Origin of the sequence: Streptomyces antioxidans, from assembly GCF_000968685.2 — a bacterium.
GTDB classification, from domain to species: domain Bacteria; phylum Actinomycetota; class Actinomycetes; order Streptomycetales; family Streptomycetaceae; genus Streptomyces; species Streptomyces antioxidans.
Genome location: NZ_LAKD02000018.1, coordinates 115,344 through 171,906 on the forward strand (window position 1 = coordinate 115,344; position 56,563 = coordinate 171,906).

General features: G+C 71.2%; 51 protein-coding genes, 3 pseudogenes and 1 riboswitch (2 of these 55 only partly in view). Of the genes and pseudogenes, 30 read left to right on the forward strand and 24 right to left on the reverse strand.

From position 1 onward, the window contains the following. Positions 1-617: the 3' portion of a dienelactone hydrolase family protein gene (locus VT50_RS09015; protein ID WP_046088292.1), read on the forward strand. Its footprint begins 133 nt before the window's first position; the window shows 617 of its 750 coding nt (coding positions 134-750); the start codon falls outside the window, past its left edge; its stop codon occupies positions 615-617. A gap of 15 nt (positions 618-632) precedes the next feature. Here the strand turns inward: VT50_RS09015 and VT50_RS09020 are convergent, their stop codons facing one another. Next, a complete protein-coding gene (locus tag VT50_RS09020; RefSeq protein WP_046088293.1) occupies positions 633-2,045 on the reverse strand; it encodes a hypothetical protein in 1,413 nt (470 codons plus the stop codon). A gap of 196 nt (positions 2,046-2,241) precedes the next feature. On the opposite strand from VT50_RS09020, the gene VT50_RS09025 reads away from it, so the two are divergent. Beyond that, the gene (locus tag VT50_RS09025; RefSeq protein ID WP_046088294.1) at positions 2,242-3,153 is read left to right on the forward strand and encodes an AraC family transcriptional regulator; all 912 of its coding nucleotides are present in this window, start codon (positions 2,242-2,244) and stop codon (positions 3,151-3,153) included. 155 nt (positions 3,154-3,308) lie between these two features. Next, positions 3,309-4,058: an SDR family oxidoreductase gene (locus VT50_RS09030; protein WP_046088295.1), complete on the forward strand. Its 750-nt coding sequence runs from the start codon at positions 3,309-3,311 to the stop codon at positions 4,056-4,058. A gap of 3 nt (positions 4,059-4,061) precedes the next feature. Here the strand turns inward: VT50_RS09030 and VT50_RS41555 are convergent. From VT50_RS41555 to VT50_RS09045, 4 genes and pseudogenes are all read right to left on the reverse strand, one after another. Further along, a pseudogene (locus tag VT50_RS41555) lies at positions 4,062-4,196 on the reverse strand (maleylpyruvate isomerase family mycothiol-dependent enzyme); the annotation flags it as partial. Between the two features lie 49 nt (positions 4,197-4,245). Next, positions 4,246-4,944, reverse strand: a complete 699-nt coding sequence (locus VT50_RS09035; protein WP_046088318.1) for a response regulator transcription factor — start codon at positions 4,942-4,944, stop codon at positions 4,246-4,248. Then, positions 4,941-6,182: a sensor histidine kinase gene (locus tag VT50_RS09040; protein WP_053048687.1), complete on the reverse strand. Its 1,242-nt coding sequence runs from the start codon at positions 6,180-6,182 to the stop codon at positions 4,941-4,943. Before VT50_RS09040 ends, VT50_RS09035 begins: the two co-directional genes overlap by 4 nt. A 128-nt stretch (positions 6,183-6,310) precedes the next feature. Continuing rightward, positions 6,311-6,955 (reverse strand): hypothetical protein, encoded by a 645-nt coding sequence (locus VT50_RS09045; protein ID WP_046088296.1) that lies wholly within the window; start codon positions 6,953-6,955, stop codon positions 6,311-6,313. Positions 6,956-7,265: 310 nt separating this feature from the next. Between VT50_RS09045 and VT50_RS09050 the strand changes: the two genes are divergently transcribed. Further along, a complete protein-coding gene (locus tag VT50_RS09050; RefSeq protein ID WP_046088297.1) occupies positions 7,266-7,799 on the forward strand; it encodes a hypothetical protein in 534 nt (177 codons plus the stop codon). Positions 7,800-7,903: 104 nt separating this feature from the next. Beyond that, complete coding sequence (locus VT50_RS09055) at positions 7,904-8,548, forward strand: shikimate kinase (RefSeq protein ID WP_420822179.1); 645 nt, start codon at positions 7,904-7,906, stop codon at positions 8,546-8,548. An 83-nt stretch (positions 8,549-8,631) separates the two neighbouring features. On the opposite strand, the gene VT50_RS09060 is transcribed toward VT50_RS09055, so the two are convergent. From VT50_RS09060 to VT50_RS09070, 3 genes are all read right to left on the reverse strand, one after another. Continuing rightward, on the reverse strand, positions 8,632-9,324 hold the full coding sequence (locus tag VT50_RS09060) for a carbon-nitrogen hydrolase family protein (RefSeq protein WP_046088299.1): 693 nt from the start codon (positions 9,322-9,324) through the stop codon (positions 8,632-8,634). Positions 9,325-9,449: 125 nt separating this feature from the next. Continuing rightward, positions 9,450-10,760: an MFS transporter gene (locus VT50_RS09065; RefSeq protein ID WP_046088300.1), complete on the reverse strand. Its 1,311-nt coding sequence runs from the start codon at positions 10,758-10,760 to the stop codon at positions 9,450-9,452. 104 nt (positions 10,761-10,864) lie between these two features. Next, the gene (locus VT50_RS09070; protein ID WP_046088301.1) at positions 10,865-11,653 is read right to left on the reverse strand and encodes a DeoR/GlpR family DNA-binding transcription regulator; all 789 of its coding nucleotides are present in this window, start codon (positions 11,651-11,653) and stop codon (positions 10,865-10,867) included. Between the two features lie 193 nt (positions 11,654-11,846). Between VT50_RS09070 and VT50_RS09075 the strand changes: the two genes are divergently transcribed. The 5 genes from VT50_RS09075 to VT50_RS09095 are packed head-to-tail and all read left to right on the forward strand — an operon-like array spanning position 11,847 to position 17,251. Next, positions 11,847-12,515: an HAD family hydrolase gene (locus tag VT50_RS09075; protein WP_075200449.1), complete on the forward strand. Its 669-nt coding sequence runs from the start codon at positions 11,847-11,849 to the stop codon at positions 12,513-12,515. A gap of 5 nt (positions 12,516-12,520) precedes the next feature. Next, positions 12,521-13,591: a 2-hydroxyacid dehydrogenase gene (locus VT50_RS09080; protein ID WP_046088302.1), complete on the forward strand. Its 1,071-nt coding sequence runs from the start codon at positions 12,521-12,523 to the stop codon at positions 13,589-13,591. Next, a complete protein-coding gene (locus tag VT50_RS09085; protein ID WP_046088303.1) occupies positions 13,588-15,048 on the forward strand; it encodes an FGGY-family carbohydrate kinase in 1,461 nt (486 codons plus the stop codon). Before VT50_RS09080 ends, VT50_RS09085 begins: the two co-directional genes overlap by 4 nt. Then, entirely contained in the window at positions 15,045-16,790 is a 1,746-nt protein-coding gene (locus VT50_RS09090) for a dihydroxyacetone kinase family protein (RefSeq protein WP_046088304.1), read from the forward strand. The genes VT50_RS09085 and VT50_RS09090 overlap by 4 nt, the downstream gene beginning before the upstream one ends. Beyond that, entirely contained in the window at positions 16,787-17,251 is a 465-nt protein-coding gene (locus VT50_RS09095) for a ribose-5-phosphate isomerase (RefSeq protein WP_046088305.1), read from the forward strand. The genes VT50_RS09090 and VT50_RS09095 overlap by 4 nt, the downstream gene beginning before the upstream one ends. On the opposite strand, the gene VT50_RS09100 is transcribed toward VT50_RS09095, so the two are convergent. The 7 genes and pseudogenes from VT50_RS09100 to VT50_RS09130 all read right to left on the reverse strand — a co-directional run. Then, positions 17,239-18,132 carry a class I SAM-dependent methyltransferase gene (locus VT50_RS09100; protein ID WP_078840844.1) on the reverse strand — a complete coding sequence of 298 codons (894 nt, stop codon included), beginning with the start codon at positions 18,130-18,132 and terminating at the stop codon, positions 17,239-17,241. The two genes, VT50_RS09095 and VT50_RS09100, sit on opposite strands and share 13 nt — an antisense overlap. 111 nt (positions 18,133-18,243) lie before the next feature. Then, positions 18,244-19,230 carry a glycoside hydrolase family 64 protein gene (locus VT50_RS09105; RefSeq protein WP_046088306.1) on the reverse strand — a complete coding sequence of 329 codons (987 nt, stop codon included), beginning with the start codon at positions 19,228-19,230 and terminating at the stop codon, positions 18,244-18,246. A 219-nt stretch (positions 19,231-19,449) separates the two neighbouring features. After that, positions 19,450-20,445 (reverse strand): aldo/keto reductase, encoded by a 996-nt coding sequence (locus VT50_RS09110; RefSeq protein WP_046088322.1) that lies wholly within the window; start codon positions 20,443-20,445, stop codon positions 19,450-19,452. Between the two features lie 85 nt (positions 20,446-20,530). Beyond that, positions 20,531-21,577 (reverse strand): annotated as a pseudogene (locus tag VT50_RS09115) (chitinase); the annotation flags it as partial. A 233-nt stretch (positions 21,578-21,810) separates the two neighbouring features. Further along, a complete protein-coding gene (locus VT50_RS09120) occupies positions 21,811-23,040 on the reverse strand; it encodes a glycoside hydrolase family 88 protein (RefSeq protein WP_046088307.1) in 1,230 nt (409 codons plus the stop codon). 158 nt (positions 23,041-23,198) lie between these two features. Further along, a complete protein-coding gene (locus tag VT50_RS09125) occupies positions 23,199-25,010 on the reverse strand; it encodes a coagulation factor 5/8 type domain-containing protein (RefSeq protein ID WP_240529094.1) in 1,812 nt (603 codons plus the stop codon). A gap of 14 nt (positions 25,011-25,024) precedes the next feature. Then, positions 25,025-25,897 (reverse strand): annotated as a pseudogene (locus VT50_RS09130) (chitinase); the annotation flags it as partial. 593 nt (positions 25,898-26,490) lie between these two features. Between VT50_RS09130 and VT50_RS09135 the strand changes: the two are divergent. The 8 genes from VT50_RS09135 (at position 26,491) to VT50_RS09170 (ending at position 36,187) form a co-directional block, all read left to right on the forward strand. Next, entirely contained in the window at positions 26,491-27,795 is a 1,305-nt protein-coding gene (locus tag VT50_RS09135) for a glycoside hydrolase family 16 protein (RefSeq protein ID WP_079343793.1), read from the forward strand. Next, positions 27,792-29,177 (forward strand): chitinase, encoded by a 1,386-nt coding sequence (locus VT50_RS09140; RefSeq protein ID WP_079343794.1) that lies wholly within the window; start codon positions 27,792-27,794, stop codon positions 29,175-29,177. The genes VT50_RS09135 and VT50_RS09140 overlap by 4 nt, the downstream gene beginning before the upstream one ends. Positions 29,178-29,405: 228 nt before the next feature. Continuing rightward, positions 29,406-30,458 carry a substrate-binding domain-containing protein gene (locus tag VT50_RS09145; protein WP_240529095.1) on the forward strand — a complete coding sequence of 351 codons (1,053 nt, stop codon included), beginning with the start codon at positions 29,406-29,408 and terminating at the stop codon, positions 30,456-30,458. 76 nt (positions 30,459-30,534) lie between these two features. Next, positions 30,535-31,623, forward strand: coding sequence for a mandelate racemase/muconate lactonizing enzyme family protein (locus VT50_RS09150; protein WP_046090796.1), 1,089 nt, complete (start codon positions 30,535-30,537; stop codon positions 31,621-31,623). Next, complete coding sequence (locus tag VT50_RS09155; protein WP_046090795.1) at positions 31,620-32,690, forward strand: ABC transporter permease; 1,071 nt, start codon at positions 31,620-31,622, stop codon at positions 32,688-32,690. Before VT50_RS09150 ends, VT50_RS09155 begins: the two co-directional genes overlap by 4 nt. After that, on the forward strand, positions 32,687-33,793 hold the full coding sequence (locus VT50_RS09160) for an ABC transporter permease (RefSeq protein WP_046090794.1): 1,107 nt from the start codon (positions 32,687-32,689) through the stop codon (positions 33,791-33,793). Before VT50_RS09155 ends, VT50_RS09160 begins: the two co-directional genes overlap by 4 nt. Continuing rightward, the gene (locus tag VT50_RS09165; RefSeq protein WP_046090793.1) at positions 33,790-35,334 is read left to right on the forward strand and encodes a sugar ABC transporter ATP-binding protein; all 1,545 of its coding nucleotides are present in this window, start codon (positions 33,790-33,792) and stop codon (positions 35,332-35,334) included. The genes VT50_RS09160 and VT50_RS09165 overlap by 4 nt, the downstream gene beginning before the upstream one ends. Positions 35,335-35,449: 115 nt before the next feature. Beyond that, entirely contained in the window at positions 35,450-36,187 is a 738-nt protein-coding gene (locus tag VT50_RS09170; protein ID WP_046090792.1) for a GntR family transcriptional regulator, read from the forward strand. 32 nt (positions 36,188-36,219) lie between these two features. Here VT50_RS09170 and VT50_RS09175 read toward each other — a convergent pair whose 3' ends face one another. The 3 genes from VT50_RS09175 to VT50_RS09185 are packed head-to-tail and all read right to left on the reverse strand — an operon-like array spanning position 36,220 to position 39,855. After that, positions 36,220-36,834 (reverse strand): histidine phosphatase family protein, encoded by a 615-nt coding sequence (locus VT50_RS09175; protein ID WP_079343795.1) that lies wholly within the window; start codon positions 36,832-36,834, stop codon positions 36,220-36,222. Further along, a complete protein-coding gene (locus VT50_RS09180; protein ID WP_079343796.1) occupies positions 36,831-38,318 on the reverse strand; it encodes an FGGY-family carbohydrate kinase in 1,488 nt (495 codons plus the stop codon). The genes VT50_RS09175 and VT50_RS09180 overlap by 4 nt, the downstream gene beginning before the upstream one ends. Then, complete coding sequence (locus tag VT50_RS09185) at positions 38,311-39,855, reverse strand: FGGY-family carbohydrate kinase (protein WP_046088072.1); 1,545 nt, start codon at positions 39,853-39,855, stop codon at positions 38,311-38,313. The genes VT50_RS09180 and VT50_RS09185 overlap by 8 nt, the downstream gene beginning before the upstream one ends. Before the next feature lie 338 nt (positions 39,856-40,193). On the opposite strand from VT50_RS09185, the gene VT50_RS09190 reads away from it, so the two are divergent. The 8 genes from VT50_RS09190 (at position 40,194) to VT50_RS09225 (ending at position 48,075) form a co-directional block, all read left to right on the forward strand. Continuing rightward, positions 40,194-40,970: a DeoR/GlpR family DNA-binding transcription regulator gene (locus VT50_RS09190; RefSeq protein WP_046088073.1), complete on the forward strand. Its 777-nt coding sequence runs from the start codon at positions 40,194-40,196 to the stop codon at positions 40,968-40,970. Between the two features lie 530 nt (positions 40,971-41,500). After that, positions 41,501-42,733: an ABC transporter substrate-binding protein gene (locus VT50_RS09195; protein WP_240529096.1), complete on the forward strand. Its 1,233-nt coding sequence runs from the start codon at positions 41,501-41,503 to the stop codon at positions 42,731-42,733. A 5-nt stretch (positions 42,734-42,738) separates the two neighbouring features. Next, positions 42,739-43,719 carry a carbohydrate ABC transporter permease gene (locus tag VT50_RS09200; protein WP_206269378.1) on the forward strand — a complete coding sequence of 327 codons (981 nt, stop codon included), beginning with the start codon at positions 42,739-42,741 and terminating at the stop codon, positions 43,717-43,719. A 34-nt stretch (positions 43,720-43,753) separates the two neighbouring features. Beyond that, a complete protein-coding gene (locus VT50_RS09205; RefSeq protein WP_063893239.1) occupies positions 43,754-44,569 on the forward strand; it encodes a carbohydrate ABC transporter permease in 816 nt (271 codons plus the stop codon). Between the two features lie 42 nt (positions 44,570-44,611). After that, positions 44,612-45,898, forward strand: coding sequence for an alpha-L-fucosidase (locus VT50_RS09210; protein WP_046088076.1), 1,287 nt, complete (start codon positions 44,612-44,614; stop codon positions 45,896-45,898). Between the two features lie 75 nt (positions 45,899-45,973). Continuing rightward, on the forward strand, positions 45,974-46,843 hold the full coding sequence (locus VT50_RS09215; RefSeq protein WP_338058313.1) for an alpha/beta fold hydrolase: 870 nt from the start codon (positions 45,974-45,976) through the stop codon (positions 46,841-46,843). Positions 46,844-46,877: 34 nt separating this feature from the next. Continuing rightward, a riboswitch (cobalamin riboswitch) is annotated at positions 46,878-47,031 on the forward strand. 36 nt (positions 47,032-47,067) lie between these two features. Beyond that, positions 47,068-47,289, forward strand: a complete 222-nt coding sequence (locus tag VT50_RS09220) for a CbtB domain-containing protein (protein ID WP_046088078.1) — start codon at positions 47,068-47,070, stop codon at positions 47,287-47,289. A 21-nt stretch (positions 47,290-47,310) separates the two neighbouring features. Beyond that, positions 47,311-48,075 carry a CbtA family protein gene (locus tag VT50_RS09225; RefSeq protein WP_046088079.1) on the forward strand — a complete coding sequence of 255 codons (765 nt, stop codon included), beginning with the start codon at positions 47,311-47,313 and terminating at the stop codon, positions 48,073-48,075. A gap of 55 nt (positions 48,076-48,130) precedes the next feature. Here the strand turns inward: VT50_RS09225 and VT50_RS09230 are convergent, their stop codons facing one another. Further along, positions 48,131-48,772 carry a TetR/AcrR family transcriptional regulator gene (locus tag VT50_RS09230; protein WP_206269379.1) on the reverse strand — a complete coding sequence of 214 codons (642 nt, stop codon included), beginning with the start codon at positions 48,770-48,772 and terminating at the stop codon, positions 48,131-48,133. 135 nt (positions 48,773-48,907) lie between these two features. On the opposite strand from VT50_RS09230, the gene VT50_RS09235 reads away from it, so the two are divergent. Further along, positions 48,908-50,419, forward strand: a complete 1,512-nt coding sequence (locus tag VT50_RS09235) for an FAD-dependent monooxygenase (RefSeq protein ID WP_420822180.1) — start codon at positions 48,908-48,910, stop codon at positions 50,417-50,419. 31 nt (positions 50,420-50,450) lie between these two features. After that, complete coding sequence (locus VT50_RS09240) at positions 50,451-50,849, forward strand: RidA family protein (RefSeq protein WP_046088081.1); 399 nt, start codon at positions 50,451-50,453, stop codon at positions 50,847-50,849. A gap of 25 nt (positions 50,850-50,874) precedes the next feature. Here VT50_RS09240 and VT50_RS09245 read toward each other — a convergent pair whose 3' ends face one another. After that, the gene (locus tag VT50_RS09245) at positions 50,875-51,759 is read right to left on the reverse strand and encodes an NAD(P)H-binding protein (RefSeq protein WP_046088082.1); all 885 of its coding nucleotides are present in this window, start codon (positions 51,757-51,759) and stop codon (positions 50,875-50,877) included. 113 nt (positions 51,760-51,872) lie between these two features. On the opposite strand from VT50_RS09245, the gene VT50_RS09250 reads away from it, so the two are divergent. Beyond that, on the forward strand, positions 51,873-52,562 hold the full coding sequence (locus VT50_RS09250; protein WP_240529097.1) for a helix-turn-helix transcriptional regulator: 690 nt from the start codon (positions 51,873-51,875) through the stop codon (positions 52,560-52,562). Positions 52,563-52,585: 23 nt separating this feature from the next. Next, entirely contained in the window at positions 52,586-53,587 is a 1,002-nt protein-coding gene (locus VT50_RS09255) for a threonine ammonia-lyase (protein WP_046088084.1), read from the forward strand. Here VT50_RS09255 and VT50_RS09260 read toward each other — a convergent pair. The 4 genes from VT50_RS09260 to VT50_RS09275 form a co-directional block, all read right to left on the reverse strand. Further along, complete coding sequence (locus VT50_RS09260; RefSeq protein WP_046088085.1) at positions 53,563-54,387, reverse strand: SigB/SigF/SigG family RNA polymerase sigma factor; 825 nt, start codon at positions 54,385-54,387, stop codon at positions 53,563-53,565. The two genes, VT50_RS09255 and VT50_RS09260, sit on opposite strands and share 25 nt — an antisense overlap. Positions 54,388-54,607: 220 nt before the next feature. Next, positions 54,608-55,168 carry a TetR/AcrR family transcriptional regulator gene (locus VT50_RS09265; RefSeq protein WP_240529098.1) on the reverse strand — a complete coding sequence of 187 codons (561 nt, stop codon included), beginning with the start codon at positions 55,166-55,168 and terminating at the stop codon, positions 54,608-54,610. A gap of 83 nt (positions 55,169-55,251) precedes the next feature. Then, positions 55,252-56,103 carry an oxidoreductase gene (locus VT50_RS09270; RefSeq protein ID WP_046088087.1) on the reverse strand — a complete coding sequence of 284 codons (852 nt, stop codon included), beginning with the start codon at positions 56,101-56,103 and terminating at the stop codon, positions 55,252-55,254. A 132-nt stretch (positions 56,104-56,235) separates the two neighbouring features. Then, on the reverse strand, positions 56,236-56,563 hold the 3' portion of the coding sequence (locus VT50_RS09275) for a flavin reductase family protein (protein ID WP_079343797.1). It continues 194 nt past the right edge of the window; only the last 328 of its 522 coding nucleotides appear in the window; its start codon lies beyond the right edge, outside the window — the gene reads right to left on this strand; it ends in the stop codon at positions 56,236-56,238.

The following is a 56,563-nucleotide window of genomic DNA, read 5'->3' on the forward strand; positions in this document are numbered from 1 at the left end:
AGGAGCGGGCACGCGAACTGTCCGGGCACGGGTATTACGTCCTGGTCCCCAACTTCCTCTACCGGCACGGCCCGGCACCGGTGACCGAACTTCCCGAGCACATCGGTGAGGAGATCCGGCCCGAGATCATCGGCAGGCTGATGCCCCTGATCGTGGAGCACACCACCGAACGGATCCTGCGCGACGCCGATGCCTACCTCGGGTTCCTCACCACCCGGCCCGAGGTCGCCCCCGGCCCGGTCGCCGTGATCGGCTACTGCATCGGCGCGCCCCTGGCGATGCGCACCGCGACGGCCCACCCCGACCAGGTGGCCGCCGTCGCCGGATTCCACCCCGGCTTCCTGGTGACCGACGCGCCCGACAGCCCGCACCGCCTCGTCCCCCACCTCACCGCCCGCGTCCACATCGGCCTCGCCGAGGGCGATATGACGCCCGAGGCCCTGGGCGAGCTCAACAAGGCGCTGGACGCCGCGGGTGTCGCCTACACCACCGAGGTCTACCCCGACACCATCCACGGCTTCACCATGTCCGACACCGACGCCTTCAGCCCCTCGGCACTGCAGCGCCACTGGGACCGGCTGCTCCCGCTCCTGGACGGCGCCCTGACCGACGGCTGAGTGGCGGCGGGCGACTCAGGGAGCGATGCCCACGCCGTCGATCCGGCTCCAGGCCCGCTCCTGGGCGGACGTCATGGCGGGCCACGTCAGCCCGCCCGGCCGGGGCCGGACACGGGAGGCGTACGGCTGGGGGCGGAAGCCGGAGTCGTAGAAGCACCCGGTGCCGTAGACGCGGTCGTACGTGGCGCACGCGGATGCGATGGACCGCGCCGTGGGCTTCTTCCCCTTGCGCACCCAGGCGTCCAGCGCGGCGATGGAATCGGCGTACTCGGCGTTGCTCAGCTCGCTGTGCTCGCTCTCCCTGGTGAAGGTCTGTACGAGGTTCTTCCCGCGGTGCGCGCCCTCGACCGTCGCCCGGTACGCCGACTCGTGCTCGACGAACGCCGTGGGGTCGTCGATGGCGTGCATCGTCAGCACCGGGATGGACACCCGCCCGGTGAGGTCGCTGTCGTAGGAGAGGTCACGCCGGGCGTCGGGGGCGGCGGAGAAGCGCTCGACGCCCGCGTTCAGCGCCGCGTCGTCATGTGAACCGGAGTACCACACACCCCGGTTGCCGAACGGATTGCGGTCACCGAGCCGGTTGTGCACGATGTCGCGGAAGGTGAACACCGCGAACCGCAGATGGGACTCCAGCGTCCGCTCCGGAAGGCGGGTGACGGCGAGGATGTCATCGAGGTTGCGCCGCTGCCGCGCGGTGCGCTCCTCCGGGGCGGAGGCGTAGCCGGTGCACTCCTGGAGGCGGGCGCGCAGCCCGGCCGTCGTCAGCGTCGACCCGGGGCGCAGCCCCTGCCACAGCGGGTACTGGGGCTCGCTGGGGCGTGGCAGATTGCGGCAGTAGTACTGGTAGACCACCCGCAGATCGACGCGGTGGTCATAGCCCCGTGAGCCGCCGCCCAGCACACCGCTGGTGAGGAGGGCGCCGTCGTAGGGCCCGTTCTTCCTTCCGTACGTCTCCACGACCTTGGCGGCGACGTCTCCGCCCCAGGACTGGCCGTGGACGTACGTCCGCTCGGGCCTGCCGAAGTCCGCCACGAACAGGCGGCGCAGATTCTCGGTGTCGGCGGCCGCCATGCGCGTTCCGTAGCCACCCCGCCGGTAGGAGGAGCCCGCCCACGCATAGCCCTCGGACACCATCACCGACCAGCGGTCCAGGTCGTCGGCGCTGCGCTCGGGATCGGAGCCGTCGCCCAGGTCGGGGCCGCCGTGCGAGTGGACGATCAGCGACCCGTTCCACTTCTTCGGAATGGCGATCGCGTAGTACGCCCCGTTGCCGTCCGCGCCGGTGTAACACGTGGCCTTGCCGCCGACGCTCGCCGGGCACGCGACCGGCGCGGGGCGCGGCGGGGCCGCCTGGACCGGACCGGCACTGCCGAGTGTCCCCGCGACGATGCCCGCGACGCCGACGGCCGACGCCACGGTGCGCCGCATACGCGTCAGGCCGCGCGGAAGGGAGGAAGGTACGTTCCGGCGGTTCCGACTCGTGCTGTGCACAGCAACGCTCCTGACCTCAGTGGCGCTCCCTCGCGCCAGGCGTTGCGATGTTAAGGACACCCGTTCCGCCGACACCATCGAGCGGGGAGTTGTGTTCTTAACGTGCATGGCTCGCACCGTGCATGGTGGACCCATGTCCCTCGACGAACTCCGCACCCTGCTGGCCCGGCACGCCCGGCCCGACTGGACCACCGCCATCGACGGCGTCCTCGTCTCCAAGGTCGACCGGCCGGATCCTCCGGCACCCTCCATGTCCGGCACCGTGCTCGCGGTCATCGCCCAGGGCAGCAAGCGCCTGGCGCTGGGCGACCGGGTCTACGCGTACGGACCCGGGCAGTATCTGGTGGCGTCCGTCGACCTGCCGGTCACGGGGCAGTTCACCCAGGCCGAGCCCGAACGGCCCGCACTCGGCTTCGGTCTCACGCTGGAGCCGTCCGCCGTCGCCGAACTGCTGCTGCGGGCCGGTCCCGGAGACACCGGCGCTTCGCACGCGGGCGGAGGAGTTCCCTCGGGGATCGCCGTCAGCGATGCTCCGGCGGCGCTGCTCGACGCGGTGGTCCGGCTGCTGCGGCTGCTCGACGAGCCCCGCGACCGGGCCGTACTGGCGCCGCTGGTGAAGCGCGAGATCCTGTGGCGCGTGATCACCGGCGAGCAGGGGGCGACGGTTCGGCAGCTCGGCCTGGCCGACAGCGGCCTCAGCCATGTCTCCCGGGCCGTGCGCTGGATCCGCGAGCACTACGCGGAGCCGTTCCGGGTCGAGGACGTGGCGCGCAGGTCGGGCATGAGCGTCTCCGCCTTCTACCGCAACTTCCAGGCGGTGACGGCGATGAGCCCCATCCAGTTCCAGAAGCAGATCCGGCTGCAGGAGGCCCGGCTGCTGCTCGCCACCCATCCGAACGATGTCACCGGGGTCGGCCAGCGGGTCGGCTATGACAACCCCTCGCAGTTCAGCCGGGAGTACCGCCGCCAGTTCGGCACACCCCCGAGCCGCGACGCGGCCCGACTGCGGAACACCGTACGCACCCCCGCGGGCGTCCTGCCCTGAGCCGGGCTGGGCCATCGGGAGGATCGTGCATGCGCAGGCGAGGATAGTTCTAACGTTTCCGCAGGTCGGAGCGGTGCAATGGAGGTGCAAGTCCGCGCGAGGAGCAGGCGAGGCCCGTCCCTCCGCGGATCCCACCACATCGCAGGGGTCACACCATGAACACCGTTCTGATCACTGGTACGTCGTCCGGGTACGGGCGGGAGACCGCCCTCCACTTCCATGCGCGGGGGTGGAACGTCATCGCCACCATGCGCACACCACGGCCGGACGTCCTTCCCGAGTCGGACCGGCTCCGCGTCCTCGAGCTCGATGTGACCAGGCCCGAGAGCATCACCGCCGCGTTCGAGGCGGCGGGGCCCATCGACGCCCTGGTCAACAACGCGGGCGTGCCGTCGATGGGCGTGTTCGAGGGCATCTCCATGGCCGAGGTGCGGGAGGTGTTCACGACCAACACCTTCGGTGTGATGGCGACGACCCAGGCCGTGCTGCCGCAGTTCCGCGAGCGCGGCTCCGGTGTGGTGGTCAATGTGACCTCCAGCGTGGTGCTCGGCCATATGCCGCTCACGTCCGTGTACAAGGCGAGCAAGATGGCCGTCGAGGGGTTCACCTCATCCCTCGCGCTCGAACTCGCGCCGTTCGGCGTGCGGGCGAAGACGGTCGAGCCGGGCGCCTGTCTGACGACGAACTTCGGCTCCAAGCTGCCGCACGGTGCGCCGCTGGAGGAGCTGGTCCCGGAGCCTTACGCGGCGTTCGTGAAGAAGACCATGGCCGAGTTCATGGGCCAGGACGTGTTCACCAAGGAGAGCGACGTGGCCGAGACGGTGTGGCGAGCCGTGCACGACACCACCGGTCAGCTGCGCTTCCCGGCCGGTCCAGACGCGGTCCGGCTCGACCAGGCGAAGTGACCGGCGGGCGGGCTCGAGGGCGGTGTCCGGCTGGATGCCTCGGGTGCACAGGCGCCAGGCGGTTTCCGCGTCCAGGCGGAGGAGCGCGGCGGGATGTGCCGCGTCCGGGCTGGCCAGCGACCAGCGGGGACCGGTGGCCGGGCGCTCGACCGCGTGGTGGCAAGCCTCTGGACAAAAGGCGGTGTCGTCAGTCCAGGCCGTGGTCGTGGGCGTAGCGGATGGCCGCGACCCGGTCGCGGGAGCCGGTCTTGGTGAAGACCCGGTTGATGTGGGTCTTCACGGTGTTGCCGCTCAGGAAGAGGGCGGCGGCGATCTCCGCGTTGGTCATGCCGCGTGCCATCAGCGCAAGGATCTCCGCCTCACGACGGGTGAGGCCGTCCGGGAGCGGCTGACCGTCGGCCCCGGACCCCGGGGGAGGGCCGCCGGACCCCGGGGGAGGGGTGGTGGCGGCGCTCGCCGCGGCGAGCAGGGTGGCCTGGACCCTGGGGTCGAGGACGGAGAGCCCGGCGACGGCGCTGTGCAGGGTACGGGCGATGTGCAGGCGGTCCGCGTCCTTGGTGAGGTAGGCGCGGGCCCCGGCCCGCAGCGTCTCCAGGACGGAGGTGTCATCGGCGTAGGTGGTCAGGACGACGACGGCCACCTCGGGGTGGTCGGCGGTGAGTTGGCGGGTGGCCTCGGTGCCGTCGAGCACCGGCATGTGGAGGTCGAGCAGGATCGCGTCCGGGTGCTGCTCGGCGACCCGGTCGAGCGCCTGCCGTCCGTCGGCCGCGGAGCCGACGACGTCGATGTCCGGCAGCAGGTCGAGCATGAGGACCAGCCCCTCCCGGACGCTGGCCTGGTCGTCGGCGACCACGATCCGCAGTGGCCGGGCGTCCTGGGCGCTCATCGCGGCACCCCGGCCCGGACGCGCCACTGTCCGTCGCGTACGCCCGCGTCGAGCGTCCCGCCCCGCAGCAGCAGGCGCTCGCGCATCCCGGTGAGGCCGTAGCCGCCGTCGACGGTGGCGAACGCGGGTGCTCGCCGGGGGGACGGCGGTGTGCCGGGCGGGCTGTCGTCGGCGAGCGGGTTGTCGTCGGCTATCGGGCCGTCGGCGGTGAGCGGGTTGTCGACGGTGAGCGTCACGTGTTCGTCCTCATAGGTCAGGGTGACCTCCACCGGCTGGGCGGGGGCGTGTTTGGCGGCGTTGGTCAGGGCCTCCTGCGCGGTACGGACGAGGGGGAGCGCCTGGTCCGCCGGGAGCGGGGAAGGCTCGCCCTCGACCCTGAGCCGTACCGGAACGCCGTGCCGCTGCCGGTGGGTGTCCGCCATCGTGGCCAGTTCCTCGTCCAGTGGCGCGAGGTCGGAGCGCAGGGCGTGCACCGCGCGGCGGGTCTCGGCGAGCCCGTCGGCGGTCAGCCGCCTCGCTCCGTCGAGCACGGTGACCGCCCGGTCGATGTCCCGGTGATCCGTCAACAGGGCACTCGCGGCCTGGATCTGGATGCTCAGGGCGCCGAGCGAATGGGCCAGTACGTCATGGATCTCACGGGCGATCCGGGCGCGTTCGTCCAGTACGGCCACCCGGCGCTGCTCCGCGCGGAGCAGCTCGCTCTGGGCGAGCATGGCGGCCGACTGCTCGGCGCGCACCCGGTAGGCGCGGCGGTTGTGGCTTGCGACCAGGACCAGGGCCACCAGCATCGGATAGCCCAGGGCCAGCCCGCGGCCCGCCCCGGCGACCAGGACCCCGGTCTCCAGGGCCACCACCGTGCAGCCCGCCACGGCCCAGCCCACCGGGAGGCTCAGCTCGGTGCCCAGGTGCATCACGGCCATCAGCGAGAGCCCGATGAGCGCTCCGGTGTGCGGGAAGGCGCTGGCGTAGCCGGAGAGGGCGGCGGCCACGCCGAGCAGGACCCGCGTCCGTATCCGCGGCTGTGTCCCTCTCCGCGCCACACTCCGCGGCGCACGCCTCGCGGCCTCGTCGCCGAGGGCGTGGGTGACCTCCCACAGCAGCAGCGCCAGGCCGCCCAGCGCGTACGCGACGACGGCCTGGGCGACCGCCCCGGGCCCGGCCGGAGGTTCGGTGAAGGTGTGCAGGCCGATGAAGACATACGCGCCGACCCTCATCAGCCAGGACACCGTACGCAGCACGGATGCAGGATAGCGACCCGAACTCCGCTCGGCCGCGGCGCCGGGGCGTACCGCGCCATGGGCCGGGGGCCCGGCCGTCCCGCCGTCCCCTGCGGGGGCCGTGGGCGGGCCCGCCGGGCGCCGTAGGGTCATCGCGGTCCCCGGCGGCCCCGGTCGCGCAGCAGCTCATGCGCGGACCGGTCGTACGACGCCGTGGGGCGGGGGTACGGTGCGGGCCGCTCCGCGTCGGGGGCCGGTGTGTCGCCCGACCCGCCCAGCAGTCCAGCCAGCGCGCCCCGCACATCGAAGGGGCGGCCGTCCTTCTCCGGGGCGAACGGCACACCGGAGGCGAGGGCACGCGGTGTGACCACGGCGGCCTGGCCGAGCCGGTTGAGGCCGAGCAGCATCAGGAGCGGCGCGGAGGAGCCCGCCACGGGGGCGTGCAGCGCCATGGCGACCACCGTCATCACGACCCGCGAGGCCACCAGGGCGAGCCACAGCCACAGCCCGTACACCGGCATCCGCGCCCACAGCACCCCGTCGCGCGGCTCCAGCCGCAGCAGCGCTCCCTGGGCGGTGCCGATTCCGGCCGCGAGCACCGCGCTGATGACGAGGCATGCGAGATCGGCCGTGGTGAGGTGGCGGCCACCCTTGCCGAGACTGGTGAGACCGATGACGGCGAGGACCGCGGGCAGCAGGATCAGCCGCTTGCCGCGCAGCGGTTCGCCGCGTAGCTGACGGGCGATGACGAAGATCACGATGGCACTCGCGGCCAGCACTTGCAGCACGTTCACTGGAGGACTCCCGTCGGCCACGCCTCGTTCGCGTACGCCTGTTGACCCTGTTGACCCTGTTGACTCGTCCCGAGGCTAGGAAGACCCGTGGGGCATCACGTCACCCCGAGCGGTGACCTCCGGGGTGATCCGCGGGGTGATACGGGGGGTGATACGGGGGTGGTACCGGCGCCGGGATCCGGTACCACCGGGTGGCCGAGGCGATCACCCCGGAGGCCACCGCGTACTACGGCGCGCGGGAACCCGTACCGGCACCAACCTGAGCGAGCCGGATCCCCGGCACACCGTCCACCGAGAGGCTCGCCATCCCATGTCCACCATCGCTCAAGCCATGATCATCAACGGTGCGGTCCTGATCGCCGTCCTGGAGGCGGACCTCGGCCCCCACCGCACGATCGGAAAGCTGCGCGTTCTGCGTCCGCTGCTGATGACCGCCGCGATCGTCCCCCTCTTCATCAAGAGCCCGGCCACCCACGGCACCGGCCTGGCGCTCGAACTCGCCGCCGTCGTCGCGGGGTTGCTCGTCGGCCTGCTGGCGACCGCCCTCACCACGGTCTACGCCAGCCCCACGACCGGCAGTCCGGTCAGCCGCGCGGGCCTCGGCTACGCCGCGCTGTGGATCGCCGTGATCGGCGCACGGGCCGCCTTCTCCTACGGATCGGAGCACTGGTTCGCCCAGCGGCTGGGCCACTGGATGGCCGACCACCGGGTGACCCCCGACGCCCTCACCGACGCGCTCCTCCTGATGGCCGTCGCGATGACCCTCACCCGCACCCTCACCCTCGCCACCCGAGCGGCCACGACCGTCCGCCGCGCACCGGTCACCGGGCCCGCGGCGCAGTAGCGATGGCCCGCGGCGCGGCAACCACAATGCGGCGACCACAATGAGGTTCGCCTCGTTTCGTCCCGTCGGATCGGAGAGAAATGCAGCCCGGACAGGATGGAGAAGTGGCCGCCGCCCCGGAGCTCGCGGCGCGGCTGCGCCACGTCTTCTGGATCGGCGGCGGAAGTGGTGCGGGCAAGTCGACCATCGCCCGTCGGCTCGCCGACCGCTATGGGTGGCGGCTCTACGCGACCGACGATGTGATGCGGGATCACGCCGGGCGGGCCACCCCTGAGGAGGCGCCGCTCCTGCACCGGTTCATGGCCATGGACATGGACGAGCGATGGGTGAACCGGTCTCCGGAGGTCATGCTCGAGACGTTCCACTGGTTCCGGGGTGAGGGCTTCGGCCTGATCGTCGAAGACCTCCTCCGCCTGCCGCGCGAGCCCTGCGTCGTCGTCGAGGGGTTCCGATTGCTCCCGCACCTCGTCAAGCCGCTGCTCGACGTTCCTCGGCAGGCGGTCTGGCTTCTTCCGACCCCCGATTTCCGTCAGGCCGCCTTCCGGAGTCGGTCCGTCCCGGGGGAAGAGTTCGTCTGGCGGACCAGCGATCCGGCGCGGGCCGGGCGCAACCTTGTCGAGCGGGACCGCATGTTCACCACGCGCCTTGAGGAGGAGACCGGGCGTCTCCGGCTGCGGACCGTCCGGGTCGACACCGCGACGGCGGAAGACGAGCTCGCTGAGCGGGTGACCAGGGCGTTCGGGCTCTGACGCGATGACTTCCACGGGGGCTCCCGCAGGTAGGCTCCCGTGACGACTTCCGCGGGGACTTCCGTGGGCGGCCCGGCCCGGGATCACTTGATGAAGACCGCCCGTGCGGTCTCATTGGGATCGGTGCTCGTCCCGGCGAGCAGATCTCCGTTCGCGGACCAGATGCCCGAGCGGCCGGATGTGTGGTCGAAGCCGCCGCCGGTCGGTCCCGCGAAGGCTGCCGTGGCGGCCCACACGCCGTGGTCGGCGGCGACCCGGCGGGCGCGTTCGGCGTGGAGCCCGGCCTCGTGTGCGGCGTGGACGACACCGGCCACATAGCCGTCGGTCCCCAGCGCCGCCGTCTTCGCGGCGTGCTCGGGGACACCGGTGTCGCGGCAGACGGCGAGCCCCAGCCGCCACCCGTCCACGTCGATCACGGCGGGCTCCCCGGGTACGAAGTGGATGGCCTCGCCGCGGGACAGGTGGACCTTTCCGTAGGCCACCCGGGCGCCGTCCCCGTCCAACGCCAGGACGCCGATGCGCGGACCCGTCACCGGCGCGCCGACCAGGGCGAGCGTCCCGGTCCCCGCGCACGCGGCGACGATCGGGGCCAGCCGTGCGTCGTCCGGGGTGACCGGCGTCGCGTCCAGCTCGTATCCCGTCAGCGACATCTCGGGGAAGACCACCACCCGCGCGCCCGCCGCCCGGACGGCCTCCGCGTGGGCCACCGCGTTGGCCGTCACGTCATGAGCCACGCACCTCGGCTGCGCCACCGCGATGCTCAACGGCTGTGCCACCGCGCGCTCCCTTCATCGGGCTCCCCTCACCCGGGCTCTCCGTCATCGGCTTCATCGGCTTCTCTTCACCGGGCTCCCTTCCCCGAGCCGCACGATCAGCCTATTCAGGCCCCGCGCACCGGGGCTCAGGCTGACGCGGCGGGCGAGGAGGTGGAGGACGTGGTGGTCGAGGCCGCGTCGGTGCGGGGCCGTTGGCCGTCGTCCGCCGCGTTCGGGGACGACGGGTCGCCGTCGCGCTCCTCGGGCAGCTTCAGCGTCAGGGTCAGCAGGAGCGCGACCAGGTAGAGCGCGAGGAAGATCAGGGTGACTCCACCGGCGCCGACGGCGGGGAGGAAGAGGCTGGCGATCGCCGGGCCGACGAACGCCGCGCCGCCCGCGCCCAGGTTGAGCAGGGCCATCGAGCCGCCCTTGTTCTCCGGCGCCATCGACGGGATGAGGGCCGAGATGGGCACGAATCCCGCGAGGGTCGCGCCGTAGAACATGCCCGCGAGCACCGCCACCCAGTAGTAGTCCGGGCCGAGCCAGGTGGGTACGAAGTACAGCGTCGTGACGCTGATCGCGCAGCCCAGCGCGCCGAAGCCCGCGATGGTCGTGCGCCAGCCGATGCGGTCGGAGAGGACGCCGAAGATCAGGTTGAAGAAGATGTTCGTGCCGTAGATGATCGCCAGCAGCTGGAGCCACTTGTCCTCGCCGAAGCCGACGTCGTCGGAGAAGATCCGCGGGAGATACACCAGCATGCCGAACTCCGGCGCCGTGTTGATGATCCGCACCAGGCAGCCCACCAGCACCCGCGGATGGGTCCAGATGATGGAGACGGAGTTGAGCAGGCTCTCGCCGGTGGTGACCTCCGGCGGTGCCATCCGGTCGCCACCGGGCCGCCTGCGGGCGCCGACCAGGGCGATGGCGCCGCCGATGAGGATGAGGGCGAGGGCCGACCACAGGGTGCCCAGGCGGCCGAACGCGGGGATCGTCAGGCTTGACCACAGCGAGCCGAGGGTGGGCAGGCCGCCGGTGAAGGCGAAGTAGAACCAGCCCACCGCGGTCCCCAGCCGGGCCTTCGGCGCCGTGTTGGTGATCCATACGAGGAAGCCGAACGCGAAGAGCGGATAGCCGAAGCCCCGGATGCCGTAGAAGACCAGCATCATCGGGTAGTTCTCGGTGCCCAGCGCGAAGAGCAGGTACGCGGCGTCGAAGACGGCCCAGATCGCCAGGCCCGTCCACATCACCCGGCGCGGCCCCCAGACCTGGCAGAGCGCACCGGAGAACCACGACGCCAGCATGACGGCGATGCCGTAGACCGTGATCACGTATCCGGCCCGTACGTCCGTCGCCGCACCGTGATCGGCCATGTACGGAGCGATGAAGCCGGATTCGACGCCGTCGCCGATCATGAACAGCAGTACGCCCAGATAGCCCAGGACCAAGGGTTTCGGCATCGCTTCCTCCACTCTGCGGGAATGACGGACTACGACCGCAGATACTCAAGCGAGCCGAGAGAAATATCAAGAGGTCTGGTAAGAATAACGAAATCTATTGGTAACTACTCGGTCTCGATGACTCTCACATCCGTCAGCTCCCGCATCTCCCGAAGCAGCTCCTCGTCCACCGGGCCGGTCAGCAGCACATGGTCGAAGGAGTCCACGCTCTCCAGCCGGTGCAGCGCCCGGCGGCCCACCTTGCTGTGGTCCATGAGCAGTACGCTCGTCGCGCCCGCCTGCCGGGTCGCCCGCTTGATGCCGACGATCTCCTGCTCCTGGTGGAACGTCATGCCCGCGGTGATCCCGGAGGTGGAGAGCACGCACAGGTCGACGGAGATGCCGCCGATCATGTCCATCGCGGGCAGGCCGATCCATGAGTCATGGGTGCGCGAGTACTCGCCGCCCACGCAGATCAGCCGGATGCCCTCGGCGCTCCTCAGCTCCTCCGTGATCAGGCGGTAGTTGGTCACCACGGTGAGCGGTCCCACCTCGGGCAACAGCCGTGCCAGGGCCAGCGCCGACGTCGAGTCGTCCAGCATCACCGACATCCCCGGGGACACGAACCGCAGGGCGGCGCGGGCCAGCGCCCGCTTCTCGTCGGTGTGCGCGTGCAGCCGGAAGTCCGAACTGGACTCGAAGACCATCGAGGGCTGTGCGGAGACGCCGCCGTGGTACTTGCGCAGGATGCCGCGGTCCGCCAGCTCGGCGATGTCCCGGTGGACCGTCATCAGGCTGACGCCGGTCAGCTCGACCAGCTCGGACACGGTGGCGTCCCCCTGGGCCAGAACGTGGTCGACGATCACTTGCTGCCGCTGTTGCCGCGCACCGCGCGACGACGGGGGAGTAGTCATGCCCTCCATCCTGCCGTGTTTATTTCTCACATAGAACCAGTGACAACTCACGCTGATGCTGTTAATTTCGCTGTAACGGACCCCGCCGGGTGCCACCACCCGGCGGGCACCTCCGGGGCGCACGGACCACACCGTGCCCCCGCCAGCCAAGAGATCAGCCAAGAGATCATCAGCCGGGAGATCAGGGGTACGCATGGCCGACGCAGTGGTCTTCGACATGGACGGCGTGCTCGTCGAGAGCGAGCACCTGTGGGAGGAGCTGTGGGCCGCCTACGCCGCCGAACGCGGCCGCGCCTGGGGCCCGGAGCAGACCCGCGACGTCCAGGGAATGAGCGCCCCCGAGTGGGCCGCCTACCTCACCCGCTTCTGCGCGGCGGGCGACCCCGCCACCAGCACCGAACGCGAGGTCGTGGACGGCATGGTCCAGGCCCTGGCCGACGGCCGCATCGGCCTGCTGCCCGGAGCCCGCGAGATGATCACCGGCGCCGCCGAGCTCGCCCCCGTGGCACTCGCCTCCTCCGCACCGCGCCGGGTCATCGACGCCGTCCTCGTCCACCATGGTGTCGACCACCACTTCAAGGCGACCGTCTCCAGCGCCGAGGTGGAGCGCGGCAAGCCGAGCCCCGACGTCTATCTGGCCGCCGCGCGCGCCCTCGGCGTGGCCCCGGAGCGCTGTCTGGCGGTGGAGGACTCCAGCAATGGACTGCGCGCCGCCGCGGCGGCCGGGATGACCGTCGTGGCCATCCCGAATCCGCAGTACCCACCCGCCGAGGACGCCCTGGCCGCCGCCGCTTACCGTTCTTCGGACCACCATGCCGTACGTGACTTCCTGCTCAGCAGGCTCGAGACCCGAGGGGAGTGACCGACATGACGACGGTCCTGGCAGCCGGCGACGACTTCATCGCGCCCGACCTCTTCTCCGCCGCCCTGAGCGGGAGCCTGCCCTCCGCCGGGCTGCGCTTCCGCACCCTGCGCACCCGCTGGCCGAACGAGCCCTTCGGACCGGTGGGGGCCGACGGGCGGGGGAACGGCGGGGTCAAGGAGGCCAGCGGCACCGAGGAGCAGGTGCTGGAGGCGCTGGGTGACGCGAGCGTCGCCCTCACCCAGATGGCACCCTTCACCGCCCGTGTCATCCGCGAGTCACCCGGTCTGAAGTTCATCGGCGTGGCCCGCGGCGGCCCGGTCAACGTGGACCTGGCCGCGGCCACCGCCGCCGGGATCCCCGTCACCTTCACACCGGGCCGCAACGCCGCCGCTGCCGCCGAATTCGCCGTCGGCCTGATCCTCGCCGCCATGCGCCGCATCACCCACGCCGACGCGGCCCTCAAGGAGGGCGTCTGGCGCGGCGACTACTACGCCTACGAGAACGCGGGCCTGGAGCTCGACGGCGCCACCGTCGGCCTCGTCGGGTACGGGGCCATCGGCTCGATCGTGGCCCGGGTGCTGCGGGCCTTCGGCGCGCACGTCCTCGTCTCCGACCCGTACGCGGACCCGGCCCGGGCGGACGCCGACGGTGTCGAGCTCACCGCCCTGGAGGACCTGCTGCGGCGCAGCTCCGTGGTGAGCCTCCACGCCCGGGTCACCCCCGAGACCCGGCACCTGCTGAACGCCGGCAACCTCGCGCTGCTGCCCGAGGGCGCCGTCCTCGTCAACTCGGCCCGCGGTGAACTCCTCGACTACGCACCGCTGCCCGGTCTGCTGGAGTCCGGCCGGCTCGGCGCGCTCGCCCTCGACGTCTACGACATCGAGCCGCCCCCGGCCGACTGGCCGCTGCACAAGGCCCCCAACGTCATCACCACACCCCATCTGGCGGGCGCCACCCGGCGGACCGCCGACCGGGCCGCCCTGATCACCGCCGGAGAGGCCGCCCGCTTCCTGCGCGGCGAACCGCTGCGGCACGTGGCCAATCCGGAGGTGCTGAGCGGGAGCCGGTCATGATCGTAGGAGTCGACATCGGCACCTCGGTCACCAAGGCCCAGCTGATCTCCCGCGACGGCCGGACCACCCCCGCGCACGAGGCCCGCAGCACCGTCTACACCCTGCCGGGACACCGCGTCGAGCAGGACCTGGACGACGTCGTGGGCACCGTGGAGACCGTCGTACGGGCGGCGCTCGCCGACGCCGCGCAGCTGGGCGGCGAACCGGCCGAGGCCCTTGCCCTCACCGGGCAGGGCGACGGCCTGTGGCTGCGCGACGCCACGGGCGCCTCCGTCGGCCGCGCGCTGTCCTGGATGGACGGCCGGGCCTCGGACCGGCTCGGCCGGTGGACCGAGGACGGCACCCTGCGCGCCCTGCACCGGCGCACCGGCGTCGGCCTCTTCCCCGGCTCCGCGGCCCCCCTGCTGGCGCACCTGGCCGAGCACGAGCCGGAGCGTCTTGCGGCGGCCGAGGTCGCCGGGTACTGCGTGGACGCCGTCGTACAGCGGCTGACCGGCGCCGTCACCGTCGACGTCTCCGACGCCTCCCAGCCGTTCCTCGACGTGGCCTCCCGTGCGTACGACGAGACCGCGCTCGAGCTGTGCGGGCTGTCCGCACACCGCCGGCTGCTGCCGGACCCGGCGCCGCCCGGCACCCTGCACCGGCTGCTGCCCGATGCCGCCCGGCGGCTGGGCCTGCCCGCGGGGCTGCCGGTCTCCGCCGGGCCGTTCGACATCCCCGCCTGCGCCTTCGGCTCGGGGGTCGCCGAACCGGGCGAGGGCAACCTCATCATCGGCACCACCCTCGCGGCCCAGGTGCTGGACACCGAGCCGCGCCCGGCCCTCGCCGAGGACCCGGCAGGAATGGTGCTCGCCACCCCGTACGAGGGCCGGTACCTGCGGGTCATGCCCGCCATGATCGGCACCGCGGGCCTGGACTGGCTGCTGAAGCTGCTCGATGTGAAGATCGAGGCGCTGGACGCCCTGCTCGTCCAGTCCCCGCCCGGCGCCGCGGGCGTCACCGCGCTGCCGTTCCTGTCCACCAGCGGCGAGCGCGCACCCTTCGTCGACCCGCGGGCCCGCGGCCGGTTCGACGGCCTCTCCCCGCTGGCCGGACGCGCCGACCTGGTACGGGCGCTGTGTGAGGCCGTCGCCTACTCGGCCCGGCACTGCATGGAAACCCTCGGTGTCACCCGCACCGTCACCGCCTGCGGCGGTGGCGCGCGCTCCGGCGAGTGGGCGCGCATCTTCGCCGGTGTCCTCGGGGGCGATCTGGAGGTCTGCGACGACGCCGTGGGCATCCGCGGTGCGGCCCACGTCGCCTGGCGCTCGCTGGGCGCACCGGTCGACCCCGGCGCCTGGCGCGCCCGGCTCCGTACCGTCACCGCCGAGCGCGGGCTGATCGACCACTACGCCGAGGGCTACGCCGCCTACCGCACGGCCCTCGACACCGCACGCGAAGGCTGGAGCACCCGATGACCAGGCTCTTCAACGACCCCGCCCGGTTCGCCGACGACATGATCACCGGCTTCGCCACCGCCCATCCCGAGCACGTACGGGCCGTGCCCGGCGGTGTGGTGCGCGCCCGCCCCGCCCGCGCGGGCAAGGTGGTCGTGCTCACCGGCGGCGGCTCCGGCCACTACCCCGCCTTCTGCGGTGTCGTCGGCCCCGGATTCGCCGACGGCTCGGTCATCGGCGATGTCTTCACCTCCCCGTCGGCCGCCCGCGCCCGCTCGGTCGCCGAGGCGGCGGAGACCGGCGGCGGAGTCCTCTTCCTCTTCGGCAACTACGCCGGGGACGTGATGAACTTCCGGCTGGCGGCACGGCAGTTGGCGGGCGACGGCATCCCCGCCCGCTGCTTCGCCGTCACCGATGACATCGCCTCGGCCCCCGCCGACCAGACGGCGCGGCGGCGCGGCATCGCGGGAGGCTTCGTCGTCTTCAAGACCGCGTCGGCGGCGGCCGAGGAGGGCGCCCCACTGGAAGAGGTCATCCGCGTCGCCGAGCACACCAACGCCCGTACCCGCACCCTCGGAGTGGCCTTCGACGGCTGCACCCTGCCGGGTGCCGAGGCGCCCCTCTTCACCGTTCCCGAGGGCCGGCTGGGCCTCGGCCTCGGCATCCACGGCGAACCCGGGGTCAGCGAGGACACCCTGGGCACCGCCGAGGACCTGGCCCGCACCCTGGTGACGGGGCTGCTCGCGGACCGGCCCGCCGGGGCGGGCGACGACGGGCGGGTCGCGGTCGTCCTCAACGGCCTCGGCGCCACCAAGTACGAGGAGCTGTACGTGCTGTGGGGCGCCGTGGCCCGGCTGCTGGACGAGGCCGGGCTCACGCCGGTGCGCCCCGAGGTCGGCGAGCTCGTCACCAGCCTCGACATGGCCGGTTGCTCCCTGACCCTGAGCTGGCTGGACGAGGAGCTGGAGCGGCTGTGGCTCGCCCCGGCCGACACCCCCGCCTTCCGCCGTACGCCACCGCCCGAACCCCCGGTGGACGACGCCGCCGTGCGGCCCGCCGCGGCCCCGCGCCGCCCGGAGCGGTCCGCCGCCACGGCGTCCGGCGCCGCGGTCGAGGTCGCCGAGCTGGCCGTGCACGCCCTGCGTGCCGCCCGCGACGTCCTCCACCGGGACGCCGAGGACCTGGGACGGTTGGACGCGGTCGCGGGCGACGGCGATCACGGCCGTGGCATGTCCAAGGGTGTCGACGCCGCACTGGCCGCCGCCGAGAAGGCGCACACCGACCGGCTCGCCCCGGCGGCGGTGCTCGCCGCCGCCGGTGATGCCTGGGCGGCGGAGGCGGGGGGCACCTCGGGGGCACTGTGGGGGGTGGCGCTGCGCGCCATCGGCGAGGCGCTGCCCGCCGACCGGGCGCCGGAGCGCGCGGAGTTGGCGTCCGCCGCCGCGGACGCGCTCACCGCGGTCACCTCGCTCGGCGGGGCCGAAGTGGGCGACAAGACCCTGGTCGACGCCCTCGCGCCGTTCGCCACCGCCTTCGCGGCGGGGCTGCGGACCGGCACCCCGGTGTCCGAGGCGTACGCGTCCGCCGTGGCCGAAGCCCGTACGGCCGCCGAGAACACCGCCGGGCTGCGCCCCCGCCTGGGCCGGGCCCGGCCGCTCGCCGACCGGAGCGTGGGCACCCCCGACCCCGGAGCCACCTCACTCGCCGCGGTGCTGACCGCCGTGGCCACTCTCCGCGCGACGACAGGAAGTGAATCCGTATGACCACCGCGCATGCCTTCCGGATCGTCGTCGGCTGCGACGACGCCGGTTTCGACTACAAGGAAGTCCTCAAGCGGGATCTGCTGGCCGACCCCAGGGTGGCCGAGGTCATCGACGTCGGCGTGGGCAGCGATGAGCACACCGCCTATCCGCATGTCGCGGTGGAAGCGGCCCGCCGTGTCGCCGAAGGCACCGCCGACCGCGCCCTGTTGGTGTGCGGCACCGGCCTCGGCGTGGCCATCAGCGCCAACAAGGTGCCCGGCATCCGCGCGGTCACCGCCCATGACAGCTACTCCGTGCGCCGCTCGGTCCTCAGCAACAACGCCCAGGTGCTCTGCTTCGGCCAGCGCGTCATCGGCCTGGAACTCGCCCGCGCGCTCACCGACGACTGGCTCGCGCAGAGCTTCGACGAGACCTCCCCGTCGGCGGGGAAGGTCGCCGCCATCCGGAGCTACGAGGACTGAGGGCGCCCCGGTGGCCTGCTGATCGCGCCTCCCGGCGCCGGGCCGCGCCGAGGCCGCCCGGTGCGCGGTCCGGCACGGAGGACGCTCAGATAGCGGCGTGGCGCCCTGTCGCCCATGCGGGTGCGGACGCGCTCGGCGATGGCGTCGAGCAGCGGCTCGCGGATGTCGCGGTCGAGTTTGCGGTAGAGCGATGTCGAGCGGAGGTGATCGGCGAAGCCCTCGCCGTCGAACCACTGGACGGCCGGATACCAGCGCACGGTCGTCGGGCCGAACAGCCCGCCGGGGCCGTCGGCCAGCCCCCAGCCCCCGTCGGTGGCACGCACGTCGTCCTCCAGCGGCGGATGACCCCAGTCGGGGTTCCCGGGGCAGAACCGCTCGTGGAGATCGGCGGTCTCGGCGTACACCTCCGGCTCTCCCGGCCGGCGGACGACGACATTGCCGAGCAGAGCCAGCCACCCTCCGGGGCGGAGCACCCCGTGCGCCCGCCGCCAGCGGACCGACGGGTCGACCCAGTGCCAGGAGGAGGCGGCCACCAGGGCGTCGAAGCGTGCCCCGCGGTCGTCCCACTCCTCGAACGCCGAGGTCTCGACGTCGACGCCGGGGAGGGCGGCGAGCCGTTGGCGCGCGAGTGCGGCCAGCTCCCGGCCCGGCTCGAGGGCGGTCACCGAGCATCCGAGCGCCGCGAGCGAGCGCGTCGCCTGCCCGGTGCCGCAGCCCACCTCCAGCACCGACGACCCTTCGTGCAGGCCGGTGACGGCGGCGAGGTCCGCGAACAGCCCGTCGGGATAGCCCGGCCGCACCCGGTCGTAGACCGCCGCCACGTCGTTGAACACCCGACCGAGGTCGCGTCGATTCGTAGGGGGCTCCGGATCATCGGTCACGAGTGCACAAGCTAGGGGCTCGTCCACGGGGACGCCATTGGTTAAAACCGCGGTGCCCGTCGGCTGGATGGCCGACGGGCACCGGGTGGGGGTGGGGGGTGGGTCAGTGGGTCACCAGCCGACGGCTACCTCGAGCCACTGCGGGTCGTTGTGCGAGACGAAGGAGGACTGGCCAGCGAAGTCGTCGTACGGGAAGCCGTAGGCGAGCTTGTCGATGGCGTGGTCGTGCCAGAACTTGGCGTAGTAGTTCGCCGGTCCCTCCTTGTAGTACTGGCCCGGATCCGACCACTGGTCCTCGGGCAGCTGCGCCACGTGGCGGTTGAGCGCGGAGCACTTCCCCGCCTCGTTGCCCAGCACACCGGCGCAGCCGAAGATGTCGGAGGTGGGCGCGTCGATGCCGACCGTCTTGGCGTAACTGCTCATGTAGTCCGCGTACTTGCCGCCCTCCCGGAAGTCGGGCACGCTGCCCGGCGCGAGGATCCGGTACGGCTTCTCGACCTCGGTCAGCGAGGCGAACTCGTCCGGCATGGCGTCGGCGAACTTCTGCCAGGTGGCGTCCCGGTCCTCCTGGAAGGTCTCGTAGTCCTCGCCGACCTGGGCGTCGAAGCCGTCGTGGGCGTGCAGGCGCATCGCCAGCTTCAGCGCGAACGCGTCCACGCGGGTGGTGTTGCCGTTGAAGACGTCGTCCCCGACGGTGAACTCGATGAAGTCGGAGTACTTGCTGTCGGGCGAGCCGAGGTGGAAGTACATCCGGCCCGCGGAGTTCGCGGGCATGTCGAGCGTGGGCTGCTCGGCGATCGAGTGCGTTTCGTTGTTGAACGTCCAGAAGACCTGGTCGTCCGGGTACTTTCCGTTCGTCCGGTTGAGGATCTTGACGGTGAGGACGTTCTGCGCGGGCGGGATGGTGCTGGTGTCGCCCCAGAAGTCGTCCGGCGGCTGGCCATCGGCCCGGGTGCTCTGGCTGCTGCGGCCGTCGGTGTCGGCCGCGGCCGACGGCATGGCGCCGAGCGAACAGAACGTGGCGAGCGCCAGCGTGGCCGCGGCGGCGAGGCGCACCGTACCTCGGCGCCGGAGCGGCGGCGGTGTGGTGGGGGGCATGTTCTCTCCTGGTGTGGGGGTAGGGCGGGGCCGGGCGGTCACCCGCGGGGCGGTCGCCGTGTCCAGCCTTGACGAACACTCAGGACACCGACGCAACGCGGCGGGCCCTGACTGAGAGCGCTCTCACGAAGAGTTGTCGCGTTTCATGTCCTTGTCAAGGAGTTGGTCTTCAAGAAGTGAAGTGGTCCTTGATCGCGTACGGGGCGGTGGGCTCCTCGTTCACCGTCCCAGGATCCGGTCCACATCGGCCATCTGCCCGGCCGTGAGCGGCCCCTTGGCGATCGCGCCCGCGTTCTCCTCGGCCTGGGCGACCGTACGGAAGCCGGGGATCGGGATCGTCCGCGGGGCGCGGGCCCAGATCCAGGCGAGGGCGCCCTGAGCGGGGGTACGGCCGTCGCTGGTGAGGATGGACCGCAGGGCGTCGACCCGCCGGAGCCAGGCCGGGTCCGCGCCCGCGTTCGGAATGAATCCCGGCAGCCAGCCGGGTGGCGCGTTGCGGATGTCCCCGTCGCTCAGGGCGCGCCCGGCGGTGCGCTTGCCCGCGAGCAACCCCATGGCGAGGGGGCTGCGGTTGACGCTGGCCAGGTCCTTCTCGGCGCAGAGCGCGAGGAGTTCGGGCGCGTCCTGGAGGATGTTCAGCCGGTGCTGAACGGCCGCGCAGTGCGGGCCCTCGGCGAAGACGGCGGCCCGTACGGGGTCATCGGTGCTCCACGCGTAGCCGCGGATCAGTCCCTCGCTCACCAACTCCTCGCAGCTGTCACGGAGTTGGGCGGCCGGTCCGGGATCGGCGTCGGAGATGTGGAGCTGGTACAGATCGATGTGGTCCGTGTTCAGGCGCCGCAGCGAGGCGGTCAGGGCGCGGCGCAGATGTTCCGGGGAGTCGTCCTGGCCGTGGTGGATCCGGGTCCGCTCGTCAAAGACATTGCCCCATTTCGTGGCGATGACGACATCGCCGCGGCGCCTGCCGAGGGCGCGGCCGAGCACGCGCTCGCTGTGGCCGGTGCCGTATGCGTCGGCGGTGTCGAAGAAGGTGACACCGAGGTCGAGTGCGCGCCTGACCGCCCGCACGGACTCGTCATCGTCGACCTCGCCCCAGCCCAGGGGCTGTCCGTCGGTGGACCGCCACTCACCGCCGATGGCCCAGCAGCCGAAGCCGAGGGGGCTGACGTCGATGCCGCTGCGGCCCAGCGTTCTGTTGTGCGCCATGGTCTCCATGCCGGTGAACGGTAGGAGTTGGAGCGCGCACGAAGGCAAGCCCCGGTCATGGGCGTCACCCGCGCCCATGACCGGGAGCGATGGCTCAACGGCCGTAGTAGTCGTCGAAGTTCTTCGAGAACTCGCCGCCGTTGAAGCCGTCCCAGTTGATCGACCAGGCCATCAGCCCGCGGAGGGCGGGCCAGCTGCCGTGGGGCTCGTAGCCGCCGCAGTCGCTCTTCTTCGTCAGGCAGTTGAGGGCCTTGGTCACATCACCGGGCGTGGTGTGGCCACCCCCCGCGTTGGGGCTCGCGGGCAGGCCGATCGCCACCTGCGAGGGGTCCAGCGCGGGGAAGACGTTGTCGGCGTCGCCCGCCACCGGGAAGCCGCTGAGCAGCATGTCGGTCATCGCGATGTGGAAGTCGGCGTTGCCCATGGTGTGGTATTGGTCGTCCAGTCCCATAATCGGTCCGGAGTTGTAGTCCTGGACGTGCAGCAGGGTGAGATCGTCCCGCAGTGCGTGGATGACCGGCAGATACGCCCCGGAGCGCGGGTCCTGGCCGCCGGAGGCGCCCGAGCCGTAGAACTGGTAGCCCAGCTGCACGAAGAAGGTTTCCGGGGCCATGGTGAGGACGAAGTCGGATCCGTACTTCGCCTTGAGCGACTTCACGGCCGCGATGAGGTTGACGATCGCGGGGGTCTTCGGGTTCTTGAAGTCGGTGTCGCCGTCGTCCAGCGACAGCGAGTGGCCCTCGAAGTCGATGTCGAGGCCGTCCAGTCCGTAGGTGTCGATGATCGCCCCGACCGACTCCACGAACTTGTCGCGGGCGGCGGTGGTGGTGAGCTGCACCTGGCCGTTCTGCCCGCCGATGGATATCAGCACCTTCTTGCCCGCGGCCTGCTTGGCCTTGATGGCGGCCTTGAACTCGTCCTCCGACTCGACGTTCGGGCATTCGCTCTGGGGGCAGAGGCTGAAGCGGATGTCGCCGGAGGTGGTGGAGGTGGGTTCGCCGAAGGCCAGGTCGATGACGTCCCAGCTGTCGGGGACATCGGCCATCCGGGTGTATCCGGAGCCGTTGGCGAAGCTCGAGTGCAGATAGCCCACGAGCGCGTGCTCGGGGAGCGCCGCCTCGGCGGTGGCGGTGGTACCCGCGTCCGCGGTCGTGGCCGAGAACGTGGCGAGCAGCCCGGCCGCGGCGACGGACGCGCACACGCCGGTCAGGACCCTCTTGCTCAGGGGGATACGGAGGCTCATGGGGCCGCTCCTTGGTGTGGGGGAACGCGGAGCTGAAGTGGGTCGGGAGACATGGGGGATGGGGGGAGATGGCGCGCCCATGAGACAACAGGACTAGACCAGTAGTGTCAATGGTCCGGACCAAAAACGCGTCAGACCGTGGACAGGTCGATGGCCCGGTCGATGTCATCGGGGCGCAGCACCCGCAGGATGCCTTCGAGCAGGTAGTAGTCGGCGTACGGGAGCGAGATCTCGATGCCGTCCTCGCTCGGGCGGTTGCGGGTGCAGCGTGCCACGATCGCCTCGGCGCGGGTGGACTTGGTGGTCAGGCAGGTCTGCGACAGCGCGGTGAGCAGCCGCAGCGCCGCCTCGCGGTAGCGTGGTTCGCCGGTGGCCTTGGACAGGTCGAGCAGACCGCAGGCCATGACCGCCCCCGCGGAGGCGTCCTTGATGTCGTGGGGTGCCTGCGGGGCGAGGTAGTCCCACACGGGGACGTCGTCCGGGGTGAGCGCGCCCAGGGCGAAGTCGGCGAGCTTCCGCGCGGTGGTGAGGAATTCCCCGTGGCCGGTCCTGCGGTAGATCGTGGTGAAGCCGTAGATCCCCCATGCCTGCCCGCGTGACCAGCAGGAGTCCCGGCTGTAGCCCTGTACGGTGGCCGGGCCGAGGGGAGCTCCGGAGGACGGGTCGAAGTCGTAGACGTGCGGGGTGGATCCGTCCGGGCGGAGGAAGGTGCGCTGGGTGGTCCTCGCGTGCTCCACGGCGATGTCGAGGTAGCTGCTGTCCCCGCTCTGGCTGCTCGCGAACGCCAGCAGATCGAGGTTCATCATCGTGTCCATGATGACCCGGCCCGCGTTCGCCTGTTCGTCCAGCGCTCCCCAGGCCCGGATGAATCGGCCGCGCGGGTTGTACCGCCGGATCAGCGAGGAGGCCGCCCGCAGCGCACCCGTCCGCCATGTGTCATCACCGGTGAGCCGCCACGCGGTGACCCACGAGGGGTAGAAGAGGAATCCGAGGTCATGGGTGCCGGTGTCGCTCTGGCGGGGGGCGAGCTTCTCCGCGGAGGCGAGGGCCAGGGTGCGGAACCGCTCCTCGCCGCTGTGCAGCCACGCCATCCACAGCGTGCCGGGCCAGAACCCGCCGACCCAGTCGCCGTTCTGGGAGTACGTCCACTTCTCGAACTTCGTCCCCACCGGGAAGCCGCTCACCCCCGGTGCGACCGCGCGCAGCTTCGCCACCGCGTAGTCCGCAGTCTCGCCGAGGGTGCGGAGCGTGGCGGCACGGCCGGGGGCCTCCGCCGCCGCCTGGGCCGCGGGAGCGATCGACGTGGCCGCCACCGCGGTACCGGCCGCGGTGCTCAGCAGGGCTCTCCGGGAAACGCTCATCAGTGTCCGCCCTTCACAAGGGGTGCATCCGACAACGACATGACGACATGCGGTCCGTGCGCTCAGCCGCCTGTGGGGCGCGGGCGGGACACCCGCGCCCCACAGGCGAACCGCTGGAGCTGGTTGAGCTGGTGGAGCCGGTGAAGAGTGCTGCGGGATCAGGGGTACTCGGTCACGTTCGCCACGTTGCTGTTGGCGTCCGAGGGACCTCCGGTGTCATTGATGACATGGTTGATGGTGCCGGTGCCACCGAGCGAGACGGTGACCATGTCATGGAACGCCACGTCCGGGCTCTGGGGAACCTCGAAGGCGTGCTCGGCGGTGACGGACTTGTTGGTGTTGAAGAAGCAGTAGCTGCCCAGGCCCCACGCCTCATGGCGTTTCACCGAGTCGGCCACCTTGTAGGCGGCGTACCCCTTGGTGGAGCCGTTCATCCAGGCGTCCTGGTCGGGCGGGTCGTAGGGCATCTCGTTCTGGTAGAAGTACGTACGGCCGCCCTCGCCGTTCCAGGTCGTCTGGTGCTTCTGGTAGTGCTCGACGAACAGCCCGTACATGGTCACGTCGTCGCCGTTGACGATGAGTCCGTTGTCGGCCGTGTTGGAGTCCCAGCCGACGCCGTCGCCGTGGTCGGCACGCCAGATCCACGTGTGGTCGCCGATCACGTCCGAGCTGTTGACCACCAGGCTGGTGGACGCCTTGCCGACGCCCGCGCCACCGACCCGGAAGAACACGTCGTGCAGCGAGGTGGGGTTGTCGGCGTGGTCCGCGGCCGAGTCCTCGGGGCCGACCTGCATCAGCGTGTCGGAGTTCTCGGTGCCCGCGTCGATGAGCAGACCCGCGAGCTTGACGCCGTCCACATCCGCCACGTTCACCGCCGAGACCCCGTTGTCGGGAACCAGCGTGGCCAGCCCCAGACCCAGGACCACGGTGTCCGGCTTGGTCACCTTCAGCGGTGCGTCGAGGTGGTAGACGCCCGGGGTGATGAGCAGGTGCTTGCCCGCGTCGAGCGCCGCGTTCATCTCCTCGGCCGTGGCGTCCGGCTTGGCGATGAAGAAGTCGCTCAGCGGAAGCGATTCGCCCTTCGGCGTCCCCGAGGACCAGGACGTGCCCGTCGAGTCCTTGCGCACCTCCGGCACGAACACCTTGTACGCGCCGTCGTCGTCGACGTACAGGAACGGCTTCTCACGGGTGATGGGCGACTTGTCGACCCGGGTGTACGGCGGGTTGGGGAAGTCCCCGGCCGGGGCGTTCTGCGCGCCGACGAACACCATGTTCCAGTTGGAGCCGGTCCAGCCGCCCCATTCGGTGTTGCGGGACAACCACTGCTGCTGCGAGCCGGACTTCACCTGGCCGTCGACCTTGGTGTCCGCCAGCAGGCCGCCGCTTGACCAGCCGCCGTCGTCCAGCTGCAGATCGCCCTTCAGATGCATCCGGCGGTACGGTGCGGCCTGCGAGACGGCCCAGCGGTCCGCGCCGCCGTCCGGGTTGACGGCGAGGTTCTCCGCGTCGCGCCAGAAGTTCTGCGTCGCGTTGCCGTCGAACCAGTCGGCCTCGGCGTGCACCTGGCCGTTGATGGTGGTGTCGTCGGGCGACAGGCCGAGGCCCGCCACCTGGGTGTAGAAGCCGACATTGGCCTTGACGTCGTACGAGCCGGGCTTGAACAGCAGGGCGTGCCTGGCCTGGCCGAACTGGTTCTCCTCCTGCTCGCCGAAGACCGAGTCGAGCTTGCCCTGGATCTCCTGTGCGGACATCGACGGGTCGAAGATCTGCACATGGGGGCCCAGGTCCGGCTCGGCGTCCGCGCCGTGCGCCGACGGTACGGTCAGCGCCGCGGCGACGGCCCCGGCCAGCACGGCGAACGCGGCGGTGGCGCGGGCGGCGCGACGGCGTCGCCGGTGTCCGGGCTGGGGGGTGTCGCCGGTGGTGTCCGCCGCGGTGGCGTCATGCGTCCCGGTGGTGTCGTTCGTCATGGTGGTGTGCCCCCTCAGCCCTCGTACCGGGCGAATATCCCGGTGAACTGCCAGGGCTCCTGGTCGACTCCGGAGCAGGTGTCGTCGTTCGGGTAGTCGCCCGGGCAGGGGCGGTCGCGGTTGACGGACCAGAAGGAGAGCCGCGACAGGTGGTGCTCGGAGGCGTAGGCCAGGATCGACTCGAAGTCGTCCGTGGTGACGGTCTCCTTGACATCGGTGATGCCGTTCATCGAGGACAGACCGCTGTGCCGGTACGCGTCCTCGTCGCTGTAGCCGTAGGCGCCCTTGACGGCGTTCTTCAGCCCGTCGGTGGCCTGCTTGGTCAGCTCGGCCATGTTCTGGCCCTCGCCGCCGAAGTCGAACGGCATGATGGTCCAGCTGTCGGCCTCGAAGTCGGACTCTGCGGCCCGGCGGATCATGCCGTCGTCGGGGCCGCTCTGATCGCTGGGGAAGGTGACGTAGGTGAGCAGCCCCGGATTGTCCGCCTTCACCTGCTTCAGGGCGTCGATCGTCTTCTGCTGGACGGCCGGGTCGTTGTAGGCGTCGCCCTCGATGTCGATGTCGATCGCCTTGAGGCCGTAGGCGTCGATGACCTTCTGGTAGGCCCCGGCGAGTGCCTTCGCGTCGGCACAGGACCGCTCGAGCTTGTTGCCGCTCGCGCCGCCGAAGGACGGCACCACATCGCCGCCCTTGGCCCGTACGGCGTTCACGGTCTGCTCGTCGGCGCCACCGGCCAGCGGGCGGCTGCCGTCCCACTGGGGGTCGCAGTCGCCCGCGTCGAGGACGAAGGCGAGGGTGAACCAGCCGACTCCGGTGGCGTCCATCACCTCGCCCGGGTCCGGGGGATTGCCCCAGCCGTTGTAGAGGTAGGGGGCGACGGCGGCGGGTGCGGCGGACGCCGTGGCGCGGTCCTGGCCGGTGTTCCCGGCCCAGGCGGCCGCGGTCGTGCTCGCGGCGGTGGCCGCGAGGACCGCGGCCACGGCCAGAACGGCCCGCCGACGGCGGCGCTGAGCGCGGTCCCTGGCGGAGAGGTCTTCGCTGTGATTCATGTGGGGGGATGCCTTCCTGACACGCGGACGGGCCCCGGCAGTGGGCATGTCCGTCAGACAGGCGCCGCCGCAGCCCGCGACATGCGGTGTCCGGCCGGAAGGTCACGGCCGGACTCTCGGGCCCATATATTTCGGGAGTTGAACGTGTCTCGTCAATAGGTCCGCACCAATGAATGACATGCCTTCAAAGGACGAACCCGCGGGACGTGTCGCCGGCGTCCACGGTGGCGAACAGCCCTTCGTGCAATGACTTGTTGGCATATCTGGTCCATACCAAACCCTTGACAGGCTTTTCCTTCACTTCTTAACTCACGTAATGAACTAAGTACCGCTGAGCTCCCTCACGCACCCGGTCGGCGCCGTACCACTTGGTTCACATGCGCCTCATGCCTCTCCGCACCTGTCATCGCCTGTTTCCGGAAGGGAGAGTCATGGACTCCCCGCGCTTATCCCGACGACTGCTGTTGTCCGTCGTCTCGGTCCTCGCCCTTGTGTCGCTGTCCACCGGACTGGCACCGGGCACCTCGGCCTCCGCGGCGAGCCCCGCCGCCAAGCCCTCCGCGAAGTCCACTGCGAGACCTGACGCGGCGAGACCCGCGGCGGTCGCCGCCACGTTCTCCGATGAGTTCGACGGGCCCGCCGGGTCCGCCGTCAACGGCGGCAAGTGGCAGATCGAGACGGGGGACAACGTCAACAACCACGAGCGGCAGTACTACACGGCGGGCAACAGCAACGCCGCCCTCGACGGCCAGGGCCACCTGGTCATCACCGCCCGCCGCGAGAACCCGGGCAACTACCAGTGCTGGTACGGACGGTGTGAGTACACCTCCGCCCGGCTGAACACCTCCGGCAAGTTCACCACCACCTACGGCCGGGTCGAGGCCCGGATGAAGATCCCGCGCGGGCAGGGCATGTGGCCCGCGTTCTGGATGCTCGGCAATGACATCGGACAGGTCGGCTGGCCCAACTCCGGTGAGATCGACATCATGGAGAACGTGGGCTTCGAGCCCTCCACGGTGCACGGCACCCTCCACGGCCCCGGATACTCGGGCTCCGGTGGCATCGGCGCCGGGTACTCCCTGCCCGGCGGCCAGGCGTTCGCCGACGCGTACCACACCTTCGCCATCGACTGGAGCCCGAACGCGATCAGCTGGTCCGTCGACGGCACCGTGTACCAGCGGCGCACCCCTGCCGACCTCGGTGGCCGCCAGTGGGTGTTCAACAAGCCCTTCTTCGTGATCCTCAACCTCGCGGTCGGCGGCTATTGGCCCGGGGACCCCAACGGCAGCACCTCCTTCCCCCAGCAGCTCCTGGTCGACTACGTCCGGGTCAGCACCGACGGCGGACAGCCGAGCGGCGGTGCCATCACCGGTGTGGGTGGCAAGTGTGTGGATGTGGCGGGTGCCAATAGTGCCAATGGGACCCCGGTGCAGCTGTATGACTGCAATGGTTCCGGTGCGCAGCAGTGGACGGTTGGTTCCGATGGGACGATCCGTGCGTTGGGGAAGTGTCTGGATGTGGCGTCGGGTGGTACGGCCGATGGCACCGCGGTGCAGTTGTGGGAGTGCAATGGGAGTGCGGCTCAGCGGTGGTCGGTTCCGGCGGCGCGGGACATTGTGAATCCGCAGGCCAATAAGTGCCTGGATGCTACGGGTGGGAGTTCGGCGAACGGCACCCGGCTGCAGATCTGGACCTGCACCGGCGCCACCAACCAGAAGTGGACGGTGACCAGATGAAGCGCGGACTCCTGCGCGGCCCCGGGGCGCGCGGCGTACTCGGCGCCGCTGTCGCCGCCGCCCTCCTCACCGGTCTGACCAGCCTTCCCGCGAGTGGCGCGGCGGCGGCCACCGGCCAGATCACCGGTGTGGGTGGCAAGTGTGTGGATGTGGCGGGTGCCAATAGTGCCAATGGGACGCCGGTGCAGCTGTATGACTGCAATGGTTCCGGTGCGCAGCAGTGGACGGTTGGTTCCGATGGGACGATCCGTGCGTTGGGGAAGTGTCTGGATGTGGCGTCGGGTGGTACGGCCGATGGCACCGCGGTGCAGTTGTGGGAGTGCAATGGGAGTGCGGCTCAGCGGTGGTCGGTTCCGGCGGCGCGGGACATTGTGAATCCGCAGGCCAACAAGTGCCTGGATGCTACGGGTGGGAGTTCGGCGAACGGCACCCGGCTGCAGATCTGGACCTGCACCGGCGCCACCAACCAGAAGTGGACGGCGCCGAGCGGTGACACCACACCGCCCGGACCGGGTGCCATGGCCGTGGCCCCGTACCTCTACAACGGCTGGGGCAGTCCGCCGAGCCCCACCACCGTGATGAACGCGACCGGCGTCAAGTGGTTCACCCTCGCCTTCGTGCTCAGCAACGGCTACTGCAACCCGCAGTGGGACGGTGGCCGTCCGCTCACCGGAGGGGTCGACCAGCAGACCGTCAACACCGTGCGGTCGGCCGGCGGCGATGTCATCCCGTCCTTCGGCGGCTGGAGCGGCAACAAGCTGGAGAGCTCCTGCGGCAGTGCGGGCGAGCTGGCCGCCGCGTACCAGAAGGTGATCAACGCCTACGGGCTCAAGGCGATCGACATCGACATCGAGGCCGCGGCGTACGACAGCCCGACCGTCCAGCAGCGCACGGTCGACGCGCTGAAGACGGTCAAGGCCAACAACCCCGGCATCAAGGTGTACATGACCTTCGGCACCGGCCAGAACGGGCCCGACAACAGCCTGATCAGCAAGGCCGCCGCCGCAGGGCTCACCGTGGACAGCTGGACCATCATGCCGTTCAACTTCGGGGGAGCGGGCCAGAACATGGGCCAGCTCACCATCCGCGCCGCCGAGGGGCTCAAGAACACAGTCAAGAGCGCCTACGGCTACTCGGACGACCAGGCGTACCGGCACACCGGCATCTCGTCGATGAACGGCATCACCGACAACGGCGAGACGGTGACCGTGGCGGACTTCCGCACCATCCTCGGCTACGCCCAGCAGAGGCACCTCGCGCGGCTCACCTTCTGGTCGGTCAACCGTGACCGGCCCTGCACCGGTGGCGGAGCCGACACCTGTTCGGGCGTCTCCCAGCAGCCGTGGGACTTCACCCGGGTCTTCGCCCAGTACGGCGGCTGATCCATGACCTGACCGTTTCCTATAGGAAGACGGGAGATGAGATCCGGCGCCCGAGGCTCAGGGGCGCCGGATCTCGCCTATGCAAAACGCTTCTTGCAGGGCTTTTTGTCGAGAGTCTTGACGGGGCGATCCGACTGGCACACCATCGCGGCATCAATATCCTATGTGATTCGTGGGGGTGAGGAGGTGCGTCTCCGGACCACATCCCTTCTGCCGGGAGCCGTCGCCGTGGGGTTGCTGGCCCTGGGCTCGACGGCCTGCACACTCAAGAACTCGGGCGAGCCGACGGGCGGGCGGGCCCCCGCGTCCGCGCGGGCGGGCAGCGGCTCGGCCGTGCTCGAGGACGGGTCGGACACCAAGGTCGCGCTGGTCCCCGGCGGTGCCCACCCCTACTTCCAGCCCTGGAAGGCCGCGGGTGCCAAGGCCAAGGAGACCTACCGGCTGGGGGACGTGAGGTTCGACGAGACGGCGGAGTGGGACCAGCAGAAGCAGAACAACCTGCTGTCCACGCTCGCGGCACGCGGCTACAACGCCTTCGGCGTCTTCGGGGTGTCGCCGACCGACATCAACACCACGTTCGCGGACCTGAAGTCGCAGGGGCTCACCGTGGCCTCGCTCGGCTCCTGCCCGGCGGGGAAGGAGAACGAGGCCGACTTCTGCCTCTCCACGGACGTCGAACTCGCCGCCTACAAGGCGGCCAAGGCCGCCATCGACGCCATGGGTGGCAAGGGCAGGCTCGTGCACCTGACGGGCAACAACGTGGACGCCAACACCCAGCTGCGGATCAAGGGCGTGGCCAGGGCCGTGAAGGAGTCGGGCGGCAAGGTGACGCTGCTGCAGACCGTCACCGACATCGACAAGGACCTCCAGACCGCGCAGAAGGCGGTGTCCGACCTGCTGACGGCCAAGGGCAAGCAGATCCAGGGCATCGTCTCCACCGCCTACAACCCGGCCGTCGCCGCCGCCGACGCCGTCAAGGGCTCCGGTTCGCGGGCGAAGGTCGTCGCCATCGACGACGACGCCAAGATCCTCGGCTCGATCAAGCAGGGCACCGTCACCGCCACCGTCGTGCAGAACCCGGTGGGGCAGGCCGAGGTCGGGGCGTGGGCCCTCGCACTGCTCCAGACCGAGCAGTGCGCCATGCACAGGCCGGGCCAGTCCGTCGACTCCGGCTCGTTCGTCGTCACCAAGGACAACCTCACGACCTACGACCGTGCGCGGAGGGCGAAGACCGCCCAGCTGAAGAAGCGGTTCGCCGAAGACGTCCTGGCCTGCGGCTAATCCCCGCCGTCGCCGCACCGCAGAGAGTTGCCGCCCCGCAGAGAGTCGCCGCATCACAGAAAGCGGACATCACCGGATGAGCATCATCACGACCGCCACGGCCAAGCTGGCCGACATCGCCGTGGAGACCGACCGCACCGACGCCGTGCAGTCCTTCGTCAAGCAGGAGACGGTACTCGTCGACCTCACCACGGCCGACGGCAGCGCGGGCACCGGCTACGCGTACACCATCGGCACCGGCGGCAGCTCCGTACTGGCGCTGCTGCGGGACCATCTGCTGCCCGCCCTCATCGGCCAGGACGCGCGAAACGTCGAGGCGCTGTGGCAGCGGCTGTTCGCCCTGACCCGCGCGACCACCACCGGAGCCATCACCTCGCTCGCGCTCGCCGCGGTCGACACCGCGCTGTGGGACGTGCGCTGCAAGCGCGCGGGCGAGCCGCTGTGGCGGCTGGCCGGTGGCCACCGCCAGGAGGTCCCGGTCTACGACACCGAGGGCGGCTGGCTCCATCTGACCGCCGACGACCTGGTGAAGGGGGCGCTGCGGGCCCAGAAGGCCGGATGGGCCGGTATCAAGATCAAGGTGGGCAAGCCCCATCCGGCGGAGGACGCCGAGCGGCTGCGCGCCGTGCGCGAGGCGGTCGGCCCCTCGCTGCACATCATGACGGACGCCAATCAGTCGCAGACCATGTCCTCCGCCCTCCGGCTGGCGGCCGCGCTGGAGCCGTACGACCCCTACTGGCTCGAAGAGCCCCTTCCGGCGGACGACATCAGTGGCCACGCCCGGCTGGCGCGCGCGACACGGATTCCCGTCGCCGTCGGTGAATCCCTATACGCGCTCCCGCAGTTCCGCGGCTACCTCGAGACCGGCGCCGCCTCCGTCGTACAGGTCGACGCCGCCCGCGTCGGCGGGATCACCCCCTGGCTCAAGGTCGCCCACACCGCGGAGAGCCACAACGTCATGGTGTGCCCGCACTTCCTGATGGAACTGCACATCAGCCTCGTGGCCGCGGTGCCCAACGGCGGCTACGTCGAGCACATCCCCCAGCTGCGGGCCGTGACCCGCGGCGAGCTGACGATCCGGGACGGGATGGCCGTGGCGCCCGACGTCCCGGGCATCGGCATCGACTGGGACATGGACGCCATCGATGACCGGAGGGTGGCATGACGGCACCCGTCATCCCGCCGGGCGGCGACACCCGCGCCGCCCCATCGCGCCCCGCCCACCGGCTGCCGTTCTGGGTCAACCAGCGGCTCGGCCTGCTGGTGCTCGTCGTCGGCCTCAGCGCCCTGTTCGGTGCGGTGCAGCCGACCTTCCTCGACGCGCGGCTCGTGCTCTTCCCGCTGGTGCGGGACGTCTCCGCACTGACCGTGGTGGCGCTCGCCCAGATGGTCGTCCTGTCGGTGGGGCATATGAACCTGGCCGTCGGACGGATGGCCGCCTTCGGAGCGCTGTTCGCGGGGCTCGGATACGACCGGCTGGGTCTGCCGCTGCCCCTCGGCCTGCTGCTGTGCCTGTGCGCCGGAGCCGCCATCGGCGCGCTGACCGGCTGGATCATCACCCGCACCGGGGTGAGCTCCTTCGTCGTGACCCTGGCGATGGACTTCGCGCTGCTGGGGCTCGTCTCCCTGCTCTACTCGGCGCTGACCGAGAACGCCGCGTTCACCACCAAGCCGTCGGGGCTCGCCGAACTGCGCTCGTACTCGCTCGCCGACATCTGCGTCGGGCCGGTGTGCGGATCCCCGGCGATACCGCAGCTCGCGCAGTTCACCGTGCTGTCCCTGCTCGGCCTCGGCTTCCTGTACGGCGCCACCCGCATCGGCCGGGAACTGCTGCTCACCGGCGCCAACCCCGCGGCGGCGGAGCTGTCCGGCATACCCACCGGCCGCCGTGTCGTCCTCGCGCACACGCTCTCGGGGCTGCTCGCCGCGCTCGCCGGGTTCATGGCCGCCGTCGGCACCGGGACGTTCCGCGCCTCCATCGGGGACGACTTCATGCTGCCCTCGTTCCTCGGCTCGGTGCTCGGCGGCACCCTGCTCACCGGTGGTGTCGTCTCCGTCGTGGGAGCGCTGCTGGGCACCGCCCTGGTCGGGGTCATCCGCAAGGGGCTCGATCTGCTCGGGGTCGGCCTGGAGAGCCTGAACATCTACCTCGGCTGCGTGCTGCTCCTGGCCCTGTCGGCCGACCGGGTGCGCACCGTGGTGTCCCATCGCAAGGTGGTGCGTTCCACATGAACACGGTCCACGTGAACACGATCCGCGACCGGGGCGCCGCGGCCCTGCGCCGCCTCTCCCGCTCCACGGCGATGACCCTGCTGTGTGTGGTGCTCATCGGCTATCTCGCCCTGGGCGTGGCCTCCTCCGGCTCCTTCTTCGAGGGCCCGTCGGTGCGCACCTTCCTGCGCTACCTGGCCACTCCCGTGCTCATCGGGCTGGCCCAGATGGCGGCGCTGTGCGTCGGACAGCTCAATCTCGCGGTGGGCGCGCTCGGCGGCTTCACCGCCTGTCTGATGGGTGTCCTCATGGCGGACCAGGGGGTGCCCGCCGGGGTCGCGGTGGCGGCCGGTGTGCTGACGGCCACCGCCATCGGACTGGCGACGGGCCTGTTCATCGTGGTGACGAGGATCAACGGCTTTATCGTCACCCTCGGCACGATGACGATCCTCCAGGGGGCGCAGTACGGACTGACCGGCACCCGCACCGTCGACGGATACTCCGCCGCGCTGGGGGACTTCGGCCGGGCGGCCCCGCTGAACGTGCCGCTGGTGTTCCTCACCGCGCTGGCCGCCGCGGCCCTGCTCGCCGCCTTCCTGTACCGCACCACCGCGGGCCGGCGGCTGCTCGCGGCGGGTGGCAATCCGCTGGCCGCCAGGCTGTCGGGCATCTCGACCGACCGGCAGATCGTGCTCGCCCACACCCTGTCGGGGCTCCTGATCGGAGTGGCCGCCCTGACCGCCACGGCGTCGCTGCCCGGTGTCAACCGCAGTGTCGGCGGCGACTGGCTGCTGCCCAGCTTCGCGGCTCCCATCATCGGCGGGGTCGCGCTCACCGGTGGCTCGGTTGCGGTGCTCGGCACGGTGCTCGCGGCCTTCGTGATGCGGCTCATCGACGCCGCGCGGGCGCAGTTCTCGCTGGATCCGAGCTGGGTGAACTTCCTCATCGGCGTGGTCGTGCTCGGCACGGTGGTCGGCGGCCGTATCCACCAGAGCCACCTGGCCAGGAGGGGTGGTTCGCGCGGCGGCGCACCGCCCGCCCCACCGCCCGCCCCACCGCCCGTCCCGCCGCGGAGCGACGCGCGGCCCGCCGCCGTGTCGCCGCACCCGGGAGGCTCCGGATGAATGACGTCCTCCTCGAATGCCAGGCCATCGTCAAGGTGTTTCCCGGCGTACGGGCCCTGGACGGGGTCGGGCTGCGCCTCACCGCCGGGTCCGTCCACGCGCTGCTCGGCGAGAACGGCGCGGGAAAGTCCACCCTCATCAAGGTCCTGACCGGGGTGCACACTCCCGACAGCGGCCGCCTCCTCTGGCGCGGCGGCGAGGTGCACATGCGCTCGCCACTCGAGGCCACCCGCACCGGCATCGGCGTGGTGCACCAGGAGCGTAATCTGATTCCCGGCTTCTCGGTGGCCGAGAACATCACCCTGCAGAGCCCTCCATCGCACCGGGGTCTCATCGACCGGGCGGCCATGGCCGACCCCGCCCTGCGGTGCCTCGGAGAGCTGGGCCTGGACCTCGACCCGGACCGGCCGGTCCGTGAACTCTCCGTGGCACAGCAGCAGTTGGTGGAGATCGCGAAGGCCCTGTACACGGAGAGCCGGGTGCTGCTCCTCGACGAGCCGACCGCTTCCCTCTCCCCGCGGGAGGCGGAGCGCCTTTTCGAGGTCGTGCGGCGGCTGAAGGCCCGGGGGACATGTGTCGTCTTCGTCAGCCACAAGCTGGAGGAGGTGTTCGCCGTCTGCGACACCGTCACCGTACTGCGCGACGGCGCCTCCGTGCTCGAGTCCTCGCCGCTCGCCGAGCACACCCAGGACGACGTGGTCGGCCTCATGGTGGGCCGCGCCCACGCGGCGACCGAGATGCGTCCCCGGGAGGTGGACACCGCCGCGGCGCCGGTGCTCTCGTTCGACGGAGTGTCCACGGCCGCCGGCCACCGGGACATCGGCCTGGACGTCGGGCCCGGCGAGATCGTCGGACTGTACGGGCTGGTCGGCGCGGGCCGCAGCGAACTGGTCAAGGCCGTGCTCGGCCTCGACCGCGTCACCGGCGGTGAGATCCGGGTGCACGGCGAGCCGGTGCGCATCACCTCCCCCCGGCAGGCGCTGCACCGCTTCGGCATCGGCTATCTCACCGAGAACCGCAAGGAGGAAGGGGTCTTCCTGGAGCAGCCCATCGCCCGGAACATCACGGTGACGGTGTGGAAGAGGCTGGCGAAGGCGCTCGGGTTCGTCTCCGCTCGCGAGGAGCGGGACGTGGCGCACGACCTCGTCGAACGTCTCGGCATCCGCACCGCCGGGCTCGGGCAGACCGCCGGTGAGCTCTCCGGTGGCAACCAGCAGAAGGTGAGCCTGGCGAAGTGGCTGGCGGCCGACACCCGGCTGCTGATCGTGGACGAGCCGACCGTGGGTGTCGACGTGCGCACCAAGCACGCCTTCCACGAACTCATCTGGGAACTGGCCCGCGGCGGGCTGCCCATTCTGCTGATCAGCAGCGACCTCGCGGAGATGATCACACTCGCGGACCGGGTGGTGGTGATGGCCGACCACCGGATCCGCGGCGAGCTGGACAACGACCACGACTACGAGCGGATGAGCGGCCGGATCATCCGCGTCATCCACGACCGCGCCACCTCGGCGGTGCGCCCGCGGGCGCAGGAGGCATAACGCGCAACGCACAGGGGGCGCACGGCGGCCCGGGCCAGGCTTGCCCCTGAACGGCGCCCCTCACCTGGGTAAACTGTTGCCGCCCCAGACGCCCCGATCAGCACCAGGAGGCCGGATGCCGCCGCAGGACACCTCCGCGCCCGGGGCACCGCGGGACGGGCGGGGACGGGAGGCGCCCCCCGCCCGTCAGGCGCAGCCCGCCCCCCAGGCGCTTTCGGACAGTGTCTACGAGAACATCAAGGCCATGGTCATGGACCATGAGATCACCCCCGGCGGACGCGTCAGCATCGAGGCCCTGTCCCGCTCCCTCGGCGTCTCCCCGACCCCCATCCGGGAGGCGCTGGCCAGGCTGGAGGCGGACGGCCTGGTGGTGAAGCGGCCGCTGTCGGGGTACCGCACCACCGCGCTGCTGACCCGGCAGGGGCTCGAGGAGCTTTTCGAGATGCGGCAGCTGCTGGAGCCGAGGGCGGCGGCGCTCGCCGCGGTCAACGCGCGCGAGGACCAGCTCGACGCCATCGAGCGGATCGCGGAGGAGATGCACACCCACCCAGGGACCGCAGCCGGGCGCTACGCGGCCTACCGCGGCTTCGCCGCCCTCGACCAGCGCCTCCACGACGCGATCGCCCGGGCGTCCGGGCGGCCACTGCTCGCGGACGCGGTCGAACGGCTCCACTCCCATCTGCACATCTTCCGGCTGAACAGCCAGTTCGGCGCCGATGACCCGACCCTCGCGGAGCACCAGCGCGTGGTGCACGCGATACTGCGCCGCCATCCCGACCGGGCGGCCGAGGCGATGGCGGACCACCTCGCCCGCAGCCTCGGGCGTCAGCTCAGCCGGGACGAGGGGCCCTGATCCGCGCCACCCGTGGCAGCGCCGGGTAGGTGTCAGTAGGTGGTCGGGGCCGGGGCGTTGAGCCGCAGAAGGGATGCCCGGCCGTCCCGCAGGCGCAGTTCGGTCAGGGCGCCGTTCTCCAGCCGGGGAAACACCTGGCGGTAGCGGGCGAGCGGGATGCCGAGCACCTGGCAGAGGACCAGCCGGACGAGGGTGGAGTGGGCGACGACCAGGACCCGGCCCCCGGGCACCTCATGGGCGATGTCCAGCAGACAGGCGAGCGCGCGGTCGGCGGCCCCGGCGGGGTCCTCGCCGCCGGGCAGATGATGGGCGACCGGATCGGCCAGGAACGCGTCCAGCTCGGCCGGGAACCGCTCCCGCATCTCCGCTCGGGTCAGCCCCTCGCCGCGCCCGAAGTCCACCTCGTACAGCCGCTCGTCCACCCGCGGGGTGAGGCCGAGCACGGCGGCGGCGGGCTCGGCGGTGAGCCGGGCGCGGGACAGCGGTGAGCTGAGCACCGCGTCCAGCCGCTGTCCCGCGGCCCAGGCGCCGAGCTCGGCGGCCTGCTTGCGGCCGTGTTCGGTCAGTGGCACATCGGTGCGGCCGGCGTAGCGGTTCTCCGCGTGCCACACGGTCTCCCCGTGCCGTACGAGGACGAAGTCGGTCACTGGCCGGCCCTTCTGTGGGCGTGGGCGGCCACCTCCGGCTCCAGCCAGCCCCGGCGGACCAGCTCGTCCACGAAGCCGAGGTAGCTGGGCAGCAGCCGGGCGGTGCGGTCGGGATCGGGGTGCAGCCCGACTCCGTCGCGCACCATGGCGGCGGCGGCCCGCTCCAGCGTGACGCCCGAGGCGGTGGCGGCGAGCACCGCCATGCCGATGGCGCTCTCGGCCTGCTCGGGCAGGGTCACGCTCCGGCCGAGGAGGTCGGCGCGCAGCTGTGACCAGTAGCGGTTGCGGGCGCCGCCGCCGGTCAGGCTCAGCGGGCCGTCCACCGGAGCGCCGATGTGCTCCAGGTGGTCCAGGCAGAGCCGTTCCACACAGGCCACGCCGAGCAGACAGGCGTGGAACTCCTCGGCCGCACCGTAGGGTTCGCCCAGGACGAAGGGGCGGGCGTCGGGCGCGCGGAACGGGAAGCGCTCACCCCGCTCCCCGGCGAGCGGGTAGACGACCGCGGTGGAACCGGTCGTAGCGGCCGCCCCGGTGAGGGCGTCGAGGTCGGCGCCGGGGAAGCGGCGGGTCAGCACGCCCGCACCGCTGCTGGAGGCGCCGCCGGGCAGCCAGCCGCCGCCGGGCCCGCGGTGGCAGTAGACCACCCCGGCCGGGTCGTGCACCGGACGGGGGCTGGCGCCCTTGAGGACGAGGGTGGTGCCCAGCACCGAGTTCCAGGCGCCCGGGCCGAGCGCGCCCGCCCCGATCTGGGCCGCGCAGCCGTCGGTCATCCCCGCCACCATGGGGGTGCCGGCGGGGATCCCGGTGGTGGCGGCGGCCCGCCCGCAGACCGTGCCGATCACCGTGCCGGGCCGTACGACCTCAGGCAGCAGGCCGTCGGGGACACCGAGGGCGGCCAGCTCCTCGGCGGGCCAGCGGTCGGCGAGCAGGTCGTAGCCGGTCTTCAGGGCGTGGCTGGCGTCGCCGGGGGTCTGCCGCCCGGCCAGCCGCCAGGTGATCAGGTCGGCCTGGTGCAGCAGCCGGGCCCCCGGCGGGACATCGGTGTGCCGGAGCAGCCACAGGAGTTTGGGCAGGGCCCAGGACGGCTGCATGGTGCGGTAGCCGAGCCTTCGCCACACCGCCCCGCCGACGGTGTTGACGCGGTCGGCGTGGTCCGCGGCGCGCCCGTCGTCGTACATCAGGGCCGGGGTGAGGGGCGTGCCGGACGCGTCGGCGAGGAGGACGGTCCCGGAGGTGGCGTCCACCGCCATCCCCCGCACCCGCCCGTCGTCGATGCCGCTCAGGGCCTCGCGGCAGGCGGCACCGGCGGCGGACCACCACTGCTCGGGGTCCTGCTCGTGGCGTATGCCGTCACGGTGGCTGGTCAGGGGGCGGGAGGCCGCGGCGAGCAGCTTCCCGGCGCCGTCCACGGCGACGGCGCGCACGCTCTGCGTACCGAGGTCCAGGCCGAGATGGACGGCGTCGGGGGACAGCGCGTCAGACATACGAGGTTTCCGGACGGGGGTCATGGGGGTGCCCAGCGGAGGTGCCGACGGGCCCCCGGGCTGGCGACCAGCCCAGGGAGCGGGCCGCGTCCCGCCAGGCCAGGTGGGCCGCGGACAGCTCGTCGTAGAGCGCGGCCCGGTGCGGGTCCGGTGCCCAACTGGCGCCCCTGCGCACGTACGTGAGGGCGGCGTCCTCCATGCTCCGCTCGGCGCCGGTGAGCACCAGACCGGTGAGGAAGGCGCCCTTCGCGCCCGGTTCGGTGTCGGTACCGCGGGCCGTCGGGACGCCGGTGGCGTCGGCGATGAGCTGACACCAGCGGTCGCTGCCCGCGCCTCCGCCGCACAGCCGCAGCTCGCGCACCTCGGTCCCGGAGGCCCGCAGACAGTCCCGTACGACGAGGGACAGCCCCTCGAAGACCGCCCGTGCCAGATCGGCGCGGGTGTGGTCCAGCGAGAGGCCCCAGAACGTGCCGCGGGCCCGCCCGTCGAGGAACGGCGCACGTTCCCCGGCCGGTGAGAGGTGGGGGAGGAAGCCCAGCCCGGCGGCGCCGGGTCCGGACGCGGCGGCGAGGTCCCCGAGGGCGGCGGGGCTCTCGACGGCCAGCGTCCGGCACGCCCAGTCCAGCACCTCGGTGCCCGACAGGGTGGGGAGGGCGCGCAGCAGCCGCTCGTGGCGGCCGAAGGCGATGGTGATGCCGCACGGCTCGCCCGAGGTGTCCACGGACCGGCGCACCACCTCGGTGCACAGGGTGGTGCCGAGGATGGCACACGCCTGCCCGGGGTCGACGACCCCGGCGCCGCGGGCGGTGGCGGCGATGTCGTACGGGGCCATCACGACGGGAAGGCCGGTGGCGAGGCCCAGTTCGGCAGCCGCGCGGTGGGTGAGCTCGGCGACGCACTCGTCGTGTCCGAGCACGCGCGGCAGCAGCCGACGCGCCCACGCCAGGCCGAACAGGTCCACGATCGCCGGGTCGTACGCGCCCGTGGCGTGGTCGAGGAACGGGGCCGACGCGTCGGAGGCGTCGATCGCCGTGACGCCGGTGAGCCTCAGGAACAGCCAGCCCGCCGCGGTCAGCGCGGTGTGCGAGCGCTCCAGGCGCTCCGGGTCGTGTCCGGCGAGCCAGCTGAGCACCGCGTTGGGCATGCCCGCACAGGTGAGGGAGCCATTGCGGCGGTACGCCTCCGCCAGGACACCATCGGCCTGCCAGCGCGCCAGCAGCTCACCGGCGCGCCCGTCGGACCACAGGATCGCGGGGCCGGTGGGGCGGCCGTCGCCGTCGACCAGCCAGCAGCCGTCCCCCTGGGCCGTGAACGCGATCAGCCGCACCGCGTCGTGCCCGGGTCCCAGCTGGGCCATCGCGCCGCGCACGGTGGAGACGACTCCGCGCCACACCGCGTCCATGTCCTGCTCGGCCCATCCGGGATGGGGGCGCAGCACCTCCGTACCGACGCGGGAGACCGCCACTTCCCTTCCCTCGGTGTCGAACACGACGGACTTGATGACCGACGTGCCGACGTCGACAGTGAGAACCGTCATGACCGGAATACCTGTCCCATACCTGCCCCTTCACCACGGCTGGAGCGGCGGCGTACCAGTGGATGGCCGCCGCTTCCGGGGAACCGACACCGTCGGCGGAGTTGCACGCCGACCAACCCAGCGAATCGCCGCCGGGAAGCCACGTCAATCGGGGCGCGGGATTATCCCGCGCCCGGCGCCCGGCACCGTGCGATGTCCTGGGCCACCGGCCCCGCACACGGGGGAGGCGACGTCCCGCACCCGTGTTACGTTCGCGTGAGTTTCACAGCAGTCCGTCTCACAGCGATGCGCCGGGGCACCGCGCCGGGGTGGTGCGGAAGGGTAAGGAGCCGCAGGCCATGACCCGTACGGAGGGGCAGGAGGAGCGGCGGCACCGGCTGCGTGAACTGGTCACGGCCAAGGGCTTCGTCCGCACCTCGGACCTGGCGGCCGGGTTCGCGGTCAGTGTGATGACCGTCCACCGCGACCTGGACGCCCTCCAGGCGCAGGGCTGGCTGCGCAAGGTGCGCGGCGGCGCGAGCTGCCTGCCGTCCACGCAGTTCCACGGCAGTGTCGGCGAGCGCATGACGACCATGACGCAGACCAAGCGGCGGCTGGCGCGGGCGGCGGCCGAGGAACTGGCTCCCGGCCGGATCGTGGTGATCGACGACTCCACCACCTGTCTGGGCCTGACCCAGCACCTGCCCCACCACACACCGATCACGGCGATCACCAACTCGCTGCCCGCCATCACCGCTCTGGCCAAGGAGCCCGGAGTGGCGCTGGTGGCGCTCGGCGGCACCTACTTCCCGGCGTACGACGCCTTCATGGGACCGCACACCGCGCAGAGCGTGTCCGCCTTCCGCGCCGATGCGCTGTTCATGTCCACCACCGCCGTCACCGCGGGCCGCTGCTACCACATGTCGCCCGAGACAGTGCAGGTCAAGCAGGCGATGATGGCCGCCGCGGCGCGCCGGGTACTCCTCGTCGACCATACGAAGTTCGCCAACCAGGGCCTGTACGCCCTGGCTCCGCTCACCGACTTCGACCTGGTCGTGGTGGACGACGCGACACCGGCCGGGGAGGTGCGCGGGCTGCGCGAGCGCGGCGTCGATGTGCGCGTCGTCCCTCGGTGACACCGGCGTTCCGCACCCTTCCGCACCTTCCGCACCTTCTGCACCCTTCCGCATCCTGAGGCGTCCGCTGTGGCGCGGCGGGAGACACATGGGGACTTGCCGGAGACGTCCAAGCTCTGACGCCGACCGTGGAAGTTTTGGCGGGTGATCCGGCCCGTACGACACCTTGACACCCCAATACATCGGATGTTCTGATGCCGATGCGTCCTGGTAAAAGGGGCCGGCCAAAGGAGCCGCAATGGGTCGGATCATGACAGTGACGGTCAGGGACCTCAGTTTCCGTACGCGTCGAGCGCACCATGGAACGGCCGCCGTTCACACGGCGCCCGTCTTATCCGGTATCTGACGCTGACCACACCCGCCACATCTTCTTGCCCCACCCCACTCACCGTGGTCGGGGCTTTCCCACAGCAGCCGCGGCGGCATGGCGCACACGCATAGGTGTCCGCGTTCCGTTTCCGCATTCCATGCCCGCGTTCCGTGCTGCCCGTGTACGGCCGTCCGAGCACGCACATGAAGTGGACTCCGCTATGAAAAGACGACTCCTCGTCGGTGTCACCGCGGCGGCTGCCGCCTGGGGACTGCTGGTGGGATGTTCCTCCAGTTCCAGCACGTCCAACCAGTCGAAGGACAAACTCGTCTGGTCGATGTGGATCGCGGGCTCGTCCGACAAGGCGGCCTGGCAGCAGGTGGCGAAATCGGTCAGCGCCCAGGGCGGCCCGAAGGTCACGATCCAGGGTGCGCCCTTCAACGACTACTTCACCAAGCTCCGCACCCAGCTCAGCACGGGCAGCGCGCCGTGCATCGTGAGCATCCAGAGTATCCGCGCGGCGAATTACGCCGATGTTCTGCGGCCGATCGACTCCTATGCCAAGAAGGGCGGGCTCGACCTTTCCGAGTTCGACACCACCGCCCTGAACGGAATGAAGGTCGACGGAAAGCTGTACGCCCTGCCGTATGACACCGGGCCCATGCTGCTCTTCTACAACAAGGACCTGTTCCGGCAGGTCGGTGCCGAGGAACCGAAACCCGGCTGGACGCTCGCCGACTTCACGGCGGCCGCGGCGAAGTTCAAGGCGGCGGGAAAGAAGATGTTCGCCTCGACCGTCACGGACATGAACCTCGAATCGATGATCCTCGGCTACAACGGCGGCCGGGTCATCAAGGCCGACGGAACGCTCGATCCGTCGAACCCGACCTTCGCCAAGGGCCTCGACTGGCTCTCCTCGCTCGTCAAGAACGGCACCGCCACCGAGGCCAGCGCGGACAGCGACGCTCCCTCCAACAGCTTCGTGTCCAAGAAGGTCGGCATGTATCTCGATGGCCCCTGGTCCCTGCTCGACCAGAGGGACAAGGTGAAATTCCCGATCGGGGTCACGACCATACCCACCGGCCACACCTCAGGACCGGCCACCTTCTCTGCGGGGTCCGGATTCGGTGTCTCCCGCCAGTGCGCCTACCCCGACCAGGCGTTCAAGGCCATCAAGACGATGACGAGCCAGAAGGTGCTCACCACCCTGGCGCGGCAGGGGCGCGCCTTCCCCGGACGCACCGCCGCCCAGCAGACGTGGTACGAGAACGCGGATATCGACGGCGTCGAGAGCGTACTCAAGACGGCCCAGAAGGCATCGACACCACTGCCGGGCAACAAGCAGAGCGACCAGCTCCAGCAGCTCTTCTCGCAGTACGGGATCCAAGCCGTCAACGGACAGCAGTCGGGCGCCGAGACGATGAAGTCCATCGCGGGCCAGCTCGGGCAGTGAGGGCCGTGACAACCGAGCAGGCCGCCCCGGCCGCACAGGAGGTGGTGACGGTGGAGGTGGCCGCCCCGGACACCGCCGTCGCGGTGGACGAGGAGCCCGACGCGCGGCGCCCGGCCGAGGTCGGGCGACGCTCATGGTGGGGCGCGGCGTTCGCCGCCCCGCACTCGATCGGGCTGGCGCTCTTCACCGTGGTCCCGATCGTCGCGTCCCTCGTCGTGAGCTTCATGAACTGGCCCATGATCGGTGGCCACACCTGGACCGGACTGGAGAACTACCGGCGGCTCTTCGACGATCCGGTCTTCTGGGTCGTGGTGCGCAACACCGCCGAGTACGTGATCCTCTATGTGCCGCTGAACCTCGTGGTCTCCCTCGGGCTCGCGGCCTGGCTGACACCCCGGATCAGGCACCGGCACATCTTCCGGGTGCTGTTCTTCATCCCCACCATCACCCCGCTGGTGGCGAACGTCGTCGTCTGGCGGATGCTGTACCAGCCCGACGGCCTCATCGACGCCACGCTCCAGTCCACCCTCGGCGGACACGCCCCCAACTTCCTCGCCGACGACACCTGGGCGATGTTCGCGGTCGTGGCGATGAGCGTCTGGGCGGGCTTCGGCTACAACATGCTCATCTTCTCCGCCGCGCTCGACGCGGTGCCGGACAGCCAGATCGAGGCCGCCCAGCTCGACGGCGCGAGCGCGTGGCGGACCTTCTGGCATGTGAAGTTCCCGGCCATCTCGCCGTCGATCTTCTTCGCCACCATGATGACCCTCATCACCTCGTTCCAGGTGTTCACCCAGCCGTTCCTGCTCACCAAGGGCGGCCCGGGGACGGAGACGGAAACCCTCGTCCAGTACATCTACAACACCGGCTTCCAGAACCAGCAGCTCGGGCTCGCCTCGGCGGGCGCCTGGGTGCTGTTCGTGATCATCCTCGGCATCACGGCGGTCCAGTTCCTCGGCCAGAAGCGGTGGGTGCACTATGAGTAGCGGCGGTACGCGGACGAGCGGAGCGGCACCGCGGGTGCGCCGCGCGATCGGCTATCTGATCCTCTGCCTCATCGCCCTGGCCTTCATGGCACCGCTCATCTACATGGTGGCCACGAGCCTCAAGCCCGAGTCGGAAACCTTCACCACCCCGCCGACCCTCTGGGGCTCCGCGCTCCGGTGGCAGAACTACACCGACGTCTTCAGCTATCTGCCGTTCGCCCGCTTCATCCTCAACGGTGTCCTCGTCGCCGCCGTCGGCACCGCCATCAACGTGACCGTCGCGGCACTCAGCGGATACGCCTTCTCCCGGCTGCGCTGGCGCGGCCGGAACGTGGTGTTCCTGCTGTTCCTCGCGACCCTGATGATCCCCCAGGACGTCCTCGTCATCCCGATGTACGTGATGATGCAGAACGTCGGATGGGTGGACACCGTGCAGGCGCTCATCATCCCGTGGGCGTTCACCGCACTCGGCGCGTTCCTGCTGCGCCAGTTCTTCCTGACCGTCCCCCAGGAGCTGGACGACGCGGCCCGGGTCGACGGCGCCGGGACCGTGCGCACCTTCCTCAGCGTGATGGTGCCCCTGGCCCGGCCCACCCTCGCCGTGCTCGCCGTCTTCACCTTCATCAGCTACTGGAACTCCTTCCTGTGGCCCCTCGTGATCGTCAACGATGTCAACGCGCGCGCCACCATCCCGCTCGGCCTCCAGGCGTTCTTCGGACAGCAGGGCAATGAGTGGAGCCTCGTCATGGCCGCCTCGGTGATCTCGATGCTGCCGACCGTGATCATCCTCGTCCTCCTCCAGAAGCACCTGGTGCGCGGCATCGTCACCAGTGGCCTGGGCGGCCGCTGACCCCTGTGCGCCTCCTCCTCTCCGGGAAAGGAATCCCCCTCGATGGCCATCCCCGCCTGGTTCACCGAAGACCGCTTCGGCATGTTCATCCACTGGGGCCTGTACGCCCTGCCCGCCCGCCACGAGTGGGTGAAGAACCGCGAGCGCATCACGGACGACGACTACGACCGCTACTTCCGCCACTTCGAACCGGACCTCTTCGACCCCCGCGCCTGGGCGCGGTCCGCCAAGCGCGCCGGAATGACGTACATGGTGCTCACCACCAAGCACCACGACGGCTTCTGCCTGTGGGACTCCAAGCTCACCGACTACACCTCGGTGAACACCCCGATCGGCAAGGACCTCGTCGCCGAGTTCGTCGAGGCCGTGCGTGCCGAGGGGCTGCGCGTCGGCTTCTACCACTCGCTCATCGACTGGCACCACCCGGACTTCGTCATCGACGGCCTCCACCCGCGCCGTGACGACCCGCCGGAGGAGATCGAGCGGCTCAACGAGGGCCGCGACATGGCCCGTTACCGCGCCTATCTGCACGGCCAGGTGGAGGAGCTGCTGACCGGCTACGGCACCATCGACTACCTCTTCTACGACTTCTCGTACAAGGACGACGACCACCACGACGTGTGGAACGGCAAGGGCAAGGAGGAGTGGGGCTCGGAGGAGCTGCTGGCGCTCACCCGCCGGCTGCAGCCCGAGATCATCGTCAACGACCGGCTCGCCATCCCCGGCGACCTCGTCACCCCCGAGCAGTACCAGCCCGACCGGCCCATGGAGGTCGACGGGCGGCCGGTGGTGTGGGAGGCGTGCCAGACCCTCAACGGCAGCTGGGGCTACGACCGCGACAACCTCCAGGTGAAACCGGTCGACCTGCTGGTCCGGATGCTCGTCGACGGCGTCTCGAAGAACGGCAACATGCTGCTGAACGTCGGCCCGACCGGACGGGGTGACTTCGACGCCACCGCCCTCGCCACGCTGGAGGGGATCGGCGCGTGGATGTCCCGCCACCGGCGCTCGATCCACGGCGCGGGGCCCTCCCCGCACCGTGCCCCGGTCGACACCCGCTACACCCAGCGCGGCAACCGCCTCTATCTCCACCTCTTCGCCTGGCCCTTCGGCCATGTCCACCTGCCGGAGCTGGCGGGCAAGGTCGAGTACGCGCAGTTCCTGCACGACGCGTCCGAGATCACGTACCGCGAGATCGACCCGTCGGTCAAGGCGCAGAACACCGGACTCGGCGGCCAGCCGCCCGGAACCCTGACCCTGACCCTGCCGGTCGTCCGCCCCGATGTGGCGGTACCGGTCGTGGAACTGTTCCTGCGCCAGGACGGCTGAACCGGCCTTTCCCTTACCTCCGGTCCTTACCTCCGGCGTAATCGACGGACGGGACCCGGCTGGACGAGAGTTGCCGTGACGCGACGACATCTCATCGCCCGGGAAGGGTCCGCCACCATGCCGTACTTCGAGGGTTCCGACGGAACCAGCCTGTTCTACACCGACTGGGGACGGGGCAAGCCGGTGGTGTTCGTCACCGGCGCCTGGCTCGGCAGCGGTTCATGGGAGTACCAGATGCTCCCGCTGTCCGAGGCGGGCCTGCGCTGCGTCGCCTACGACAAGCGGGGACACGGCCGTTCGGACTGGGTCGGCCACGGCTACGACTACGACACCCTCGCCGATGACCTCGCGGCGCTGCTCGACCACCTCGACCTCCGCGAGGTCACCCTGGTCGCCCACTCGATGGGCGGCGGGGAGGTGCTGCGCTATCTGTCCCGCCACGGCCGTGACCGGGTGGGCCGGGTGGTGCTGATGGCCGTCACCGCACCCCTGATGGCCTGGGCGCCGGACCACCAGGAGGGGATACGGCAGCACCTCTTCGACGCCGTCGAGGCGGAGCGGACCAGGGACCGCCCGAGGTGGATGGCCCAGAACGCCCAGGCGTTCTTCGCCACCCAACTGGGCAACAAGATCTCCACCGAGCTCATCGAGTGGACGGTGCGACGGTGCCTGGACTGCTCGGCCAAGGCGGCCGTCGAGGTGGTCAGGACCGGATTCCACACCGATCTGCGCGCGGAGGCCGCGGCCCTCCAGCTCCCCGTCCTGATCATCCACGGCGACGCCGACGCCTCCGCCCCCGTCGACCTCTGCGGCCGCCGTCTGGCGGAGCTGGTCCCGGACAACGTCTACCAGGAGTACCCCCGGGCCGGACACGGACTCTTCATCACCCACGCCGATGACGTCAACCGGGACCTGCTCGAGTTCATCGGCGCCGCCCGACGGTGAGCCCCGCGGACGTCTCACCAGGTGACCGGTCTTGGCCAGCCATCCGGTACGCGGTACCGTCGGTGCGATATCGACGATGACCTGACGGAAGCCGGTGGGAATCCGGCACGGTCGCGCCACTGTGAACGGGACGCCCCCACGGGGACGTTCGGTGAGTCAGACCCGCAGCCATCGTCTTGTGCACCACCGAGATGGGACGCGAACTCCCGTAGGAGGCCACTGCCATGGCGCAGCATGTCGCCCAGCCGCCAGCCACCACTCCCGCCCTCCCCGCCACGCTGCCGCTGAAGGCGATAGCTCCCTGGGCCCTGTTCTTCGGCATCCTGATGCTGGTCCTGCTGTACTTCGTGGGCGCCGAGCAGGGCGCCACCGCGGTCCTGTCCGGCGAGGGCGTCCATGAGTGGGTGCACGACGCCCGCCATCTGCTCGGCTTCCCCTGCCACTGACGCGAGGGACGCCGTACTCCCATGAACTCCGCAACGGTGAGAAACCTGTTGGTGCGGGGCATGCTCGCCGGACTTGGCGCCGGTGTGCTCGCCCTGATCGCCGCCTATTTCCTCGGTGAGCCGAATGTCGACCGTGCGATCGGCTTCGAGGAGGCCCACGCCCACGCGCATGACCACGAGGTCGAGCTCGTCTCCCGCGGTCTGCAGTCCACCGCCGGTCTGGCCACCGGTGTGCTGATCTACGGGATCGCGTTCGGCGGCATCGCCGCCCTCGCGTACTGCGTCGCGCTCGGCCGCGTCGGCCGCTTCACCCCGCGGGCCACCGCGCTGCTGTTGTCCGGCTGTGCGCTGCTCGCGGTCTATGTCGTGCCGTTCCTGAAGTACCCGGCCAACCCGCCCGCCGTCGGCGACGGCGACACCATCGGCAAGCGCACGGCGCTGTACTTCCTGATGATGGTGCTCAGCGTGCTCCTCGCGATCGCCGCCACCATCCTGGGCAAGCGGCTCGCCCCGAGGCTGGGCACCTGGTACGCCACCGTCGCCGCGGTGGCCGCCTTCGCCGTCGTCATCGGGGTGGCGTACGCCTTCCTGCCCGTCGTCAACGAGGTCCCGGCGGACTTCCCGGCCACCGTCCTGTGGCGGTTCCGGCTGTCCGCCCTCGCCATGCAGCTGATCCTGTGGGGTGGCTTCGGCCTCCTCTTCGGCGAGCTCGCCGAGCGGCTGCTGAACCCCAGGCCCGCGAAGGACGAAGAGAGCCGGACGGTGGCGACCGCCGCCCCGAACTGACCACACCGACCACGCATGAGGGCCCGCGGAGCCATCCGGGGGCCCTCCCGCGTTTTCAGGGCCGCTGGGGCGGATGCCGCAGTCCGTTCTCCAGCAGCGCGAACGCGTGCTCCGCGTCGGCCACCGCGCCCGGGTAGCGCTCGTCGGCCGGTTCCCCGTATGTCACGCGTTCGGTGTTGTCCTGTGCCAGCGACCACTGGACGGCGACGATTTGGACGGCGGCCAGCCGCGCGGTGAGCTCCGGGGTGTCCGCCGTCTCCCGCAGCGCCTGCGCGAGCGCGCGCTCCGCACCGGCCTTGAACCGCTGCATCCGGGCCACCAGCGAGGGGGTGTCGAGGATCATCCGGGCGAGCTTGAGGATCTGGGGATGGTCGTTGAGCCCGGTGATCGGGTCCCGTTCGCGCAGGCCCTTGAGGAAGTGCTCGCGCAGTGCGGTGAGCGGTGCGGTGCGGTGCGGGCGGGCCCGTACGACGCGGGCGCTCTCGGTCTCGTGATCGGCGAGGCGGTGCACCACCAGGTCTTCCTTCGCCGGGAAGTACGCGAAGAGCGTGCGCTTGGACACCTCGGCGGCCTCGGCCACCTGGGCCACCGAGACCTGGTTGAAGCCGTGTTCGAGGAAGAGCGTGACCGCCGCCTCGGAGATCGCGGCGTGGGTCCGCTGCTTCTTCCGCTCCCGTAGCCCTGGCCTGCCGTCCACGGCGTCCACCGTAGCAGAGCGCTTGCCCTCAGGGGATTTCTGCACCTGGTATACATATAGACCGAGGCGAGAAACCGAGGAGGAGTGACCGTGCCGACGGAGAAGACGGAGAAGACGGTGGCCAGGGAGAAGACGGTGACGAGGGAGGCGCTGGGGAGCACGACCGACGTCGTCATCGCGGGCGCGGGCCCGACCGGGCTGACGCTGGCGTACGAGCTGGCGCTGGCCGGGGCCCAGACCCTGGTGCTGGAGAAGCTGCACCGGCGCATCGAGCAGGTGAAGGGCGGTGCGATCCAGCCCCGGACGGCCGAACTGCTGGAGTCGCGGGGGCTGTTGGAGCCGATGCTGCGGCGGGCCGCCCCGCGGGACCCGGTGGGTGGCCACTTCGCGATGCTGCCCGTGCCCTTGGACTGCACCCCCTGGCAGACCAGGCACGACGGCCCGATCGGCATCCCCCAGTGGAAGATCGAGGAGGTGCTCGAGGAGCGGGCGATCGCCGCGGGCGCGCGGATCCTGCGCGCCACCGCGGTCTCGGAGGTCGCGGCGGACGAGGACGGCGTGACCGTGACGGCGGACGGCCTGGAGGTGTGGGCGCGCTATCTGGTGGCGTGCGACGGCGGTCACAGCACGGTGCGCAAACTGCTGGAGCTGCCATTTCCCGGGCGGGCCGGGACCCATCAGGCGGTGCTGACCGACATCCGGCTGACCGCGGTGTCCTCGCTGGTGCCGAAGGAAAGGGGGCACATCAGCACCATGACCCGTCAGGCGGGCGGCTACTGGGCCATGCTGGTTCCGGTCGGCGGCGATCTGTACCGCTTCACCTTCGGCCACGCGGACCAGGCGGACACCGCCCGCGACGCCCCCGTCGCCCGCGAGGAGATCGCCACCGCGCTGCGGGCGGTGTACGGCGAGGAGACCACCCTCGGAGCCGTGGACAACGCCTCGCGCTTCGGCGATGCCACCCGACAGCTGGAGCGGTACCGCGTGGGCCGCGTGCTGTTCGCGGGCGACGCCGCTCATATCCACCCGCCGATGGGCGGCCAGGGGCTCAACCTCGGCATACAGGACGCGTTCAACCTCGGCTGGAAACTGGCCGCGGTCATCCAGGACCGGGCGCCGAGCGGCCTCCTGGACAGCTACCAGGCGGAACGGCACCCGGCCGCGGCCCGGGTCCTGCACCACACGTCGGCCCAGCGCGTCCTGGCGGACCCCAACCCGAGCGAGGACGTGGCCGCCCTGCGCGACATCTTCATCGACCTGCTGCGCCTGCCCGATGCCAACCGCCATCTCGCGGGGCTGATGTCCGGCCTCTCACTGCGCTACGGACTGCCCGGCGACCATCCCCTCACCGGGCGGCGGGTGCCGGACGCCGACCTGGTCACCGAGGCCGGTGCCACCCGGCTGTCGGCGCTGTTCGGCTCGGGCCACGCCGTGCTGCTCGATCTGGCCGGAGCCGTCCCGGACGGCCTCCGGCTCCCGCCACGCGTCGACCTCGTCCGGGCCACCTGCGCCGTCGACCTGGGCGCCGCCGCCCTGCTCATCCGGCCCGACGGCTATGTGTGCTGGGCGGCGGACACGTCGGCCGTCTGCGCGGAGACCCTGCTCGCCACCATCGGAAGCGGTCTGACGACGACGGACGCGCACTGAGACGGGGCCCGCGCATGATTACGCTGCACCCATGAGCGAACTGATCAGGACCCCCGCCCCGGACGGAGTCGCGCCCGCCGCCCAGTACTCCCATGTCGTCCAGGGCACCGGGCACTTCGTGGCCATCTCCGGGCAGATCGCCCTGGACGAGGCGGGCAACGTCGTCGGTGAGGGCGACCCGGCGGCCCAGGCCCGCCAGGTCTTCGAGAATCTGCGGCGCTGCCTCGCCGCCGCCGGTGCCACCTTCGACGATGTGATCAAGCTGACGTACTTCGTCACGGACATGGCCCATATGCCGGCCATCCGCGAAGCCCGCGCCGCCCGCATCCCCGACGACCGGCTGCCCGCCGCCTCGGCGGTGCAGGTCGTCTCGCTGGCGCGGCCGGAGTTCCTGATGGAGATCGAGGCATTCGCGGTGGTGGCCGGGTGACCACCGGGGACGCCACGCGGATCGCCTACGGGACGTCGTCGGCGATCCGGTGCCGCAGGTGGTCGTAGGCCCAGGCGGCGAGGGTGGTCGGGGTGGTGGTCCGCACGGTGCGGGGCAGTTCGGGCACGAAGTCCTCGCGCAGGCCGGTCGACATGCCGAGCACGGCCTCGACCAGGCTCTCGGCCATCCCCACCTGGCGGAGCCGTGCGCGCATGGCGTCGTCGGTGATCCGCTCGACGCCGATCGGCCGGCCGAGGGCGGCGGTGAGGATGTCGCCGACCTCCCGCCAGGTGAGGTCGGCGGGCCCGTGGACCGCCTGTACCCACCGGCCGGACCAGTCGGGGGACAGCAGCCGGGTGGCGGCGACCTCGGCGATATCGCGGGGCGCCACCCACGCCATGGGCTGGTCGAGCGGCAGGATCACCTGGAGGGCGCCCGCGCGCAGCGCCCCGAGTTCGAGTTCGAGATTGCTGAAGAAGTAGCCGCAGCGCAGATGGGTGACGTCGGCACCCGTACCGTCCAAGGCGATCTCGGTCGCCGCGAGGCCGTCGATCTCACCGGCGCCGTGGCGCTTCTCGGCGCCGACGCTGGACTGGAACACCACGCGGCCGATCCCGTTCTCGGTGACGGCGCGGACCACGCCATCGGTGGCGCGGGCGTACTCGTCGAGGGGATCCCCGTGGCCGCTGGCCGGGTTCACCCAGAACAGCGCGTCGATAGCGCGGGTGGCGGCCACCACCGCGTCCGCGTCGTACTGGTCGACCGGCACCGCGTCCACCTCGGCCCGGACACCGGCCGCCAGCCGCCCCGGATCGCGCAGCAGGACACGTGGCCGGATCCCGGCGCGGACCAGGGTGGCGACGACATGGCGGCCGACGTTTCCGGTCGGAGTGGTGACGGCGATCCGCATGGTTGCTTCCTCTCATCGGCGGTTCAACCGCACCCTAGGAACCAAGGCGGCCGGAAGCTGTCCGCCTCTCCTGGAAGGCTGGGGGAATGGAGCCCGATCCGACCATCAGGACCTTGACCCTGCTGACCCTGCTGCAGTCAGGGGGCGAGCGGACGGCCGCCGAGCTGGCCGACCGGCTCGGTACGAGCACCCGCACGGTGCGACGCGACGCCCAGCGGCTGCGCCGCCTCGGGTACGCCGTCGAGGCCCGCCCGGGCCCCGGCAGCGCCTACCGGCTGAACCCCGGGACCAGGATCCCGCCGCTGCTGTTCACCGCCGACGAGATCACCGCGCTGGTGGCCGGGCTGCATCTGATCCGCGCCTTCCTCCCCGAGGAGACGGTCGCGTCCAGCGCATTGCTCAAGCTGGACCACGTGCTGCCCCGCCCGCTGCGGCGTCGCGCCGCCGCCACCGACCTGGCCACCGAGGTGCTTCAGCAGCCCGGCGCGGTGGCCTCGGCGGCGGCCGTCGGTGTGATCGCCGACGCGGTGGCCGAGGACGGCAGGCTCCGCTTCCACTACACCGACCAGCACGGCCGCGCCTCCACCCGCCTGGTCGAGCCGTACCGCCACTTCCTGCGTGCCGGACACTGGTACCTCGTGGCATTCGACGTCCACCGGGACGACTGGCGCGCCTTCCGCCTCGACCGGATCACCGAACTCTCACGGGTGGCGGGCACCTACCGGCCGCACGCCTTCCCCGATGAGTCCATCGAGCACTGGCTGACCACCGACTTCGGCCGCGCCCCGCACGGCGTGGCGTGACCCCTATCGAGAGGACACCCGCTTTGTCTGACATCCACGCCGACGGTGCCGTGCCCGGCTTCGGCATCGACGCCATCCACGAGGCCGCGCGGCGCCTGACCGGGCAGGTGGTCAGGACGCCCCTGCTCAACTCCCCGATGCTGGACGACCTCGTGGGCGCCCGGGTTCTGGTCAAGGCCGAATGTCTGCAGCTGACCGGCTCGTTCAAGGTGCGCGGGGCGCTCAACGCGCTGCTCGCCCTGGACGAGGGCGCCCGCCGCGCCGGGATCGTGACCTACTCCGCGGGCAACCACGGCCAGGGCGTGGCCGCCGCTGCGCGGCTCGCCGGATGCCCCGCGGTCATCGTCATGCCGAGCACCGCCCCCCGTATCAAGGTGGACAACTGCCGCTGGTGGGGCGCCGAGACGGTGCTGTACGACCCGCGGACCGAGGACCGGGAGGAGATCACCCGGAGGATCCGGGAGGAGCGCGGGATGACGCTGATCCCGCCCTTCGACCACCCCCGCGTCATGGCCGGGCAGGGCACCGTCGGCCTGGAGATCGCCGAGCAGGCGCGCCAGCTGGGGCTGACCCCGGACACGGTCCTGGTGAACTGCAGTGGCGGCGGGCTGGCCGCCGGTGTGATCACCGCGCTCGACGACGCGTTTCCCGGCCTCGCGCATCACATCGTCGAACCGGCGGGCTTCGACAAGATGGCCCGGTCCCTCGCCACCGGCCGCGTTTGCGCCAACCCCCGCCCGCCGGGCGGCCTCATGGACGCCCTCTCCGGCCCGGCGGCCGGTGCCCGCCCCCTGGCCGTCCTCCGCCAGTACGACGTCACCGGCCTGACCGCCACCGACCAGGAGGTCCTGGCCGCCATGGGCACGGCCCACCGCCTCCTCAAGCTCGTGGTCGAGCCGGGCGCCGCCGCGTCCCTGGCGGCCCTGCTGTCCGGGAAGGTCGACGTCCGGGGCGGGGTCGTGGCGCTCGTCGCCTCGGGCGGCAACGTCGATCCGTCGGTCTACCGCGAGGCGCTGACGGACTGAAGCCGTTCCACCGGGGAGTCGACCTGGGCGCGGATCCTGGCGCAGCTGCGGGAGATGAGACGGGAGACATGCATCTGGGAGATGCCCAGCTCCTCGGCGATGCCGGCCTGGGTCATGTCCTGGAAGAACCGCAGATACAGGATGTGCTGCTCCCGCTCAGGGAGCCGGTTCAGACACGGCTTGACCGATTCCCGGGCGATGACGGTGTCGTAGCGGGTCTCGGGACGGCCGAGGGTGTCGGCCAGGGAGTAGCCGTCGTCGGCACCGGCGAGTTCGGCGTCCAGGGACAGGGACCGGAAGCTGTCGATGGCTTCCATCCCGGTCAGGACGTCCTCTTCGGCCATGTCGGCGGCCCGGGCGACCTGGGCCACGGTCGGGGAGCGGTCGGTGCCTTCGGTCGCGGCGAGGTACTGAATGGTGGCGCGGACCCTGTTGCGCAACTCCTGCACCCGCCGGGGGACATGGAGGTCCCAGGCGCAGTCGCGGAAGTACCGCTTGAGTTCCCCGACGATCGTGGGGATGGCATAGGCCTGGAAGGCGCCTCCGCGCCCCGGGTCGTAGCGGTCGACGGCCTTGACCAGGCCCAGGGCGGCGACCTGTTCCAGGTCCTCCAGGTTCTCTCCGCGGTTGCGGTAGCGGCGGGCGAGGCGGTGGGCCATCGGCAGCCATGCCCCGACCAGCCTCTCGGCCAGGGCGTCCCGCTCGGGCCCCTTGGACAGGGCGGCCAGCCGCTCGAAGTCGGCCGTGGTGTCAGGAGTGTCGTCGTGGCGGCGGCGGGCGCCGGTACCCATGGCGCTCATCAAGGTCCTCTTTTCTCCCTGCTCGGTTCGCTGTTCAGCGGAGCGGGAGGCCGACACGGCACAACTGGGGCTCACAGCGCGCGGTGCGCGCCTCCCGCCAGGTGTGCCTGCCTTCCGAAGCACCTTGGTCACTGACTCTTCTAGCCAGGGCCACCAACCTCAAACCAAGGGATTCATGAATTCTGGTTCGTGTTCTGTTCTCCGGGAGCCGCGGCCCGCGTCAGCCGCCCATGACCCGACGCCAGATGGCGACGGTGGTCGCGGTCGCGGCGGCGTAGTCCTGCTCGGGGGAGCAGGCCGCGCGGTAGAAGGTCCGCTCCGTCAGCCAGCACAGTGCGCGGGCCAGCGCGGCGGCCCCGTCGGGGCGGCTCTCGTCGGGGATCCCCGCCCGCGTCAGCACCTGGGTCATGGTGCGGGCGAAGGCCTCGACCGTGTCGTTCCACGCGGTTCCGATCACCGGGTGCAGCGCGGAGTAGTCCACGGCCGCCCGCATGACGGTGCCGTGCTCGCGCCAGACCCGCTCCACGCCCCTGACGGCCCGCTCCATCACCTCGGCGGGTGGGGACTCCGCGTCCTGTGCCGTGCTGTCGGCCCCGGCCCGGATGGTGCGCAGGGTGCGCTCGACGAGGGCGGCGAGGACCTCGTGCTTGTTGCCGAAGTAGAAGTAGAGGGAGCCGCGTGAGATCCCGGCGCCTTTGGCTATCGCCTCGACCGTGAGCTCCTCGAGGCCGGTGTGCTCGAGCAGCGCCTCGGCGGCGTCCAGGAGCGCCTGCTCGCGCACGTCCCCCTTTCTCGGGGCGGCACTGCGCCTTCCCACGGTGACCTCCCCTGATCGGCCCTTGTGGGCACTGTACTTCCGCGGGTTCACGCGGTGGTGATCTGCGCTCCGCCGGGGAAGTCCGTCGTCCGCGACAGCTTCTCCCAGCCGCGGATGTCGTCGTCCACCGCCTGCCGGGCCGCCGTGACCAGGCGCAGCGCGTCGGAGCCCAGCACCAGATGGGCGGGGGGCTCGGGGGCGTCGAGGATGTGCAGCACCGCTTCGGCGGCCTTGCGCGGGTCGCCCAGCTGGTTGCCGCTGGCCGCCGTCCGTGCCTCGCGGAGCGGTGTGAACAGCGCGTCGTAGTCGGAGACGGTGCGCTCCGCGCGGGTCATCGAACGGCCCGCCCAGTCCGTACGGAACGAACCGGGCTCGATGGCCGTGACCTGGATGTTGAACGCGGCGACCTCCTTACGGATGCTCTCGAGCATGCCCTCCAGCGCGAACTTGCTGCCGCAGTAGGCCGACATCCCCGGCACCGCCATCAGGCCGCCCATGGACGTCACCGCCATCAGGTGGCCCGCGCGCCGCTCGCGCATATGGGGCAGAACGGCCTGGAGCGTCGCCGCGGCCCCGAACACATTGGTCTCGAACTGCGCACGGACCGCCGACAGGGGCGTCTCCTCGAAGATCCCCTCCAGGCCGTACCCGGCGTTGGCGATGGCCACATCGAGCGGACCGGCGGTGGCCTCGGCCTCGTCGACCACGGTGCGCACCGCCACGTCATCGGTGACATCCAGCCGCCTGGCGTGGGCCCGTCCCGGCGCCAGGGCCTCGAACGCCTCCCGGTCGGCTTCCCGGCGCACGGTGCCGACCACCGTATGCCCCGCGTCGAGCGCCCCCTCGGCGAACGCCCGGCCGAGCCCGCTGCTCACACCGGTGATCAGGAAGGTCTTCATCTCCGCTCACATCCCTTGGTCGCGCGGTCGCGGCAGCCGCGCCGCGCGGAGGTCTCGGTCTCTCCTCCTTAAAATCTACACCACGTCGATTTTTTTCATCGCTGTGTAGGCGCCGCGCTGCGGTGCGGGACCTCAGGCGGCGGCGGTGTCCCGGTAGCCGCCGAGCCTGCCCTTGTGGAAGACCAGGGGCTCACCGGGGCCGGTGGACATGCGCAGCACGCGGGCGACGACGATGACGTGGTCGCCGCCGTCGAGCTCCTGCTCGAGTGCGCAGTCGATCCAGGCGACGGCGCCGTTGACGCGCGGGGCGCCGTCGGGGGAGGGGTGCCAGGGCACATCGGCGAACTTGTCGCCGCTCCTGCGGGACAGCGACCGGCACACCGCGTCCTGTCCCTCGGCGAGGACGCTCGCGCTGAACCGGCCGCCGTGACGGACCCTGGGCCAGCTGCCGGAGGTGCGG

What these genes read in the sequence shown, in the direction of transcription:
- VT50_RS09020 (WP_046088293.1), bottom strand. Translation starts at nt 2,045, where the DNA reads ATGCGGCGCACCGTGGCGTCGGCCGTCGGCGTCGCGGGCATCGTCGCG.
- VT50_RS09025 (WP_046088294.1), top strand. Translation starts at nt 2,242, where the DNA reads ATGTCCCTCGACGAACTCCGCACCCTGCTGGCCCGGCACGCCCGGCCC.
- VT50_RS09030 (WP_046088295.1), top strand. Translation starts at nt 3,309, where the DNA reads ATGAACACCGTTCTGATCACTGGTACGTCGTCCGGGTACGGGCGGGAG.
- VT50_RS09035 (WP_046088318.1), bottom strand. Translation starts at nt 4,944, where the DNA reads ATGAGCGCCCAGGACGCCCGGCCACTGCGGATCGTGGTCGCCGACGAC.
- VT50_RS09050 (WP_046088297.1), top strand. Translation starts at nt 7,266, where the DNA reads ATGTCCACCATCGCTCAAGCCATGATCATCAACGGTGCGGTCCTGATC.
- VT50_RS09065 (WP_046088300.1), bottom strand. Translation starts at nt 10,760, where the DNA reads ATGCCGAAACCCTTGGTCCTGGGCTATCTGGGCGTACTGCTGTTCATG.
- VT50_RS09070 (WP_046088301.1), bottom strand. Translation starts at nt 11,653, where the DNA reads ATGACTACTCCCCCGTCGTCGCGCGGTGCGCGGCAACAGCGGCAGCAA.
- VT50_RS09075 (WP_075200449.1), top strand. Translation starts at nt 11,847, where the DNA reads ATGGCCGACGCAGTGGTCTTCGACATGGACGGCGTGCTCGTCGAGAGC.
- VT50_RS09080 (WP_046088302.1), top strand. Translation starts at nt 12,521, where the DNA reads ATGACGACGGTCCTGGCAGCCGGCGACGACTTCATCGCGCCCGACCTC.
- VT50_RS09085 (WP_046088303.1), top strand. Translation starts at nt 13,588, where the DNA reads ATGATCGTAGGAGTCGACATCGGCACCTCGGTCACCAAGGCCCAGCTG.
- VT50_RS09090 (WP_046088304.1), top strand. Translation starts at nt 15,045, where the DNA reads ATGACCAGGCTCTTCAACGACCCCGCCCGGTTCGCCGACGACATGATC.
- VT50_RS09095 (WP_046088305.1), top strand. Translation starts at nt 16,787, where the DNA reads ATGACCACCGCGCATGCCTTCCGGATCGTCGTCGGCTGCGACGACGCC.
- VT50_RS09105 (WP_046088306.1), bottom strand. Translation starts at nt 19,230, where the DNA reads ATGCCCCCCACCACACCGCCGCCGCTCCGGCGCCGAGGTACGGTGCGC.
- VT50_RS09110 (WP_046088322.1), bottom strand. Translation starts at nt 20,445, where the DNA reads ATGGAGACCATGGCGCACAACAGAACGCTGGGCCGCAGCGGCATCGAC.
- VT50_RS09120 (WP_046088307.1), bottom strand. Translation starts at nt 23,040, where the DNA reads ATGAGCGTTTCCCGGAGAGCCCTGCTGAGCACCGCGGCCGGTACCGCG.
- VT50_RS09125 (WP_240529094.1), bottom strand. Translation starts at nt 25,010, where the DNA reads ATGACGAACGACACCACCGGGACGCATGACGCCACCGCGGCGGACACC.
- VT50_RS09135 (WP_079343793.1), top strand. Translation starts at nt 26,491, where the DNA reads ATGGACTCCCCGCGCTTATCCCGACGACTGCTGTTGTCCGTCGTCTCG.
- VT50_RS09140 (WP_079343794.1), top strand. Translation starts at nt 27,792, where the DNA reads ATGAAGCGCGGACTCCTGCGCGGCCCCGGGGCGCGCGGCGTACTCGGC.
- VT50_RS09150 (WP_046090796.1), top strand. Translation starts at nt 30,535, where the DNA reads ATGAGCATCATCACGACCGCCACGGCCAAGCTGGCCGACATCGCCGTG.
- VT50_RS09155 (WP_046090795.1), top strand. Translation starts at nt 31,620, where the DNA reads ATGACGGCACCCGTCATCCCGCCGGGCGGCGACACCCGCGCCGCCCCA.
- VT50_RS09160 (WP_046090794.1), top strand. Translation starts at nt 32,687, where the DNA reads ATGAACACGGTCCACGTGAACACGATCCGCGACCGGGGCGCCGCGGCC.
- VT50_RS09165 (WP_046090793.1), top strand. Translation starts at nt 33,790, where the DNA reads ATGAATGACGTCCTCCTCGAATGCCAGGCCATCGTCAAGGTGTTTCCC.
- VT50_RS09170 (WP_046090792.1), top strand. Translation starts at nt 35,450, where the DNA reads ATGCCGCCGCAGGACACCTCCGCGCCCGGGGCACCGCGGGACGGGCGG.
- VT50_RS09180 (WP_079343796.1), bottom strand. Translation starts at nt 38,318, where the DNA reads ATGTCTGACGCGCTGTCCCCCGACGCCGTCCATCTCGGCCTGGACCTC.
- VT50_RS09185 (WP_046088072.1), bottom strand. Translation starts at nt 39,855, where the DNA reads ATGACGGTTCTCACTGTCGACGTCGGCACGTCGGTCATCAAGTCCGTC.
- VT50_RS09190 (WP_046088073.1), top strand. Translation starts at nt 40,194, where the DNA reads ATGACCCGTACGGAGGGGCAGGAGGAGCGGCGGCACCGGCTGCGTGAA.
- VT50_RS09195 (WP_240529096.1), top strand. Translation starts at nt 41,501, where the DNA reads ATGAAAAGACGACTCCTCGTCGGTGTCACCGCGGCGGCTGCCGCCTGG.
- VT50_RS09210 (WP_046088076.1), top strand. Translation starts at nt 44,612, where the DNA reads ATGGCCATCCCCGCCTGGTTCACCGAAGACCGCTTCGGCATGTTCATC.
- VT50_RS09220 (WP_046088078.1), top strand. Translation starts at nt 47,068, where the DNA reads ATGGCGCAGCATGTCGCCCAGCCGCCAGCCACCACTCCCGCCCTCCCC.
- VT50_RS09225 (WP_046088079.1), top strand. Translation starts at nt 47,311, where the DNA reads ATGAACTCCGCAACGGTGAGAAACCTGTTGGTGCGGGGCATGCTCGCC.
- VT50_RS09240 (WP_046088081.1), top strand. Translation starts at nt 50,451, where the DNA reads ATGAGCGAACTGATCAGGACCCCCGCCCCGGACGGAGTCGCGCCCGCC.
- VT50_RS09245 (WP_046088082.1), bottom strand. Translation starts at nt 51,759, where the DNA reads ATGCGGATCGCCGTCACCACTCCGACCGGAAACGTCGGCCGCCATGTC.
- VT50_RS09260 (WP_046088085.1), bottom strand. Translation starts at nt 54,387, where the DNA reads ATGAGCGCCATGGGTACCGGCGCCCGCCGCCGCCACGACGACACTCCT.
- VT50_RS09270 (WP_046088087.1), bottom strand. Translation starts at nt 56,103, where the DNA reads ATGAAGACCTTCCTGATCACCGGTGTGAGCAGCGGGCTCGGCCGGGCG.